Source organism: Sorangium sp. So ce1504 (assembly GCF_051521635.1).
GTDB classification, from domain to species: domain Bacteria; phylum Myxococcota_A; class Polyangia; order Polyangiales; family Polyangiaceae; genus Sorangium; species Sorangium cellulosum_B.
Genome location: NZ_CP150365.1, coordinates 6,654,902 through 6,712,572, shown reverse-complemented (window position 1 = coordinate 6,712,572; position 57,671 = coordinate 6,654,902). Strand labels below are relative to the sequence as shown.

The window sequence follows — 57,671 nt, the reverse complement described above, 5'->3', positions numbered from 1 at the left end:
CAGGAGAACTCGTCATGCGCATCGTTCGCTCTGCGTTCCCTCTCGTCGCCCTGTTCGCCGCCGGCTGCGCCGTCGAGGCGGCCGACCCTGAGCTCATGGAGGACGCCCCGTCCCTCTCGGAGACCTGGACCGTCAGCAACGCCGCGGTCAGCGAGCGCTGGGACTCGGGCCTGAACGCCAACCTCTCGGCCTGGCAGTACATTCACTGCCACATCGATGATGGCGCTGGGTTCATGTTGACCGACCTCAGCGCGTTCCAGGAGCCCCTCGTCGAGCCTGACGAGTTCATCGCCAGGATGTCCGGCGTGTGCCGGGAGTTCGACCTCCTGCTGCCCAATCTCCCGCGGACCGGCGCGATCGACGCGGAGACCATCTTCTCGTGGCCGGGCGGCTTCCGCGCCGGCGCGCTCGGCACCGCCATCCCGGTCGCCAACTACCCCACGGGTCTGCAGCTCAAGGTGGACCTCGCCAACACCTATGTGAAGGACGTGCGCATCAACTACGCTCCCAGGAACGCGGCCAATACGGCCCTCGACCTCGCCTCGTCTTCCCGCACGAGCTATGCGATCGGGTACTCCGGGAACAACGTGACCCTGAGCTGCCCGGCCCAGCAGGTGCTGACGGGGCTGGATCTCCGCTACGACACGGTCGAGGGGAAGATCCGGGTCCTGGAGATCCACTGCAGAGCGCTGCAGCCCTGAGGGGGCCAGCGCTGCCGCGGCGAGCCGCCCCGGCGCCAAAGCTTGCCGAGCGGACGGGCAGCGCGCCTTCGTTCTGAAAAAGGGAAAAGAGAGCTTGCTGCACATGGCAGCTGCGCGCCTTTCCGCCCGCGGCGCTCCACGAGACGGAGGGAGCACACGCTGACGACGGCGTGGGGCGACCATCGCAGCCTTCATCATCAAGGTACTCCACGAGGGCCCCGGGGTTCCGTCGAAGGCGGCGCAGCCGGCGACATTCACGATCGACACCTTGATCGACGTGTCAGAGTAATCCACGATACCGCGCTTGCGGTCGACCGTATTCACGAGGATTGCCGAGCCGCGCGCCATCGAGGTGCTCGATGGTGCGTCTGGGTCTTGACCAGAGCGGGTAACTACGCGCGCGCCGATGGCCGGCGGGCCGCGAGGGCTTCAAGCCCGAAGATGTGGAGCTCGCCCGCGACGAACAGGTCGATCCGCAGGCGGAGCCAGACGCCCTTGACGTAGACCGTCCTGTTGCCGGTCTCGAGATGTCGAAGGGCGTTGGGATCACGCGGTCGATGCCCAGCTTGTACAGCTGTCCCCTCTCGAAATCGCGTTCTTTTGCGCTGGTCATCTCTGTGTCGCTGGGAGGCGACCGACGGCGCTCTGGCTTGACGCGCTCGACGTCGGGCACAAGAGCGGATGCATGTTGGGTATTCGAACGCGACAATGGCTGGGTCGAACGCGACAATGGCTGGGTCGAACGTGGCAATGGGTGGGCGTCGGCCTCCTCGCCGTGCTCATCGTCCTCGGCACACATCTCCTCAAGCGGCGCGCAGGAGCTGGAGCCCGCTCCGTCGCCACGGTGACGTATGCCTGGATGCAGCGGAAGGGGCCTGATGGGCTGAACGTCAGCGTCGATCTCTACGCGCCGCCGCGCGCGAGCAAGCGCGGCCCGCTGGTCGTCCTCTTGCAGGGGAACGAGCCCTCGCAGCCCGACGAGCGACTCGCCTTCGCTGCGAATGTCGGCGACTCCCTGCAGCGAAACGGGGTCGCCGCCGCCGCCGTCTCGTTCAACATCCACACCGGCTACACGCTGCGCGCGTGCGCGGCGGACGTCGCCCGGGTCTTGCAAGAGGTCACCAGCGCGCGCAACCCGACGCGCGTGGTCCTCGTCGGTCGCGGCGTCGGCGCGTGGATGGCGTCCCTCCTTGCGCTCGATCGGCGGCTCCTCGAGGGGGCCGGCATGGATCCCAAGCGCGTCGATGGCGTCATCCTGTTGCGCGGCACCTACGACCTGGGCGAGGCGGCGCTCGAGGGGCACCCCGACGCGGCGTTCTTCGCGGACTCGGTCGAAGATCGCAGGGAGTCGTCGCCCATCACGTACGCGCGGTCCGATGCGCCACCGTTCTTGATGCTGTTCGGCGCGGAGGACGACATTGGCTGGGCGCGTCTCGCTCGCCCCTTCGCGCGCGCGCTCCAGAATGCGGGCGCGCGCGACATCGACTACTTCGTCGTCCCCAGGCGCGACGCGCACAGCATCCTGCACTGGGGCGGAAGGGGAGACATGGTCGGCGATCTGGTGTTCCCCTTCGTCGCCTCGGGCCCGAAGGACCTCCCCATCGACAACCCCTTCGGCGTGCTCCGCCGCTGGGGTGCACAGCCGCCGCTCGACCTGTCGGAGCTCCGCAAGGATCCCCGGGCCATCACCACCTACCCGGTTGACGTCGCGCTGCAGGAGACGATAAGCGCCCTTTTCGGCAAGGGGGGGCTCGAGCGCTACCCCTTGCCCGGCAAGACCTATCAGGCCATCGATCTGCTCGCCTACCTGGCCGAGCGGCCGAAGTCCGAGGTGGGCGAGGGGGACTGGCTGGTGGTCTCGAACCTTCGGGGCGAGCAACAGTACTTCCCGCGCGAGGTGCTGAAGAAGGCGCAGGCGGTCATCGTGGTCGGACTCGACGACGATGACAATCTCTACCGCTTCGTCGATTTCTACCGGCTGAAGCGCGCCTACTCGTGGATCGAGGGCGAGGAGCCAATGCCAATGATGATCCGGCCGCTCGGCGCGTTCCTGCACTTCCGGACGCCGCTGCCCGCGGACCTGGGGAACAAGACCTACGCCGCATTTGGGCTCGGTGCGGCGAGCTTTCACTGGGTAGAGAGCGATCCGCTCGCGCCGCTCCGCTCGCTCTCCGGCGGGCTGCGCGAGGCGCTGATCGGCGAACAAGGGTGCGTCAAGTGCCACAGCTTCCGTGGCGTCAACGCACGGGCGCACCACGCGCTGGCGCTCGACGGCACGCCGTACGGGGCGTACGCGCTGCCGCTCGAGGAGTATTCGAGCGAGGTGCTGCGGCGCTTCTTGTTCGAGCAGGACGCGGTGGCAGCGAGCTTCGGGGTCATGCCGCTCCGGGTGGACGAGACCGTCGCGGGGCAGCTCCTCGACATGGTGAACCACGAGAAGAACGAGGAGAAGTAGCGGCCCGAAACCTCAGGGATCTACTTGTTCGTGGAGCGCCGCCGCCCACTCGGCGTGCGCGCGCGCCGAGGGGTGCAGGCCGTCGCTGGCGAGCATCTTCGCCTCCGCCTGCTTGTGCATGAGCGGGTACAGGTCCACGTAGCGCGCGCCGGCGGCTCCTGCCTCGTCGCGCAGAATGGTGTTGAAGGCGACGATGTCCGCGCCGATCTGCCGCGGATCTCCGAACGAAGCGGCGGCCGGAGAGAGCGACCAATCGGGCTGCGGGAGCGCCACGATCCGATCCGGCGCGACGCCGGCGTCGATGATCGCTCGGAGGAGCACCCGCACGCGCGAACGGTAGACGTCCGCGCTCCAGCGACGCACGTAGTCGTTGGCGCCCACCGCGAGCGTCACCAACGTGGGGCGGAATGGCGCCACCTCCGGGATCTCCCGCTCTTGCACGTCCTCGGTGGTGTAGCCGTTGACCGCCACGTTCTTGAGGGTCACCTGGCGGCCCTGCGCGCGCCAGAGGTCAGCGAGTCGCGAGGGGAACGCGTCGGACGGCGGGTTCCCGGTCCCTGCCGTGAAGGAGTCGCCGAGCGCCAGATAGCGGATCTCGTCGAGCCCGCGCGTGGGCGCGACATCCTCGCTGGCACCGGTGGTCGCGCTCCGTGGATAGCCGCCGAGCAGAAGCAAGGCGAGGAGAATCCCGCCGAGCAGGAGCAAAACGCGCAGGAGAAGCGGGCGGATCGAGCGCATCAAGAAGGATAGCATCACCTCATCACCGAGCTAGATATCCATTGAATCGCTCCTCGCGGGCTGACCACGGGCCCAGCCAAGGGGCATGATGACGTGGACGATTCGTCGATTCACGGCGCGCCCTCCGTCCGAACCTGGCTGCGGCGCCACCTGCGAGCTTCGAGATCGCCCATTTGTCGAGGACATCGATAGCCTTCGATAGGTTCGGGACATCAGTCCAGCAAGGGTCGCCGGACGCCTGAAGGACAGCCACCTCTACAGAACAAAAAGGCCAGGTTCGACTTGCCCTTGAGCGGGTCCTCGAGGCATCGATTCACAGAAGAACCTGGGGCGGCGAAGTGGACGATCGATGCACTCAGCCTCAGACCGTTCGGCTGGACGCCGGCGCCGTTCGCCGAGCTTCAGGCGCTCCCGAGGGACGCCTCCTGGAGATCCACCGGAGAGCGCTGCAGCCCTGAGCGGACCCGGGCCGGCGCGGGAGTATCTTTCCATGGCGGGATCGTGCATCATCCAACGAGGGTGCCTCGGAGATGCGCCGCGATCCCGCGGCGGCATTGGACGGAGGACATGGCTGGATGACATGAGCACATGACGACCCCCCTCCGCCCCGAGGAAGCGCTCGAGAGCCTGCGCCGCGCGGGCCTCGCGTCCCAGATCGACGCCGCGGCCTTCGCGGCGGCGTGCGACCAGGAGCGAGGCGGCGCGCCGCTCGACGCCGAGATCGCGCTCTCGGCGCTGGCCTCGCTCTACGGCGTGCGCGGTCCCTCGGAGGCGAGCGCCGTGGACCGCGCGTTCGTGGTAGACGAGCACGCCGCGGCCGACCCGGCGGTCCTCGGGGCCGTGTGGCTCGCGCTCGAGCGATGGATCGAGCACCCGATCCCCGTCTCGGTGGCGACGGACCTCGACGAGCTCGTCTCGTATGCGGGCGACGTGTGCTTTCTTCGCCGGCACGCCGACGCCGCGGGCGAGGCGCCGTATCTCTTCTCCATCGATCGGTGGCGCACGGGCGATGACACGCCCTACTCTCTTTACGTGCTGCGGAGCGACGGCTCGCCCCTGTATGCGCTCGGCGTGCCGGTCCAATTCCACGTGCACCCGGACACGGAAGCCGCGGCTGCCGGCATCTTCCGCACGGACGGCCTCACGCCGAGCTACCGCGAGCACGCGCCGGCGTGCGCCGCGTGCCGCGACGCGCTCCGGCGCGCCGCGGATCGAGGTGTCCTGCCCGACGTGTTCCGGCCGCTCCTTGGGTAGGGTACGGACCGGTGGCCTGGTAACGGTTCAGATCGGCAGCCTGGGTAGCACCTGGATTGACCGGGAGCTTGGGTGACACATGTCGGAAGCCGTTGGCTCGTCCGTCAGGGCGCCTTCACCTCGACGGGGATCGCGGAGCTCGCCCCGGCGCCGTCGCCGAGCTGACCCAGGGTGCCTCTGCCCCAGCACAGGACCTGGCCAGGGCCCGTGGGGCCGCACGCCCCCTCGACGATCGCGCACGTGTGGAAGAAGCCGGCGCTCACCGCGACGACCTTGGCGAGCGCGGTGCCGTCGCCGAGCACGACGGGTTCCATTCGCGTGTTATCGGCCCTCGTCGGCGTGCTGCGACCGAGCTGCCCTTGCTCGTTGCTGCCACGGCAGCGGAGCTGCCTCTGGTCGTCGATCGCGCAGACGAAGACGTAGCCGGTGGACATCGGACCCCAGACACCCGGGATCGCGGCCGCCGTTCCGGCCGGGGGAGCCTCGGCGCCGTGCTGACCTGAGCTGTTGTTCGTCCCCCAGCAGAAGAGGCCTCCCACGTCGTCGCGCGCACAGCCGAAGTTCGTGCCGTAGGAGATCTCGGAGAAGGGCAGCGTCGCTCCCGCCGCGATGAGCGGCGTGTGCGCGCTGTAGTTCGCGCCGCCCTCGGAGCCGGCGGGCGTGTTCGTGAGGATATACCCGCCGCCCATCGCGCCCCAGCAACGCAGCCCGTCTTCCGCCGCCCCGGTCGAGAAGCAGCTGCCTATCGAGCCGATGCCCCGCGCGAGGATGGCCCTCGGACCGGCCGTCGCGGTGAAGTTGAACGCTTTCACCGGGACGAGGCTCTCCTCGCCGGTCGCCTCCGGCCCGAGGCTCGAGAACAGGTTGGACCCCCAGCAGTAGATGCTGCTGGTCGAGGTGAGCGCGCACGCCGAGTACCACTCCGGCGCGATCTTGCGCACGAGCAACGGGGCCGTACCGTCATTGACGATCGCCGGGGCGTCGTGGGCCATCGAGTCCTTGGAGCCGTTCGCGAGGATGCCGGTCTCGTTGTTTCCCCAGGCCCAGAGTCGGAGCTGGCTGTCGATCGCGAAGGTCGCCTGCTCGGTCAGCGCGACTTGCGTGATCGTCGCCGCGCCGAGCGACGCGGGAAAATGCACTCTCACCGGCGTGCTCGAGGAGACCGCCATCGCCTGCGGAACACCCAGCTGGCCGAACGAGTTGTCCCCCCAGCAGGTGAGAGAGCCGTCATGCCGGATCGCGCACGTATGGCTGCCGCCCGCAGCCACCATGATGGCGTCGGCGAGCGTGGGGCTGTCTGGCGGGATCTGGCATCCAGGATCACCCCCGCCGCCACCGCCCCCACCGCCGGACGCGCCCCCACCGCCGGACGCGCCCCCGCGGCCCTCGCCCCCGCCGCCGGACGCGCCGGCACCCCCGCCGCCCTGCGCATCGATCGGACCGCCGCCCGTTCCGCCACCCGCGCCGCTGTTTGAGAAACGCCGCTCGGGAGCGGTGCATCCCGCCCCCGCAGCGAGGGTGGCGGCGACGACGAGAAAGCAGCAGAAGTTCGGTCGCGTGTGGGGGTTCCTCTTCATCTCAAGCATCGGGCCACACTCCCAGCGTCCTTTACACAGCCTTACCCCACGCAGGACAAGAAGTCCAGTTGGGGCCCGATCACCGATGTTTCCGCTTTCCCGGAGGCCTCAGGGGCGCTTCGGCGCGAGGACCTGTCCGATCTCGCCGAGGTGCTTCGGGGAGGGAGCCATGTCGAGGCGGACGCCGTGGCGTCGGCGCTGCGCACGCTCGAGGCGTCCCTGCGGGATGCGCTCGAGGCCCTCGCGTGTCGATGCTCCGCCTGCTTCGCCGAGTCGATCCACGGCGAGCACTCGTTCGTCTGCGGCGCGATCCCGGCCGCGCAGGACGAGACCTTCGCGAGGAAGCGCGCGCTCTCCACCGTGGAGCTCGTGAAGATACCGCTCGAATTCCTGAGCAGCGCCAGCCCCATCGAGCGCCTGGAGGCGCTCTACTGGCTGCGCGAGGCCCTGCGCGAGAACCCGACGAAGGTGCTGGGCATTCATCGCCTGCTCGTGCAGCACGTGCTGCCCGTGTGTCGCCAGGGCGTGGGGCTCTGGCGCGAGGGCGCCATGGGCGTGATCGAGCGCTGGGTCACGCGCCTGGTCTCGCGCGCTGCCTACCCGGAGGCGCTGCCGATGCTCGACATCCTGCTGGCGTACGGCGTGGCGATCCCAGGCCTCTTGCCGCTGCGCTACGAGGCCCTGCGCGCCTCGAACGAGCCGGCCGAGGCCGAGCGCACGCTGCTGCGCCTGCGCGCCATCGCCGACGCCTCGGGGCACCTGCGCTCGCCCTGGGTGCGGGCGGACAGCCACGTGGACGATCTCTGCGCCATCGCCTCGTGGAAGGTCGCCAAGGTGTTCCGCCAGGTCGCCGACGGCGCGCACCCCTTCGCGGAGCGGCGCCTGAAGAACAAGCCCGGTCCGCCGGCCGTCACCGCGTCGGAGGCGGCGGAGATCAGCCGTGGCCTCGCGGCACACGCCCTGGAGCTCTTCCAGCGCCGCGCCGCCCAGCCGCTCACGGTCGACCGGGCGCCGCCTACCACGCGCCTACCACGCGCCTACCACGCGCCTACCACGCGATGGGGTGGGGCACGACGCGTCGATCTTGTCGGACGAGCACGCGGTGCCCCGTGGATTCATAGGCAATTTCGTCGGGATGGTGTGCCAAGACCTGGCCGGCACGCGCCTGCACGCAGACGTCGATTGGTTCGAATATCGCGAGATCAGGTAACCTCCGAGCAGGGAGGCAGAGCCAGCATCGCGCTGCGCCAGGGCCGCTACCCGGCTACTCCCGAACCGCTGCGTGCGCCTCGTCGGTGAGCTGGAATGTCTGCCTGATCAAATTACGATGATTGTCCAGGGCACGCTTCTTCAAACTCGAGCAGGCCCTCTCGCTCACCCTGCTCCAACTTCGCTCTCACCAGCGATAGGGACGCTCGTGGACTGTTGGCACTGGCGGTCGCCGTCGTGCCCCCGCGTCGATGAGCGCCCCGGCCGGCGCGCCGCCGGACCCCTGCTCCTCGCCGCCTTGCCGCGCCGCGCATCCCCGGGCAGGCTTCCGCCATGGGCCAGCCCGCCGCCAAGCAGCGCCGCGCGACATACGCCGACCTCGAAGCCGTCCCGCCGACCAAGGTGGCGGAGCTCATCGCGGGCACCTTGCACGTGTTCCCGAGGCCGGCGCCGCCTCATGCACGCGCATCGTCTCGCCTCGGCATCGAGCTCGGCGGTCCGTTCGATGCAGGGAAGGGGGGGCCTGGCGGCTGGTGGATCCTGGACGAGCCCGAACTGCACTTCCCGGACCCAGCGCTGCCGGGCGAGGTGGACGCGGTCGTACCGGACATCGCTGGCTGGCGTCGAGAACGCATGCCCGAGCTGCCCACGACGGATTTCTTCCCGCTCGCCCCGGATTGGGTCTGCGAGGTGCTGAGCCCTTCGACCGAGGACGTGGATCGCGACGAGAAGATGCCGATCTACGCGCGCGAGGGCGTGCAGCACGCGTGGCTGGTCGACCCAATCGCGCGGACGTTGGAGGTCTTCTCGCTCGCCTCGGGTCGGGGTTGGGGGCCCGCCGTCGTCCACCGCGACGCAGCTCGCGTCCGCGTCGAGCCCTTCGAGGCGATCGAGCTCGATCTCTCGGTCCTCTGGGCGAAGTAGCCGGCGACCGTCGTCCGCGCTGGCGAGGGTGCTGTGACCGCTGCACCGGTGACGTCGGCGCTTAGCGAGATCCGCGCGGGTGCTGCGATGCCTTCGCGGATCGCGACGTGGAGCTGGCCGTTCACCAGAGTTCCTGGACGGCGCGCCAGAGTTCCTGGACGGCCCCGCCCGGTTCCTGGATGGCGCGTCAGAGTTCCTGGACGGCGTGCCAGAGTTCCTGGACGGCCCCGCCCGCGTCCTGACGAGGCGGAAGCGGCGCAAAATCGGGAACCGTTCCGATGGGCGGATGGCGAAGGCGCGCGCGAACCATGGCTCCAGGGCGGGCGGCGCTCCCGGGCACAACGTGGCCAGCGGGGGGCGCCCGCTGACCAGGATGGCCACGAGCACCGCGGCCAGGTTACGGCCCGGGAACGGCTGCCGCCCGGTCAACGCTCTGCGTGCCGGTCCAGCTCCACGTCCACCCGGACACCGAAGCCGCGGCTGCCGGCATCTTCCGCACGGACTGCCTCACGCCGAGCTACCGCTCCGCGGCGCGCCGGCGTGCGCCGCGTGCTGCGACGCGCTCCGGCGCGCCGCGGAGCGGGGCGTGTTGCCCGACGTGTTCCGGCCGCTCCTTAAGTAGGTCAGGCGCCGCTGCGTCCGCTGGCAGCGGAGTGCCGCGCCGCCGCGCTCATGGGCGCCCCGCGACCGTGGCGCATACAGACCCGCAGTTGCCCATCTCGTGGCCGGCCTTGGGAGAGGGATGGCGCCCACCTTTTGCAGGAGGCGCGTCCACCCCGGAGATGGGTGCGACCCGTCTTTTTTGGGGGCCCCGTCCATAGGGAGACTGGTCGCCACCATCTTCCGCAGGAGGCGAGTCCGCCCCGGAGATAGGTGCGACCCGTCGTTTATTGGAGGCGTGTCCACCGAGAGACGAGTGCCAGCCATCTATTGCTGGAGGCGTGTCCACCCCGCAGATGAGGGCGACCCGACTTTTGTTGGAGGCGTGTCCACCAGGAGACGGGTGCCATTCATCTCCCGCGTGGACGAGCCAGCTCACCCGTATGGGTTCACGGCGTACCGCCCGCCTCGAACGGGGGCGCCGAGACGGCTTCGGGCTTCTTGGCTAGGGCTTTCCGGCGGGATCTCGCGAGGTCGTCGACCATCTCGACGTAGGGCGCCAGCAGGAACGCGGCGAGCGCCTCGCTCCCCGGGATCTCCGGGTCGGCGTGGCTCTCGATCTTCTGGATCAGGCTCCGCAGCGCATCCCGGGCGGCGCTCCACTGCGGCCGGCCATCGGTCGGCCCGCCCTCCTTGGCGGTGGCCACGGCCGTGAACCCGTACGCGTCGCCGAAGCGCGCGTGGGCGGCGACGAGCTGCCGGTGGTGCCGGGTCCCGCCGAACCCCTCGATCACCGCCTGCGCGCGCTCCTCCTCGAGCGTCTTCATCCGCTGCACCATGGCGGTCCACTGGAGCCGCGGCCGGCGCGTGATGAAGCGAAGCCCATCGGGCGCCGGGAAGAGCTGCGCATAGAGCCAGCGCGCCTCGGACGGCGCCGGCGCCTCCCCGTCGTCGGAGAGCCCGGCGGCTCCCGCGTTCCACTGCTCGAACGCGCGCCACCGGTCGTCGCTGTCGCTGTTCGCCGCGCTCCGCTCGGCCTCGCTCGCCGCCGAGTGGCGCTGGTCGGCCTGCGCGCTCGCCCGCATGCTGCGGAAACCCTGAAGCTCTGTCGTGGCTGCGTCGAAGCGCTTCCACGGCCTGTCGATGTGCGGCGGCAGCGCCGCGAGGAGCTCGACCCCCCTGGGCAGCGGCGTGTCGCCCTCCTTGCGCTTGCCGCTCTTGGGCCGGAGCACCGCCGCGATCCGCGCGCTCACCTGATCTCGGACAGCGATGACGTCGTCGGCGACGAGATCCGGGGGGAGAACGATGGTCGAAAACATCGGTGATTCACTCACGGGGAAAACCTCCTGTGATGTCTTATTGGATCCGGCCTGCCGCTGCGGCGGCACGCCGTGGTTTCGTTGCGGCGTGGCGGCATGGCAACACGTGTGCCGGCGCGAGGTGAGCCCGTGGCTCGGCGCTGCCGCGCAGGACGGAGAGGAAGAGGAAGGGAGGGGCGCAACGCCCTGCCGTGAACCGCAACGGATTGCACCGTTGCGCAAGGGTTCGCTGCTTGAGAAGGCGAAGACTTCTCGAGGATCGATCGCCCCCGTCGAGGAGCGGACTACCGAGGTAAGCGAGAGGAGCGCGGTGGATGCTTGTGTCGACGCAGCGATGCGTGGAGGGCGATTCGTGCGGCTCGGGTGCTCGCCGCGGCGAATGAGGGGAAGCTGTGGCCGTCGCGCCGGCCCGGCGGGGGGACGCGGGCGGTGGTGACGCTGCCGCGCGGCCAGGCTTGTGGTAGCGTCCGCCCCGCAGCTCCTCCGCCCATGAGCGACGCCCCGATCGCCACCCTCCGCGGCCACGCGGTCTCCAGCCGCGTGCTGACCCCGCCGCCCGCGCAGAACCTGGACGATGCCGTCCGCCTCTGCGACCCCTACTCGCCGCTGGACCCCCGGGAAGACTCCAGCCTGTTCGCCAACCTGACGGCCATCCGCGGCAGCGATCGCCTCGGCCGGATCGTCCGCAACATCCGTCGATCCGGTGGGATCCCCACCCTCCACTTCGTCAGCGGTCACCTCGGGAGCGGGAAGACCACCGAGCTCGTTCGGATGAAGGTCCAGCTGGAGACGGCCGCTCACGGCGCGCCGCTCGCGACGGTCCTGTTCCTCGACGCTGACGTGATGCTGAACCGGACCGACATCGACCTCGAGGACATCCTCCTCGCGCTGTGGAAGCTCGTTTATGAGCAGCGGAAGGCGGCGGCCGCGAAGGTGCTCATGCCGCTGTGGAAGGACCAGATCAAGGACGCGCTGAGCAAGACGAACACCAACCTTCCTGGCGACATCTCGGAGGCGCTCACCCGGATCCTCGGCGAGGTCCGCCTGCCCAGCGCGGAGCGTCGGAAGGACATCCGCACGGCCCTGCGGCCCACGACGGCCGTGCTGATCGAGGGGCTGAACAAGGCCTTCGCCGCGACCAGGGAGGCGCCGGACGACGGCGCGGGTCCGCTGGTGGTGCTCATCGACAACATGGAGAAGCTGAGCCAGGCAGACCATGAGGGGGTGGAGCGGCTCTACCGGGAGCGGATGGGCGCCCTGAAGAGCCTCGACGCGCACCTCGTCATCACGGTTCCGCTGTATCTCTGCTACGCGCCGGCCGGCGCGGGGCTGAGCGGGCTCTACGGCGGCGAGATCGTCGTCGTGCCGGTGATCGAGGTCCGCCGGCGCGCCGCGGAGGGCGGTGGGGACAACCAGGGCGGCGTGACCGCGCTGGCAGACCTGCTCAAGAAGCGAGTGCGGTTCGATCGTCTGTTCGAGGAAGGCGACAGGGCGGCGGAGCGAATCGCGCGCCTCAGCGGCGGCTGCATCCGGCACGCGCTCCACATGGTGCGGGCGGCTAGCAATGAGCACGATGACCCCCCGGTGACCGCGGCCTCGGTCGAGCGGGCCGCCGCCATCTTGCAGGCCGATTTCGAGCGGGCGCTGCCTGAAGGGTATGTGCCGATCCTGCGCCAGATCGCAGAGACGAATCGATTCCCGGACCAGTGCGAGGTAGGGGTGAAGCGCGACCTGCTGCTCAACCTGTTCGTCCTCGAATATCAGAACGGCGGTCCGGACCCGTGGCACGCGGTTCACCCGCTCGTGGAGCGGTGCCGGAAGTACCGTGAGCACGGGTGAACCTGCGGGCGGGGGTTCGTACCTACCGGGGTCGGTTGCCGAGCCCATCGCCAACCTGATCGACGAGTCGGAGGAGCGGCTCAGGGCGCTCCGCCGGGGACTGTGGCGCGCGGACGGGTTCGCGTTGTTCGTGGTGCTGGCGTCTGGCGCGGCGCGGACCCTCGCCGTAGTCAGATCGATGTTCGTGTCCTGCCGATTTGCGCAGACGTCGCGCTTCACCGAACGCCACGGGTGGTCCATCGGGTTCAGCTCGGGACAGCGCTTGGGGAGCTAGAGCAGCTGGATGCTCAGGTCAGCGGCGACCTTCTGCGAGGCGTGTGCGGTGTGACTGGAGTCCTCGTCGAGGAGCAGGACGATGGGCCGGGCGGGGGTAATTGTCGCGGCGCTGGCGACAGGGGCCGTTCGGGGCGCGGGCCATCCCGTGCCGCTTTCGTGCTGGCGAGGCCCGTGCTGGGAGGGGTGATGTATACGCGAACGAGGCGCCGCGGCGAACGCTCCCTGAAGGCGCGGGACTCGCGGCCTTCTGCCGGAGGTGAAGCATGTCGATGCGCGCAAATGGAATGGTGCTTTTCATCATCGGCCTCGGTTGCGCGAGCTGTGCCAGGAGCGACGAGGAGATCCAGGAGGAGTTCGAGGTGATCGTCGCCGAGTCGAACGCGTGCAATGATCCCTCGGAGTGCGTCTATGCGTCGCCCGGCTGCCCGCTCGGGTGTTTCGTGCCCGTGAACAGCGCCAAGAAAGCGTATGTGGAAGAGGAGGCGCGCGCGCTCATCGAGGACAAAGAACGCTGGGGGACGTACTGCCAGTACGAGTGCGCCGTGCCGGGCCCGCTCGAGTGTGCCGAGGGCCGCTGTCAGGAGGGCGCCTCGCCCTGACGCGCGGGTCGCTCGCCGCAGCTTCGAGCGACACGATGGAGCGACAACGCAGCGCTGTGGCACGACGAGCGCAGATGGCGCCTTGAAGACGTGCCCGCTGGCCGGATGCAGCAGACCGCGCGCCTGGGTTCCTGGACGGTCCCGCCCGGTTCCTGGACGGGGCGCCAGAGTTCCTGGACGGCCCCGCCCGCGTCCTGACGAGGCGAACGTGGCGCGAAATCCGCGCTCAGGGCGTTGTGCCCTGGCGTTCCAGCAGGCGCGCCGTCATCGCCTGCGCGGCGTCGGCGACGCGGGCGGCAGCGCGCGCCGCGTCGCTGACCACCTCGTCCACGCGGCGCGCGCCGTCGCTCCCGGCCCGCCCCCAGAGCAGCGCCGCGGGCAGCGCGATCCCGAGCGCCAGCGCCGCCCCGGCCGCCGCGACGCGCCAGCGCCGCCTCCGCGGCGCTGCCGGCGGCGCCACCGGCACCCCCACCGGCACCCCCGCCGCGGCCTCGAAGGCAGAGATCATCGCCTGGACGCTGGGGAACCGCTCCGACGGGCTGATGGCGAACGCGCGCGCGAACCACGCCTCCAGGGCGGGCGGCGCTCCCGGGGACAACGTGGCCAGCGGGGGGCGCCCGCTGACCAGGATGGCCGCGAGCACCGCGGCCAGGTTGCGGCCCGGGAACGGCTGCCGCCCGGTCAGCGCCTCGTGCGCGACGACCGCGAGCGACCACATGTCGAGCTGCGGGCCGCCCAGGCCATCACACGTGTGCTCCGGGCTCAGGTAGGCCGGCGTGCCCAGCACCACGCCGTCCGCGGTGCGGCGGCGGAAATCGGCCGGCCGATCCTGGCCGACCCACTTGGCGATCCCGAAGTCGGTGATCTTGGCGCATAGATGGCCGTCGCTCCCCTCGACAAGAAGGATGTTCGAGGGCTTGATGTCCCGGTGCACGACGCCGAGGCCGTGCGCCGCCGACAGCGCCTCTCCCAACTGGCGGAGCAGCGACGCCAGCTCGACGGCAGGGATCGTCCCTCGCTCCTCCAGCAGCTGACGCAGCGACCTGCCGCGCACGTGCTCCATCACGATGTACGGGCCCGCCGCCAGGTCCTCGCCGGCGTCGAGCACGGCGACGACGCCGCGGGTCTTCTGTCCGAGCTGCGCGGCGACCCGCGCCTCCAGGCGGAACCGCTCGATCGCGTCGACGTTCCGCCCGCCCCGCGCCACCGTGAGGAACTTCAGCGCGACATCGGCGCGCCGGACGCCGTCGTGCGCGCGCCAGACCTCGCCCATCGCGCCGCGCCCGAGCAGCTGATCGACCTGGTAACGCCCGTCGATGAGGCGGCCTCGCAGCCGTACGGAGCGCCGCGAAGAGGCTGGGCGGGAGTCCGCCGGTCGATCAGCGAGCGCTACTACGCCGCGCGCGCTGTCTCTCCTCTGGGAGTCAGGTTGTGAATCGAACGAGGAAGGATGGAACACGATCGAGCACCTCCGTGCCGCCTCTGTGTCCCAGCCACGTCGGTGTCCCTTTCGGGCGACGCGCTGGGGTCAGGGACCGGGGCATGCCCAGAGCGTATCGCGAACATGCGATCCTGGGAATCCCGGACAGCGCACTTCCGGCAGATCGCTAATCGCGGATACGCGCTTACAAGGTCGTACGGCCGCGCTGGATGTCGGGCCGGGCGCGCAGCGCGGCGCAGAGCCGGCGTGTCGCCTCGCGCAGCTCGCCTTCGTCGAGCGACGCGAACCCGAGCCGCGCGGCGCGCGCTTCGCCCCCGCGGAAGCTGAAGCGCGCGCCGGGGTAGAACCCCACGCCGTGCCGGGGGGCGGCGCGCGCCGCGACCTCGGTGTCCGCGCCCTCGGGGAATGAGACCCAGAGGCTCATCCCGCCGGCCGGGACGGTGAGCTGCGCGGCGCCGCCCAGCTCGGCCCGGAGCGCCTCGGCGAGCGCATTCCGCCGCGCCTCGTACACGCGCCGCATCTTGCGCGCGTGGCGCGAGAGGAGCCCGTCCTCGATCAGCGCGGCCACGGCCCGCTCGAGCGCCAGGCTGCCGTGTCGGTCGGCGCGCATGCGCTGCGCCGCGAGCGCCTCGACGAGGGGCCGCGGCCCGGCCACCCACCCGAGGCGCAGCCCGGGCGCGAGGATCTTCGACAGCGTGCCGACGTAGATCACCGCGCCCATATCCGTGGCCGCGAGCGGCAGGATCGGGCGGCCGTCGTAATGGAACTCGAAGTCGTAATCGTCCTCGAGGACGGCGATCCGCCGCGCGCGCGCGACGTCGAGCAGCTGGAGCCGCCGCGCCGTGGACAGCGTGACCGTGGTCGGGAACTGGTGGTGCGGCGTCAGGTACAGGAGCCGCACCGCCCGCCGCGCGGCGAGCGCTTCCAGCGCGTCGACGCGCAATCCATCGCCGTCGACGCCGATGGGCAGGAGCTCGGCGCCGGTCGACGCCAGCGCGTCCCAGGCCGGCGGGTAGCCGGGGTCCTCGACCGCGACCGCGTCGCCTGGCCCGAGGAGCCGGCGCGCGACCAGATCGATCGCGCCCTGGCTGCCCGCCGTGACGAGGAGGTGGTCCTCGTCGCACGCGAGCCCGCGCGTCTCCCGCAGCAGCGCCGCGAGCGCGCGCCGGAGGTGCACGTCGCCCCGCGGATCGCTGTACCCGAGCGCGGCGCGGCCGCCCGCGCGCGCCGCCGCCCGGTAGGCCCGGGCCAGCTCGTCGGCGGGCGCCAGGCGAAGGTCGGGCAGCCCCGCCCCGAAGTGGAGCACGCCCCGGCGCGCCGGATCCGGCGCGAAGGTGCGCCACGCCGGGCGGGCGGGGATGTCGTAGCCGAGCTCGCCACGAGGCGCTGTCACGCCGCGCGGGCGCGGCGGCAGCGCCGCGGAGACGCGCGTGCTGCGCTCGGCGGAGCTGAGCCAGCCCTCGGCCTCGAGCTCGTCGTACGCGGCCAGCACGGTGTTGCGGTGCACCCCGAGCGTCTGCGCCAGCGTGCGCGATCCGGGCAGCACCGCGCCGGGCCGGAGCCTCCCGCGGCCGATGTCCGCGGCGATCCCCCGGGCGATCTGCCGGAACAGCGGCTCCGCCGAGCCCGGGTCGAGCGAGACGGGGAAGGTCCACGGGCGCATGGTCCAGCCATCATGCCAGAAATGGACCTCCTCGCTGGACCACCCCGGATCCAGCTTCCGGGGCGAAAGAGGAGCCATGACCATCTCGCATTCCGCGCCGCGCCCCGCTGATCCAGCCGCCGCTTTCGCCGCCCGCCGGCTGCCCCTCGCCCCGCCGTGGGCCTCGCCCCGCTTCGCGTGGGCGAGCGCGCTGCTGCTCCGGCTGGGCCTCGCCGCCGCGTTCCTGTCGGCGGTCGCCGACCGCTTCGGCCTGTGGGGCCCACCCGGCACCGGCAACGTGGCCTGGGGCGAGTGGGGCCGCTTCGTGGCGTACACCGGCGCGATCAACCCGTGGGCGCCGGCCTGGATGGTCCCCGCGCTGGCCTGGTCGGCGACCGCGCTGGAGACGGCGCTCGGCGTCGGCCTGCTCGCGGGCGTGCGCACGCGGGCGCTCGCGTTCGCGAGCGGGGTGCTGCTGCTCGCGTTCGCGCTGGCGATGACCTTCTCCGGACGCGGCGTCGAGGCGGTGCTCTCGTACTCGGTCTACACGGCCGCGGGCGGGGCGCTGCTGCTCGCGGCCGCGCCCGCCGTGCCCTACAGCGCGCTCGCTCCCGGGGGCCAGCGCGCCGGAACCCCTTGAACCGGGCCCTCGCACCGACGACGTTACGCCGCCCGTCATGCCCGGCGACACCCAGGCCGTTCCCCCCGTAGCCCCTGCGGCGCCCTTCGAGACCCGCGCGGCCCTCCTCGCCTGGCTCGCGCAGCACGGCGTCGCGCACCTGGCCCGGCTGAGCCTCGAGGCGGTGGCGCCGCGCGTCGATCCCACGCTCTGGCCCGAGCTCCAGCTCCTCGGCGCGCGGCGGCGCCTCATCGACCTCGCGAGCGTCGAGTCGCTCGCGGGCGCGCTCGCGTGGCTCGCGCCCTCGCGCCTCCGCGACGTCCTGCCGCCCCTCGTGGCCCGCTTCCTGGAGGACGAGCGCGACGACGCCGCGCTCGCGCGCGCCGCGGCGCCGTCGCTGCTGCGGGCGCCCGAGGAGCCGCGGGCCCTGTCGGCGCACGAGCGGCTCTGCGAGCTGCGCGCGCGCGTGCCGGAGGCGGCGGCCCCGCGCCCCGAGCGAGCGCTCCGGGCCGCCGCGCTGCGGTTCGACGCCGCGCTCCCCGGCTTTCGCCTCGACGACCCGCGGCCCTTCGAGGCGCACCGCGCGGGCGCCGGCTTCGTCAGGCCGGAGGCGCGGCTGACCCTCGCGCCCGGGGCCCTCCGCGCCGAGTGCGACTGCGGCGCGGCCGGCTGCGTGCACGTGCTCGCGGCCATCGACGCCGCGCTGCTCTGGCTCCGCCAGCCCCCGAGCGAGGCCTTCTTCCAGGCGCTCGACGAGCTCGGCCGCCCCGCCTGGGAGCGCGCCTTGCTGGCGCTCGACAGGGCCCTCGACGAGGGCCCGGGGGCGCGCGGCGGCGTCGAGCTCTCCTTCCGGCTGGACGTCGTCGAGGCGGCCGGCGTCGTGGTCGCGCCCTGGATCCACCGGCTGGGCAAGAAGGCGCAGCGCGGCGCCGGGGCGCGGCTCGGCAAGAAGCGCCTCCTGCTGGAGCACGGCGGAAAGCTCTCCCCCGAGGACGCCCGCGTCGCGTCCCTCCTGCCCGAAGGCAACGCCTTCGCCTCGCGGGCGCTGCTCGACGCGCTCATCGGCCACCCGCGCCTCTTCCTCGACGAGGCGCCCGACGTCGCCGTGCGCATCGAGCGCGCGCCGGTGGGCGTCGTGGCCGAGGAGCGCCACGGCGCAGTGCGGGTGAGCGCCGGCGTCGAGGGTACGGCGCTGCCCCCTGCGCTGCTCGATCGCGCGCGCCGGGCCCGGCCCGAGGAGGTGCTGTTCCTCTGGGACTGGGACAAGGGCGCGCGGCGGCTCACGCTGCTCGACGTCAAGGCCGAGATCCGGGCGCTTCTCGACGTGCTCGCGCGCGAGGGCGACGTCTTCCCGCCCGAGAGCCACGGCGCGCTGCTCGCCGCGCTCTCGCGGTGGGCGCTGCGCGTGCCCGTGGCCATGCCGCGCAGCGTGATGGGCGAGTCGGTCCCGCCGGAGCTGCGCCCGGTGCTGCGGCTCACGGCCCAGCCCCGCGGCGCCGTGGAGGTCGAGCTGCGCGTGCGGCCGCTCGCGGACGCCCCGCCGCTCGTGCCGGGCGCGGGCGCGCGCGACGTCCACGTGCGGCGCGGCGACCGGGCCCTGCACGCGGTGCGCGACCTGCGCCGGGAACAGGACTTCGCCGCCGCGCTCGCCGCCGAGCTCCCGCTCGCCGGGGCCGAGCCGTTCGAGGATCGCCCGTTCCACTACCGCTTCGCCAGCGCGCAGGGCGCGCTCGATCTGCTCGCGGCCTGCGCGCGGCGCGAGCCGCCCCCGGAGCTCGAGTGGGTCAGCGAGCCCCTGCGCGTCGTGGGCGACGGGGGCCCCCGCGCGCTCAAGGTCGTCCTCGAGAAGCGGCGCGAGTGGTTCGGCGCCCTCGGCGGCCTGAGCGTCGCGGGAGAGCGCGTGGAGCTGGCCCGGCTGCTCGATTCGGCGCGCCGCCACGAGCGCTACGTGCAGGTCGAGGCCACCACCTACGTGGAGCTGGGCGAGGCCCTGCGCGCCCACCTCGAGCGCCTGGCCGATCACATCCACGACTCCCCGCACGGCCTCTCGGTGGGCCCCTCGGCCGCCGCGGTGCTGTGGGAGCTCGAGCGGGCCGGCGCCGCGATCGAGGCGGACGGCGCGTTCCGGGGGCTCGTCGAGCGGGTCGTGGCCGCCGGCGAGCTCTGCCCCGCCGCGCCCGCGGCGCTCGCGGGTGAGCTCCGCCCTTACCAGCTCGACGGGTACCGCTGGCTCGTGCGGCTCGCGGCCTGGGGCGCGGGGGGCGTGCTCGCCGACGACATGGGCCTCGGCAAGACGGTGCAGGCGCTCGCCGTCCTGATCGAGCGCGGCGAGCGCGGGCCGGCGCTCGTCGTCGCGCCCACCTCGGTGGCCTTCAACTGGCAGGACGAGGCGCGGCGCTTCGCGCCCTCCCTCCGCCTCACGCTCTACGCGGACGAGGCCGATCGCGACGGCGCGCTCGCGCGGCTCGGCCCGGGCGACGTGCTGGTGCTCAGCTACGGCCTGCTCGTGCGCGACGCCGCGCGCCTCGCGGCGCGGCGCTTCGCCACCGTCGTCTTCGACGAGGCGCAGAGCCTGAAGAACGCGACCACCCAGCGCTTCCGCGCCGCGAGGGCGCTCCAGGCGGATTTCACGTTCGCGCTCTCGGGCACGCCGATCGAGAACCACCTCGGCGAGCTCTGGAGCCTCTTCGCGCTCGTCTTCCCCGGCCTCCTGGGCGGCTGGGACGCGTTCCGCGACCGCTACGCCATGCCGATCGAGCGCCAGATCGACCCTGCCGCGGGGCCCGCGCTCGCGCGCGTGCTCGCCCCGTTCCTCCTCCGGCGGACCAAGGCGCAGGTGGAGGCCGAGCTGCCGGCGCGCACCGAGGTGCGCGTGCCGGTCGTGCTCTCGGGCGCCGAGTGGCAGCTGTACGAGGACGCGCGCCTCGCGGCGCTGTCCGACCTCGAGACGCCCCGGGCGGTCCGGCGCGAGCAGGAGCGGCGCGTCGAGGTGCTGGCGGCGCTCACGCGCCTCAGGCTGCTCGCGTCGCACCCGCGCCTCTACGACGCGCGCTCGACGCTCGACTCGTCCAAGCTCGCGCGCTTCCTCGGGCTCGTCGAGGAGCTGTGCGCGGAGGGGCAGCGCGCGCTCGTGTTCAGCCAGTTCACGTCGCACCTCGCGCTGGTGCGCGAGGCGCTCGAGGCGCGCGGCGTCGCGTACGTCTACCTCGACGGCGAGACGCCCCGGAAGGCCCGGGCCGAGCGGGTGCGCGAGTTCCAGGAGGGGTCGGCGCCGCTCTTTCTGATCTCGCTGAAGGCGGGGGGGTTCGGCATCAACCTCACGGCGGCCACCAACGTGATCCACCTCGACCCCTGGTGGAACCCCGCGGTCGAGGATCAGGCCTCGGACCGGGCGCACCGCCTGGGCCAGCGGCGGCCGGTCACCATCTATCGCCTGGTGGCGCTCGGGACGATCGAGGAGAAGATGCTGTCGCTGCACGCGGAGAAGCGCTCGCTCGTGGCGCAGGTGCTCGGCGGCAAGGACACCGCCGGCAAGCTCTCGACGCAGGAGCTCGTCGGCCTGCTCTCGGCGCGGCTCCGGGGGCCGGACGGCGGCGAGGGCGGGGACGGCGAGCTCTCGGACTCAAGCCCTCCGAGTCGCGCTCTTTGACTCGGGATCTCTGACTCGGGATCTCTGTCTCGTGCCGTCCGACTTCCGCTCTCCGTGGACCGAAGGTGGGCGCTACGTCGCCCAGAGAACGGCGAGATCGAGCTCGATGGCCTGGAAGGGCGTGGCGCGGACGCTCGCGGTGTCGCGGTGGGTGGCGATCGGCGCCCAGCTGCGATCCGCGGCGAGCGTGAAGACCTCCAGGGTCCGCTGGAGGGGCGCGATCAGCCAGACGTGCCGCACGCCCTCGCGCGCGTAGACGGGCATCTTCTCCTTGCGATCGTGCTGCTCGGTCGAGGGGCTCAGGACCTCGCAGATCCAGTCCGGAGCGAGCGAGAAGTAGGGCGTGTCGGGGAGCTCGGGCATGCGCTCCCGGCGCCACCCGGCGAGATCCGGCACGACGACATCCACGTCGCCTGGCGAGGCCGGATCGGGGAAGTGGATCTCGGGCTCGTCCAGGATCCACCAGCCGCCCGGGCCGTTCTTGCCGTGATCGAAGGGACCGCCGAGCTCGATGCCCAGGCTCGACGCGGCGCGCGCGTGCCGCGGCGCTGGCCGGGGGAAGAGGTGAAGCTCGCCGCCGAGGAGCTCTGCCACCTTGTTCGGCGGCGCCGCCTCGATGTCGGCGTACGTCGCGCGTCGGCGCTTCTCGGCGGGATGGCCCATGGGTCCAGCGTGCCCTGGGGGGGGCGGCGAAGCAAGTTGCGAGCCCCAGGCCTCCGCGCAGGGCGGCCGGTCCGCGCACGCGCTTCGCCGCCCTCACGCCTCTCCGACCTCGCTCGCAAACGCCTGCGCGGGGTCGGCCTGCCTCGCCGCGTCGCCCGGAGGCGCCTTCTGGACGAGGGCCCGCTTCCATCGCCCCGAGGCGTAGTAGGCCGTGCCGGCGATCATCGACACGACGAAGCTCGCCGCGATGGCGTACCAGACGCCCTTCACGTTGCGCAGCTCGCGCGAGAGCCAGTACGCGAGCGGGGCGCGGACGACCCAGAGGCTGAGCAGCGTCGTCGCGGTCGTGATCATGGTCGCGCCGGCGCCGGTGATGATGCCGTTGCTGACGAAGGTGAGGCCGAAGAACACGTAGCACGCGCCGACCGTGTGCAGGTACGACACGCCGAGCTCGATGACGGCCGGATCGGTGATGAACACCCTGAGGAGCGCCTCGGGGAACGCGACCGCCACCGCCGAGATGAGGAGCGTCATGCCGCCGCTGAACACGCACCCCCACGCGAAGATCTCGCGCACGCGGCCGTGGTGCCCCGCCCCCAGGTTCTGCCCGGCGAGCGTCGATATCGCCATCCCCATGTTGATCGCCGGCAGGAAGGCGATCTGGTCGATGCGCGAGGCCGCGCCGAACGCGGCGGTCGCGACCTCCCCGAACCCGTTCACGATCCCCGTCACGACGACCATGCCCAGCGCCACCACCGACTGCTGGACGGCCGCCGGCACGAGACGAGGATGTTCGTTGCCAGGGTCATCCCCATCCCGACGCCGAAGATGGTGAAGATGATCGGGAAGCTCACGGTGACGGCCGCCAGGGCCGCCGTGCCCAGGTACTGACCGACCCAGATGGCGTTGATGAAGCTGTAGGTCGTCTGAAGGAAGCCCCCGATCAGCATCGGAAGCGAGAACGTCACGATATGCCTCGGGATGCTGCCCGTCGTCAGATCGGTTCCAAACTTCGATTGCATCAGGTTCCTCGCCTGGGAGCGGGTGGAGAGCGGCCTCGTGGTGGGCTGTTCGAGCGGGGCGTAACCTAGTGAACGCGCGGCGACAGTCCACCACGAGGCCGCTGGCGCGCAGCTTGCAATCGGCCGACGCCGCTGAGCGCTCCAGCCCTGTCCACGAGCGCCAGCGAGGAGAAACGACATGCCGAAAGCGAAGTTCGCGAGCGCTTCCCGGAATCCGGGAGCGCGGCCCGCGCCGTCCGGGCCCTCCGAGGCGTCCCTGCCGCTGGCGCTCACCGCGGCCGAGCAGGATCTCCTGGGTCGCGCTCTCCGGTTCCTCGTCAACGTCCAGGCCGCGCCCTTCATCGCGCGGGCGCGTCGCGAGGGCTACGCGGCGAACGAGCACCGCGAGGGGTGGCGGCTATTCAAGCTCGCCTCGGGCGAGCAGCGCCCGCTCGAGCACCTCTTCGCGGACGCCGCGGTGGAGGCCGCGAGCGGCGGAGGCGTCGAGGGCGCCGAGCGGATGCAGCTGCTCCGGGAGGTCGACGTCTTCGAGAACACGTGGTTCCCGCGCACGCGCGCGATCATCCGCCGCGTGGTGGCGCGCGAGCGGCGCGACGGCTTCGAGGCCGCGTTCTTCAAGCACCTGGAGCCGCAGCCGCTCGGGTCGACGGTGACCATGTCGGTCGGGACGTACCTCCGCCGCCTGGAGGGGCTCGCCAGGAACAGCGATGGCGACGCGAAGAAGGTCCACAGGATGCTCGCGGCGCGCGGGCTGACCGAGGCGAAGGTGCAGCAGGTGCGCGATCTGCTGGCGAAGCTCGAGGCCGGCGCCGGGGCGCAGGCGCAGCCGCCCCGGGTGCCGGCGGCCGAGCTGGCGAGGGCCTGGCGGGAGCAACGGGAGGGGCTCGAGGGCCTGCGGGGCTGGTTCAACGACTGGGCGACGACGCTGCGGCAGGTCTTCCCGGTGAAGGCGCAGATCCAGCTCGGCCTCACGGCCGTGAGGCGCACGGCGGCCGCCGGAGAGGTGATCGAGGAGGACGTGTCACTCGACGAGGACGAGGGCGCCGAGGGCGAAGTCACCGGCGCGGAGCCGCCGCTCGGCTGACGCTCCTCGGCCGCCGTGGTGCCGGACGGGCGCCCTCGGCGCTCACGCTGCCAGCGCAGATCCCGCGCGCAGGCGCACAGGCCACACCGGTGGCGGGTGACGGGAGCCCGCGCGGCGCCAGGCCGCGGACGCGGCTACGCAACCGCTTGCTCTCTTCCGCAATGGTTTGCGGCATCCAGCAAAAGGTCGCGCTCGGAGGTCCCCGGCGGAACGTCCCGCACGGCACGAGCACGGCTGCGTGCAGGCGGCCGCGCTGCGAGCAGGCGGCCGCGCTGCGAGGGAGACTCGCCCCGTCCACTGGGCTCGTCGCCCGCGCCACGACTCGGTTCTTCGCCTGAACCACGATTCGGGCTCGTCGCCTGAGCCCTCCCTGGGCCCGTCGCCTGAGCCACAGCCCGTCTCCTCGCCTGAGCCACAGCCCGTCTCCTCGCCTGAGCCACAGCCCGTCTCCTCGCCTCAGTCTGAGCGATGACTGGGCTCGTCACCCGAGCGCTGACTGGGCTCGTCGCCTGAGCCACCGCCCGGCTCCTCGCGTGTGCCACGGCTCGGTGCCTGGGAATTGCCGCAATGCCGAGCGGCCTGAAATGGCGGAAGAAAAGGAGGAGAACGACGGGAGCCCTTGTGTGAAGGAGAGGGGCTGACGCATCCGAGGCGCCGACACCGGACGATGTGGGGGGGTATGCTATAGAACCTTCCAACAGGCAGCGACGGTTGGCTGCTTGAGCATCGGTCCGGGTACGCCATCGGGTTCTCTCGCCAGAGCGGCGCGACGAGCTCGACATTCGGGAGCGTTGCGTGTCGACAGGGGGTGGGGACGTTTCACCCGGAGCCGCCGCGCGGGCGTGGCAGCGATCGGAGGGGCCAGGATGAGCCGCGAGACCCTCGCGCCAGGGACGGTGTTCCAGGGTCGCTATGAGATCCTGTCCTGCTGCCGAGCGAGCGGCCGAACCGTCGTTTACAGGGGCCGGCGCATCGGGGGCGGTCGGCCGATCGTCCTCCAGATCCTCCATCTGCCTCGCGATGGAGACGGCGGGCACCATGCGCGGCGCTCCATCTCGCGGTTCCTGCGGGAGATGCGCTCTGGCACGCGGCTCCACCACGCTCCGATCGTCCGGCCCGTCGACTGGGGGCATGCCGGCGAGGGGCGGCTCTATACCGTCTTCGAGCTCATGCCGGGACACACCCTGCGGGAGGTGATGCCCTCGCAGGACGACCTGCAGCAGCATGCGCTCGGCGCGACCCTGCCGCAGGCGACGCTCGAGGAGACCCCGCGCCGCGACGCCGAGGCCCGGGAGCAGAGACAGCCGGGCCGGCCGGGATCGAGCGGAATGCGCGGCGAGCGTGGCGAACCGGCCGAGACCACGCTCGCGCTCGCCGGCCTGGCACCCACGGAGGCGTCGGCCGGCGCGACGCCCGAGGAGCGAGCGCGCGAGGCCGCAGCGCCGTCGGTACGCGACGCGCACGACGCGCACGGCTCAACCACGGTGGGGGGAGCGGCGCCGACGGGGCGCGGTCCGGGCTCCGCGCTGCCGGACGTCGGCGGCACGATCAAGCATTACGAGATCATCCGCAAGCTGGGCCGGGGCGGCATGGGGATCGTGTACCTGGCCCGCGACACGAAGCTCGGGCGCCTCGTCGCGATCAAGCTGCTGCTCGAGTTCAGCGGACAAGGAAACGAGCGCTTCCTGGACGAGGCGCGGGCCACGGCGCGCTGCCGTCACGAGAACATCGTGGTGATCCACGAGGTGGACGAGATCCGCGGACACCCGTACCTGGTGCTCGAGTACATCAAGGGCCGCACGCTGAGCGAATGGCTGACCCAGCGCGAGCACCCGAGCGCGCCAGGGCCGCTCGCCGCGATAGGGCCGTCCGGCCCGATGTCGCCCGGCCAGGTGGTGGAGCTGATGATCCCTGTGGTTCGCGCGCTGGTCTGCGCGCACGAGCTCGGGATCGTGCACCGCGATCTGAAGCCGGAGAACATCCTCATCGACGACGCAGGGAGCATCAAGGTGCTCGACTTCGGGATCGCGAAGCAGCTCGACGCCAGGGTGATGTCGACGCTCACGGGCACGCAGGCGACGCTCGCGCGAGGCAACGGCGATGGCCACCGGAGCGGGCTCATCGGTACGCCGGCGTACATGTCGCCCGAGCAATTGCTGGGCGGGGACGTGGATCCTCGCAGCGACCTCTGGGCCGTGGGCATCCTGCTGTACACGCTGCTCGTGGGGACGCACCCGCTCGACCCGTTCTCGGTCGCGCGGCTCGCGGACATCGTGAAGCTCGATCTCCCCATGCCGCGCGTGAGCGCGCGGCGCCCGGACGTGGGCGCGCTCGGCGACCTTGTCGATCGGTGCTTGAAGAAGCGCAAGCACGAGCGCATCGGCTCGGCCAAGGAGCTGCTCGCGGAGCTGGAGGCGCTGCTGCCCGGTCGAAAGGCGCTCGAGCTGGGCGACGACGAGAGCCCGTTCGCCGGGCTGTCCGCGTTCCAGGAGTCGGACGCGCCGCGCTTCTTCGGCCGCGATCGCCAGATCGCCGCCACGACGACGCGGCTGCGCTACCAGCCGCTCCTCACGGTCGTCGGGCCGTCGGGGGCGGGCAAGTCGTCGTTCGTGCGCGCGGGGGTGATCCCTGCGTTGAAGCGCTCCAGTGAGCGGTGGGAGACGTTCATCGTGCGGCCGGGGCGCCGGCCGCTGTCGGCGCTCGTCGATGTGCTCGTGCAGGTGGCCGAGTCCGAGGTGGCCAGCACGGGGGCCGGGCCGCCCGAGCTCGCGGACCACGATGGGATCGTCGCCACGCTGCGCGCGCAGCCGGGGCACCTGGGCGCTCGGCTGCGCGCGCGCTGTCGCCGCGAGGGGACGAGGCACCATGTCCTGCTCTTCGTCGATCAGTTCGAGGAGCTGTACACGCTTGGCGCCAGCCGCGAGGAGCGGGCCGCGTTCGTGGCCTGCCTGGAAGGCGTGGCCGACGACGCGTCATCACCCCTGCGTGTGCTGCTCGCCGTCCGCTCGGATTTCCTCGATCACATGGCCGATGATCACGATTTCGTGATCGACGTGACGCGCGGCCTGTCGCTGCTGCCGCCGATGGGGCGCGACGGCCTGCGCGACGCGCTGACGAGGCCGCTGGAGGCGGCCGGTCATCGCTTCGAGACGCCCGAGATGATCGAGGACATGCTGGGCACGCTGGAGAGCACGCGGAGCCCGCTGCCGCTCTTGCAGTTCACGGCCGCGAAGCTGTGGGAGGCGCGGGATCGCGAGCACCGGCTGCTGACGAGAGACAGCTACGAGCGGCTGGGCGGCGTGGCCGGCGCCCTGTCCGGGCACGCGGACGCGGTGCTCTCGGCGCTGCCGGCGCGCGAGCAGCGGCTGGCCCGCGCGGTGCTCGTGCGCCTGGTCACGCCCGAGCGCACGCGCGCGGTGGTCAGCCTGGAGGAGCTCCATGGGGTGGCGCAGAACGGCAGGGGTCCTGCGGGCGAGGCGATCGTGCAGGTGGTCCAGCACCTGGCCGGTGCGCGGCTGCTGCTGATCGAGACCGGGGGCGAGCGCGAGGGCACGACGGTGGAGCTGGTGCACGAGTCGCTGATCGAGCGGTGGCCCAAGCTCCGGCAGTGGCTCGCCGAGGGCGAGCAAGACGCGCAGTTCCTGGCCCGGCTGCGCGCCTCGGCGCAGCAGTGGGAGGCGAGCGGCTGGGCCGAGGGGCTGCTCTGGCGCGACCGCGCGGCCCAGGACGCGAGGGCGTGGTACGAGCGCCGGCGCGCCGCGCAGGGCGCCGACGGGCGAGCGGGGCTGAGCAAGCGCGAGGAGCGCTATCTCCTGGCCGTCGTGGAGCTCGCCGAGCGCGCGCGGCGCTTGCGACGGCAGCTTGCCGTGGGCGTGATCGCGACGCTCAGCGCGTTCGCGGTCATGGTGTCGTACCTGGCGATCCGCGCGCAGGCGGACGCGCTCCTGGCGCGCAATGCCACCCGCATGGCCGCGGCGCGCGAGCTGCAATCCGATCCCACGACGGTGCTGGCGCTCTTGCGGGAGGTCGAGCCGCCCGAGGTGCCGCGCGGGTGGGCCACCCTCGCGCGCTGGGCGCTGCACAGCTGGGTCGCGCGCGTGGTGCTCACCCATCCGGATTTCGTCATCCGCGCGGCGTTCAGCCCCGACGGCAAGCACATCGCGACGATCTGCGCGGACAGGGCCGTGCGCGTGTGGAACGCGGATGGCACGGGCGAGCCGCTGGTCCTTCATGGCCATGACGCGCCGATCAACTCGGTGGCGTTCAGCCCCGACGGCAAGCGCATCGTGACGGCGTCGGACGACAGGACCGCGCGGGTGTGGAGCACGGCGGGTGCGGGCGAGCCGCTCGTCCTCCGCGGTCACGAGGAGGGGGTCTATTCGGCGGCGTTCAGCCCCGATGGCGGGCGCATCGTGACGGCGTCGTTCGACCGGACCGCGCGGGTGTGGAAGGCGGACGGCACGGGCGCGCTCGTCGTCCTTCGGGGTCATGCGGAGCCGGTCTATTTCGCGGCGTTCAGCCTCGACGGCGGGCGCATCGTGACATCGTCGTTCGACCGGACCGCGCGGGTGTGGAAGGCGGACGGCACGGGCGAGCCGGTGGTCCTGCCCGGTCACGAGGATGCCGTCTACTCGGCGGCGTTCAGCCCGGATGGCAAGCGCGTCGTCACGGCGTCGTGGGACAAGACGGCGCGGGTGTGGAACGCCGATGGGTCGGGCGAGCCCCGGATCCTGCGCGGCCACGAGGACGTCGTCTACTCGGCGGCGTTCAGCCCGGATGGCGAGCGGATCGTCACGGCGTCGTGGGACAAGACGGCGCGGGTGTGGAACGCCGATGGGTCGGGGGAGTCTCGGATCCTGCGCGGCCACCAGGATCGGGTCTACTCTGCGGTGTTCAGCGCCGACGGCAGGCGCATCGTCACGGCGTCTTATGACAAGACGGCGCGGGTGTGGAACGCCGAGAGCACGGGTGAGCCCCTCAGCCTCCGTGGTCACGAGGATTCCGTCTCCTCGGCTGCGTTCAGCCCGGATGGCAAGCGCATCGTCACGGCGTCGTGGGACAGGACGGCGCGGGTGTGGAACGCCGAGATCGCGGGAGCGCCCGTGATCCTCCGTGGCCACGAGGGAGAGGTGTTCTCGGCGGCGTTCAGCCCTGACGGCAAGCGCGTCGTCACCGCGTCCGACGACAAGACGGCGCGTGTGTGGAACGCCGACGGCTCGGGGGAACCGCTGGTGATCCGTGGCCACGCGGACAGGGTGCGTTCGGCGGCGTTCAGCCCTGACGGCAAGCGCATCGTCACGGCGTCCTTCGACAAGACGGCGCGTGTGTGGAACGCCGACGGGTCTGGAGAGCCCGTGAAGCTCCGTGGTCACGCGGACAGGGTGCGTTCGGCGGCGTTCAGCCCTGACGGCGAGCGCATCGTCACCGCCTCGTATGACAACACGGCGCGTGTGTGGAGCGCCGATGGCACGGGCGAGCCCGTGGTCCTGCGAGGGCACGATCGTTGGGTCGTATCGGCGGCGTTCAGCCCTGACGGCAAGCGCATCGTCACGGCGTCGTGGGACAAGACGGCGCGGGTGTGGAACGCCGACGGCACAGGCAAGCCCGTGGTCCTGCGTGGTCATGAGCACCTGGTCAATGCTGCGGTGTTCAGCCCTGATGGCAAGTATGTCGTGACCGCGTCCGACGACAAGACGACGCGGATATGGAATGCCGACGGCACGGGCGAGCCCCTGGTGCTGCGCGGGTCCGATGCGTCCGTCAACGCGGTGGCGTACAGCCCCGATGGCAAGCGCATCGTCACCGGATCCGACGACAAGGTCGCGCGGGTGTGGACCGACCTCGAGCCGCTGCGCGGCGTCGATGACCCGAAGCTGTGGACGGCGACGACCTACTGCATGCCCGTCGAGCGGAGGATCGAGCTCCTTCGTGTGCCCGAGTCGGCCGCCCGGGCGAGCCAGGAGGCCTGTCTGCGGCAGGTCGCCGCGGTCCGCGCGGCCGCGCCGGGGGGGCAGGCGGATTCGGGGGGCCGGCTGCGCGGCACGGCCGGCCGATGACGAGCGTCGCTGCGTCGAGCGCGTGAGCGCGGCCATGAAGCAGCGGGCTCTGGCGCTGCTCGCAGGTCCATGCTGCGTCTGGCGAGGAAAGCGCGAGAGCGTCGGGGGGTCGGAGATTGTCGGAAAGAGACCCGTCGAGACGTCGGGAGCGTCGATGTCGGGCGATGCGTGGGGGCGATGCTATAGATCATTGAGGACAGGCAGCGAGGCTGCCTGAGCATGGGATCGGGTATGGCGTCGAGCTCTCTCGTCAGGGAGGGGCGACAAGCTCGACCGTTGGGATCGCTGCTTGTCGATGCGGGGTGAGGATGTTTCGCCTGAAGCTGGCGAGCGAGGTGGCGGCGAGCGGAGGGGCCAGGATGAGCCGGCGGATCCTCGCGCCAGGGATGGTGTTCCAGGGCCGCTACGAGATCTTGTCATGCTTCCGGGCGAGCCGCCGAGCGGCCGTCTACAAGGGGCGGCTGATCGAGAGCGGTCAGCCGATCGTCGTTCAGATCCTGCGCATGGCGCGGGACGGCGCTGGCGCGCATCTGGTGCGGCGTGGCCTGGCGCGATTCCTGCGGGAGATGCGCTGTTGCACGCGGCTCCACCACCCCCGCATCGGCTGGCCCATCGACTGGGGGCACGCTGGCGAGGGGCGGCTCTATGCCGTCTTCGAGCTCGTGCCCGGACGTGCGGCCAGCGTGGAGGGCAACGGGCGGGAGGAGCTGGAGCCGAGAGGAGAAGGGGCGAGCGGAGATTCCGAGATTCTGGTGCGGCGACGGCCGGACCACACGATCGCGAGCGGAGCTCCTGGTGAAGCGGCCGTGCGTACGCTCGCGCTCGCCGGGATGGCGCCCACGGAGGACGCGGCCGACCTGGTGCCCGAGGAGCGAGCGCAGGAGGCCGCGCTGCTGCCGGCGCAAGATGGGAAGATGCTGGCGGGAGCGACGCTAGCGGAGTGTGCTCTGGACTCCGTGCTACCGGACGCAGGCGGCACGATCAAGCATTACGAGATCATCCGCAAGCTGGGCCGGGGCGGCATGGGGAGCGTGTACCTGGCGCGAGACACCAAGCTCGGGCGCCTTGTCGCGATCAAGCTCCTGAGCGAGCACAGCGGGCAAGGGAGCGAGCGCCTTCTGGCCGAGGCGCGGGCCACGGCGCGCTGCCGTCACGAGAACATCGTGGTGATCCACGAGGTGGACGAGATCCGCGGACACCCGTACCTGGTGCTCGAGTACATCAAGGGCCGCACGCTGAGCGAATGGCTGACCCAGCGCGAGCACCCGAGCGCGCCAGGGCCGCTCGCCGCGATAGGGCCGTCCGGCCCGATGTCGCCCGGCCAGGTGGTGGAGCTGATGATCCCGGTGGTCCGCGCGCTGGTCTGCGCGCACGAGCTCGGGATCGTGCATCGCGATCTGAAGCCGGAGAACATCCTCATCGACGACGCAGGGAGCATCAAGGTGCTCGACTTCGGCATTGCCAAGCAGCTCGATGTTCAGATGATGTCGACGATCACGGGGGCGCGGGCGGCGCTCGCGGGAGGCGGTGATCTGGGCCATCGGAGCGGGCTCATCGGTACGCCGGCCTACATGTCGCCCGAGCAACTGCTGGGCGGGGACGTGGATCCTCGCAGCGACCTCTGGGCCGTGGGCATCCTGCTGTACACGCTGCTCGTGGGGGCGCACCCGCTCGACCCGTTCTCGGTCGCGCGGCTCACGGACATCGTGAACTTGGATGTCCCAATGCCTCCCGTCAGCGCTCGGCGCCCGGACGTGGGCGCGCTCAGCGATCTGGTCGTCCGGTGCCTCGAGAAGCGGAAGCAAGAGCGGATCGGCTCTGCCAAGGAGCTGCTCGCCGAGCTGGAGGCGCTGCTGCCCGGCCGAAAAGGGCCCGAGCTCGGCGAGGGAGAGAGCCCGTTCGCAGGGCTATCGGCGTTCCAGGAGTCGGATACCGCGCGGTTCTTCGGTCGCGATCGCGATGTCGCCGCCATGACAGCGCGGCTGCGCTACCAGCCGCTGGTCACGGTCGCCGGTCCCTCCGGGGCGGGCAAATCGTCGCTCGTGCGCGCGGGGGTGATCCCTGCGTTGAAGCGCGGCAGCGAGCGGTGGGAGACGTTCATCGTGCGACCAGGGCGCCGGCCGCTGTCGGCGCTCGTCGATGTGCTCGTGCAGGTGGCCGAGCTCGAGGTCGCCGAGCACGACGGGATCGTCGCCACCTTGCGCGCGCAGCCGGGCCACCTGGGTGTTCGGTTGCGAGCGCGCTGTCGCCGTGAGGGGACGAGGCATCATGTCCTGCTCTTCGTCGATCAATTCGAAGAGCTCTATACTCTCGGCGTAGCGCCCGAGGAGAGAGCTGCGTTCGTCGCCTGTCTGGAAGGCGTGGCCGACGACGCGTCGTCGCCCCTGCGCGTCCTGCTCGCCATTCGCTCAGATTTTCTTGATCGAATCGCCGATGAACACGATTTCATGGGCGATGTGACACGCGGCCTCAGCCTGTTGCCGCCGATGGGGCGCGACGGCCTGCGAAACGCGTTGACGAGGCCGCTGGAGGCGGCTGGTCATCGCTTCGAGACCGCGGAGATGGTCGAGGACATGCTGGGCACGCTCGAGAGCACGCACAGCCCGTTGCCACTCCTTCAGTTCACGGCCGCGAAGCTGTGGGAGGCGCGGGATCGCGAGCGCCGGCTCTTGACGCGAGACAGCTACGAGAGGCTGGGCGGCGTGGCTGGCGCCCTGTCCGGGCACGCGGACGCGGTGCTCTCGGCGCTGCCGGCACGCGAGCAGCGGCTGGCCCGTGCGGTGCTCGTGCGCCTGGTCACCCCCGAGCGCACGCGCGCGGTGGTCAGCCTGGACGAGCTTTACGGTGGCGCTGCGGGCAGTGAGGAGGGGGCGCTTCTGGCGATCCCGCAGGTGGTCCAGCACCTGGCCGGTGCGCGGCTGCTGCTGATCGAGACCAGCGGCGAGCGCGAGGGCACGACCGTGGAGCTGGTCCATGAGTCCTTGATCGAAACGTGGGCGCGGCTCAGGCAGTGGCTTGCGGAGAGCGAGCAAGACGCGCAGCTCTTGGCCCGGCTCCGAGCCGCGGCCCAGCAGTGGGAGGCGGGCGGGCGCGCCGAGGGGCTGCTCTGGCGCGACCGCGCGGCCCAGGAGGCCCGAGCATGGTACGAGCGCCGCAGCGCTGCGCAGGGCGCCGAGTGGCGCGTCGGGCTCGGCAAGAGGGAGGAGCGCTATCTGCTGGCCGTCGTGACCCTCGCCGAGCGCGCGCAGCGCTTGCGGCGGCGGCTTGCGATGGGCGTGATCGCCGCGCTCGTTGTGATCGCGCTCATCGTGTCTTACCTGGCGCTCCGCGCCGAAAAGGAAGCGGAGCATGCGCAGACCGAAGCCCTTCAGGCGCGCAATGCCACCCGCATGGCTGCAGCGCGCGAGCTGCAAGCCGATCCTACGACCGTGCTCGCGATCTTGCGCGAGGTCGAGGCGCCCGATGTGCCACGAGGATGGGCCGCTCTTGCGGGTTGGGCGCTGCACAGCTGGGTCGCTCGCGTGATGCTCACCCATCCGGACGGCGTCGTATGTGCGAGCTACAGTCCTGACGGCGAGCGCATCGTGACCGCATCCTGGGATAAGACCGTGCGTGTGTGGAACGCGGATGGTGCGGGCGAGCCCCTGGTCTTCCGAGGTCACGAGAGCGTCGTTCGTTCAGCGGTGTTCAGCCCTGACGGACAGCGCATCGCGACGGCGTCGCATGACAAGACGGCGCGTGTGTGGAACGCGGATGGTACGGGCGAACCCCAGGTCTTCCGGGGTCATGAAGCCCCTGTCCATTCGGTGGCGTTCAGCCCCGACGGCAAGCGCATCGTCACCGCCTCCTGGGATAAAACCGTGCGGGTATGGAACGCGGATGGTACGGGCGAACCCCAGGTCTTCCGGGGTCATGAAGCCCCTGTCCATTCGGCGGCGTTCAGCCCCGACGGCAAGCGCATCGTCACCGCGTCCTTGGACAGGACCGCTCGCGTGTGGAATGCGGATGGCACGGGCGAGCCATTGGTCCTCCGTGGTCACGAGGAGGGGCTCTATTCGGCGGCGTTCAGCCCCGACGGCAAGCGCATCGTCACCGCGTCCTTGGACAGGACCGCGCGTGTGTGGAACGCGGATGGAATCGGCGCGCCCCTTGTCCTCCGCGGTAATGAGGAGCAGGTCTCTTGGGCGGCGTTCAGCCCCGACGGCAAGCGCATCGTCACCGCGTCGTTGGACAGGACCGCGCGCGTGTGGAACGCGGATGGAATCGGCGAGCCGTTGATCCTTCGTGGCCACGACGATGTCGTCTACTCGGCGGTGTTTAGCCCCGACGGCAAGCGCATCGTCACCGCGTCGTTGGACAGGACCGCGCGCGTGTGGAGCGCGGATGGGGTGGGCGATCCCGTCGTGCTTCGCGGTCACAAGGATCCGGTCGTTTCGGCGGAATTCAGCCCCGACGGCGAGCGCATCGTCACAGCGTCGTTGGACAGGACTGTACGCGTGTGGAGCGCGGATGGCGTGGGCGATCCCTTGGCGCTGCGCGGTCACAAGGCCCCCGTCTTTTCGACGGCGTTCAGCCCCGACGGCAAGCGCATCGTCACGGCGTCAGGGGACAAGACCGTACGTGTGTGGAGCGCGGATGGCGTGGGTGATCCCTTGGTGCTTCGCGGTCACGGGGATCCGGTCTTTTCGGCGGCGTTCAGCCCCGACGGCAAGCGCATCGTCACGGCGTCATGGGACAAGACCGTACGTGTGTGGAGCGCGGATGGCGTGGGCGATCCCTTGGTGCTTCGCGGTCACGAGGATCCGGTCGTTTCGGCGGTATTCAGCCCCGACGGCAAGCGCATCGTCACGGGGTCATGGGACAAGACCGTACGTGTGTGGAGCGCGGATGGCACAGGCGAGCTCCTGGTCCTGCGTGGTCACGAGGGTCCGGTCTTTTCGGCGACGTTCAGCCCCGACGGCAAGCGCATCGTCACGGGGTCATGGGACAAGACCGCTCGCGTGTGGAACGCCGACGGTACGGGCGAGCCCCTGGTCCTGCGTGGTCACGAGCACTGGGTCAGTTCGGCGGCGTTCAGCCCCGACGGCAAGCGCATCGTCACCGCGTCCCGGGACCACACGGTGCGGATATGGAATGCGGATGGCAGGGGCGAGGCCTTGGTCCTTCGCAGCTCCGATTCCCCGGTCAACAGCGTGGCGTTTAGCCCCGATGGCAAGCGCATCGTCACTGGGTCCGATGACAAGGTCGCGCGGGTGTGGACCGACCTCGTGCCGCTTCACGGCGTCGATGATCCGAAGCTGTGGACTGCGACGACCTACTGCATGCCCGTCGAGCGGAGGATTGAGCTCTTCCGCGTGCCCGATGCCACCGCTCGAGCCCACCAGCGGGCCTGTCTGCGCCGCGTCGACGCAGCCCGCGCGGCTGCTCCTTGAACTCGGCCGGACTCGGCTGTCGAACCACGCGACACGGCCGACCGATGAGGAGCGTCGCTGCCCCGCGTTGTACATGCTGCCACGGCGGGTCGGCGCGCCGCCCGGGGTCGCGGTCTGCCCGTCGGCCAGGTTGCTCACCCGAGGCGCGACTGCAATAACAGGGTGCCACGACCAACAAGACCATTGCGCGGAAATCGCTGGAACGTCGAGTGAACTGAGATTGTGGGGAAGGGAGCCGTCCGGGCCTCCAGAGCGGCGATGCCGGACGGGGCGCGGGGGACGATGCCATCGAGCAAGGATAGGCAGCAAGGCTGCCTGAGCGTCGAGCCGGATACGCCGTTGAGCTCTCTCGTCTCGAGCAGCGCTCCTGGTGAAGAGGCGGTGCGCACGCTCGCGCTCCCCGAGCTCGCGCGCGCGGGGGCCGCGGCTGGCTCGATGCTTGAGGAGCGAGCGCAAGAGACCGCGGTCCGGTCGTCACCGGCGTCGAAGACGCTGGCGGGCGCGACGATGGCGTACCGCGCTCAGGGCTCGACGCTCGTGGATGCCGGCGGGACGATCAAGCACTACGAGATCATCCGCGAGCTGGGGCGGGGGGGCATGAGCATCGTGTACCTGGCCCGGGACACGAAGCTCGGGCGCCTGGTCGCGATCAAGCTGCTGCTCGAGTACAGCGGGCAGGGGATCGAGCGCTTCCTGGCCGAGGCCCGCGCGACGGCGAGCTGCCGGCACGAGCACATCGTGGTGATCCACGAGGTGGACGAGCTCCGTGGACACCCGTACCTCGTGCTCGAGTACATCAAGGGTCGGACGCTGAGCCAGTGGCGAGCCGAGCGCGAGCGCTCCGGCGCGCCGGGCCCGATGGCGGTCGAGCTGGTGGTCGAGCTGATGATCCCGGTGGTCCGCGCGCTGGTCTGCGCGCATGAGCTCGGGATCGTGCACCGCGATCTCAAGCCGGAGAACATCCTCATCGACGACGCAGGGTGCATCAAGGTGGTCGACTTCGGGATCGCCAAGCAACTCGATGCCAAGCTGCTATCGACGCTCACGGAGGCGCGGAGGGAGCTCCCGGGAGATGATGAACAGAGCTTTCGGAGCGCGCTCGTGGGCACGCCGTCCTACATGTCGCCCGAGCAATTGCTGGGTGAGGACGTGGACGCGCGCAGCGACCTCTGGGCCGTGGGCATCCTCCTGCACACGCTGCTCACGGGGGCGCACCCGCTTGACCCATCGCCGATCGAGCGGCTCGCGGACATCGTGAACTTCGATGTTCCCATGCCGCGCGTCAGCGCGCGGCGCCCTGATGCGGGCGCGCTGGGCGCCCTCGTCGACCGGTGCCTGAAGAAGCGGAAGGACGAGCGCATCGGCTCGGCCAGGGAGCTGCTCGCCGAGCTCGAGGCGCTGCTGCCCGGTCGCAAGGCGCCCGGGCTCGGCGAGGACGACTGCCCGTTCGCGGGGCTTTCCGCGTTCCAGGAATCGGACGCAGCGCGCTTCTTCGGCCGCGATCGGGACGTGACCGCCATGACGGCGCGGCTGCGCTACCAGCCGCTCGTCACGGTCGCCGGGCCCTCCGGGGCGGGCAAGTCGTCGTTCGTGCGCGCGGGGGTGATCCCGGCGTTGAAGCGCTCCAGCGACCGCTGGGAGACGTTCACCCTGCGCCCGGGGCGCCACCCGATGGCGGCGCTCGTCGACGTGCTCGCGCAGGTGGCCGAGTCCGAGCGCGCGGGCGCGCAGGCGGGCCCGGTCGAGCTCACCGGGCACGGTGGGATCGTCGCCACCTTGAGCGCGCAGCCGGGCTACCTGGGCGCCCGGCTGCGAGCGCGCTGCCGCCGTCAGGGGACGAGGCACCACGTCCTGCTCTTCGTAGATCAGTTCGAGGAGCTGTACACGCTCGGCGCGAGCCGCGAGGAACGGGCGGCGTTCGTCGCCTGTCTGGAGGGCGCGGCCGACGACGCCTCGTCGCCCCTGCGGGTCCTGCTCGCCATCCGCTCGGACTTCCTCGATCGCGTCGCCGATGACTACGAGTTCATGACCCACGTGACTCGTGGTCTCTCGTTGCTGCCGCCCATGGGGCGCGAAGGCTTGCGTGAAGCTTTGATGAGGCCGCTGGAGACGGCCGGTCTTCGCTTCGAGACCGCCGAGATGGTCGAGCACATGCTGGACACGCTGGAGAGCACGCGCAGCCCCTTGCCGCTGCTGCAATTCACGGCCGCGAAGCTGTGGGAGGCGCGGGACCGCGCGCGCCGGCTGCTGACGCGGGACAGCTATGAGCAGCTCGGCGGCGTGGCCGGGGCGCTGTCCGCGCATGCGGACGCGGTGCTCTCGGCGCTGCCGGTGCGCGAGCAGCGGCTGGCTCGGGCGGTGCTGGTGCGCCTTGTCACGCCCGAGCGCACGCGCGCGGTGGTCAGCCTGGACGAGCTGTGTGAGCTCGCACAGGACAGCGAAGACCACGCCGGTGAGGCGATCGCGCAGGTGGTCCAGCGCCTGGCCGGGGCGCGGCTGCTGCTCACCGAGGCCGGCGGCGAACGCGAGGGCACGACGGTGGAGCTGGTTCACGAGTCGTTGATCGAGAGGTGGGCAAAGCTCCGGCAGTGGCTCGCCGAGAGCGAGCAAGACGCGCAGTTCCTCGCCCGGCTGCGCGCTGCGGCCCAGCAGTGGGAGGCGAGCGGTCACGCCGAGGGGCTGCTCTGGCGCGATCGTGCGGCGCACGAGGCTCGAGCGTGGCGTGAGCGCCGCCGGGCCGAGCAGGGCGCCGAGTGGCGCTCCGGGCTCGGCCAGCGCGAGGAGCGCTATCTCCTTGCCGTCGTGGCCCTGTCCGAGCGCGCGCGGCGACTGCGGCGGCAGATCGCCATGGGCGTGATCGCGATGCTCACCGCGATCGCGCTCATGGTATCGACCCTCGCGATCAGCGCCGACCGGCAAGCCAGGCGCGCCGAGCAGCAAGCCGCGCGCGCCGACCAGGAAACGGCCCGTGCACAGGCCGAAGCCCTGCAAGCGCGCAACGCCACCCGCATGGCCGCGGCGCGCGAGCTGCAGGCCGACCCCACGACCGCGCTCTCGATATTGCGCGAGGTCGAGCCGCCCGATGTGCCGCGAGGGTGGGCCGTCCTGGCGCGCGGGGCGCTGCACAGCTGGGTCGCTCGGGCGGTGCTCACCCATCCAGGCGGCGTCATGGGGGCGAGCTACAGCCCCGACGGCAGATACATCGTCACCGCGTCGTTGGACAAGAACGCGCGCGTGTGGAAGTCCGACAGGACGGGTGAGCCGCTGGTCCTCCGAGGTCATGAGAACGGGGTCAGTTCCGCGGCGTTCAGCCCTGATGGAAGGTGGATTGTCACGGCGTCATGGGACGGGACCGTACGTGTGTGGAAGGCCGATGGGACGGGCGAGCCGCTGGTCCTCCGGGACCATGAGGGGCGGGTCAATTCGGCGGCGTTCAGCCCCGATGGCCAGCGCATCGCCAGCGCGTCCCACGACAGGACCGTACGTGTGTGGAAGGCCGATGGGACGGGCGAGCCGCTGGTCCTTCGGGGGCATGAAGCTCCGGTCTATGCGGTGGCATTCAGCCCTGACGGCAAGCGCATCGCGACCGGATCGTACGACCACACCGCGCGCGTGTGGAGCGCGGATGGCACCGGCGAGCCAGTCGTCCTTCGCGGCCACGAGCACGAGGTTCAGGGGGTGGCGTTCAGTCCCAATGGCCAGCAACTCGTCACGGCGTCGTCGGACAAAACCGCACGTGTGTGGAAGGCCGATGGGACGGGCGAGCCGCTGGTCCTCCGGGGTCACGAGGCTCCGGTCTATTCGGCGGCGTTCAGCCCCGATGGCCGGCGCATCGTCACTGGGTCCCGGGACAAGACGGCGCGGGTGTGGAAGGCCGACGGGACGGGCGAGCCCCTGGTCATTCGTGGTCACCAGGATGCCGTCTGGGCGACGTTCAGCCCCGACGGCAAGCGCATCGCGACCGCATCGTACGACAACACCGTGCGCGTGTGGAGCGCGGATGGCACGGGCGAGCCGCTGGTCCTTCTCCGTGACCAGGAGCCGATCGCATCGGTGGCGTTCAGCCACGACGGCGGGCGCATCGTGACGGCGCCCGAGGACAGGACGGCACGTGTGTGGAACGCGGATGGCACCGGCGCGCCCGTGGTCCTTCGCGGTCACAGGGACGTGGTCCATTCGGTGGCGTTCAGCCCTGATGACAAGCGCATCGTCACGGCGTCGTGGGACAGGACGGCGCGTGTGTGGAACGCGGATAACACCGGCAATCCAGTGGTCCTTCGCGGTCACGAGGCTCAGGTCTGTTCCGCAGCGTTCAGCCCCGATGGCGAGCGCATCGTCACGGCGTCGTGGGACAGGACGGCACGTGTGTGGAACGCGGATGGCACCGGCGATCCAGTGGTCCTTCGCGGTCACGAGGCTCAGCTCTATTCAGCGGCGTTCAGCCCCGATGGCAAGCGCATCGTCACCGTGTCCTTCGACAAGACGGTACGGGTGTGGAACGCGGGCGGCGAAGGTGAGCCGCTGATCCTTCGCGGTCACGAGGATGTCGTCTACTGGGTGGCGTTCAGCCCCGATGGCGAGCGCATCGCTACGGCCTCCTGGGACAAGACGGCGCGCCTATGGAAAGCGGATGGCGCCGGCGACCCGGTGGTTCTTCGCGGTCACGAGCACTGGGTTCTGGGGGTGGCGTTCAGCCCTGATGGCAAGCGCGTCGTCACCGGGTCTCAGGACGGAACGGTACGGGTATGGAATTCCGATGGTACTGGCGAGCCGTTGGTTCTTCGCGGCTCCGAGTCTCCGGTCAACAGCGTAGCGTTCAGCCCCGACGGCAAGCGCATCATCAGCGCGTCGGATGACAGGGCCGTCCGGGTGTGGACCGATCTGGAGCCGCTCCACGGCGTCGATGACCCGAAGCTGTGGGCTGCGACGACCTACTGCATGCCGATCGAGCGGCGGATAGAGCTTCTCCGTCTGCCAGAAGCCCTGGCCCGGACCCATCAGGAAGACTGCCTGCGCCGCGTCGCGGCGGCCCGCGTGGCCGCCCCCGGGTCCCAGCCAGGCTCGGCTGCCCGACCGAGCGACACCGCCGGTCGATGACAAGCACCCTCCATCGAGCGCGCCCTCACCCCGCCCGCAGCCTCCACACCGCGGGCCGCAGCAGCAGGATCGGCGCGGCAAAACCCGCGATGACGAACGCCCAGACGGTCGCCTCCACGCCGAGCCGCCCCGCCAGCCAGCCGGCCGCCAGGGTGCCCGCCGGCAGGAGCGCCCCGGTGAGCACATGGAGCGTTGCATCGACCCGGCCGAGCACGTGCAATGGCAACATGGATTGCCGCGTGCTCACCGCGTGGATCATGAACGCCATGAGGAACGCGTCCCCCACGAGCTGGTGCACCACGAGGGCAGGTACCGCGAGCCGCCCGAGCTGCGCCGCCAGCGGGATGAGCGCGCAGCTGGCCTGACTCATGAACAGGCTGAGGATCATCGCCGGCCCGGCGCCCAGGCGGCGGCCCAGCCAGCCCGCGAGGAAACTGCCGCCCAGCGCGCCGATGCCGCCCACGCTGATGATCAGCCCGACCGTGGTCGTGTCCAGCCGCAGATGCTCCAGGAGATAGAGCATGTACAGCGCGGAAAAGACCCCGCCGAGCAGGAGGGCATGGGCGCCCATCGCCAGGAACGTCGCCCCGACCACGGGGTGGCCCAGGCCGTGGCGCAGCCCGACCCGGAGATCCTCGACCAGCGAGGCGCCCCCATCGCCTCCGCCGCCCGCGGGGACGGCCGGCGCCTCCGCCGCCCGGATGCGCCCGAGGAGCGCCGCCGACACGAGGTACGACAGCGCGTCCACCACCATCGTCACCGGCGCCGTCAGCACCTGGATCAGGATGCCCGCGGCGCCGGGGCCGGCGATCTCCGCGGCGGCCTCGGTCCCCTCCAGCCTGGCGTTTGCCTTGACCAGGTGGTCCTGCCCCACCAGCGCCGGCAAGTAGGCGTTGTCGGCGATCTGGAACAGCGACGTGGCCATGCCCACCAGCGCGGCCACCACGGAGAGCTGGAGCAGGGTGAGCGTGCCGGTCCAGGCCGCGATCGGGACCGAGAGGATCAGCGCCGCGCGCACGAGATCCGCGCCGACGAGGAGCGGCCGCTTGCGCGAGCGATCGACGACCCCGCCCGCGAAGAGCCCCACGAGGACGCCCGGCGCGGTGGACACGGCGGAGAGGACCGCCACGCCCGACGCGTCGGCCCCGAGGCTCACGATGGCGATCACGGGCAGCGCCGTGCGGCTGATGCGGCTGCCTACCGCGCTCACCGCCTGCGCCGCCCAGAGGCGCAGGAAATCGGGATGGTGTGAGAGGCCGGCGGGGGGAGGGGACATCGTCTGGGGCGTGAGCAGAGCAGAAAAGAGGAGGGAAGGAGAAGCGCGCACTATCGAACGCGGCTGATCGGCGGCGATGCGATCACCGCTCACGGTCTCGTCGGGTCCTCGGAAGACACCGCCCTCCTCCCTGAACCGTCCATCGAGAACGCAACTCGCTCGATTGCGCCGGGGCGCCCGCATCCCGCTCGCCTCTCCGGGCAGGCGCGGCTACGAAGGCAGGCCTGGAGTCCCACGCGACCATGCCCACGCTGCTGCGTTCACCGGCCACGAGGCTCGGCGCCGCGCTCGTCGCGATCGCGATGGCGCTCGTCGGCTTCCTGCCCCTCTTCGACGGCCCCGGCTACGAGAGCGCGCTCGCCGCCGGCCTGATCGTCCCGGGCGCCGCGGCGATCGTGACCGCCCTCGACGTCGCCGCGCATCGGCCGCCGCCTGTCGAGGCGTTCCGCCGCGGCGTCGCGTGCGGCGCCCTGTTCGCGGTCGTCGCGTACGCCACCACGCTGGCGCACGGCCTGCGCGCCGGCTTCTGCGATGTGCTCGGCGGCTCGGCGCACTTCGCCCTCGGGCCCGGGCTCGGCGCGGCGCTCGGCGGCGCCTGGGGCGCCGTCGCGGGCGAACTCGCCGCCGGCATCCGGCGCGACGACGCCGCGCCTCCCCGCCCGGCGTGGCGGCGCCGGCTCATCGCCGTCCTCGCGGCGCTCGCCGCCCCCCTCGGCGCGATCGGCGTGAGCGCCGTCCGCTTCTACACGAGCCCGATCGTCTTCGCCTACGACCCCTTCGCCGGCTTCTTCAGCGGCACGCTCTACGACACGGTCGTCGACGCGTCCGGGCTGCTGACGTACCGCGCGGGGACGCTGGCCACCCTGTTCGCCGCGTCGGCGCTCGCGCAGCACCTCGTGCACGACGCGGGCGGGCGGGTGTCGTTCCAGCCGCAGGGCCGGCCCGGGCTGCTCCTGCTCGGCGGCGTGAGTGCCGCGCTGAGCGCCGCGACCGTCCTGGAGGGCGCGCGCCTCGGCCACTTCCAGACCTCCGAGAGCATCGCGGCCGAGCTCGGCGCGCTCTCGAAGGGCCAGCGCTGCGAGGTCGTCCACCCGCGCGGCGTGCGCGAGGCCGACGTCCAGCGCTTCGTGCGCGAGTGCGACGCCCACATCGAGGCCGGCGAGCGCTGGCTCGGGGCGCCCGCGGTGGTCGACGGCCAGCCGCTCCGGGTCCGCGCCTACCTGTTCGAGAGCGCGGCGCAGAAGGGCGCGCTCATGGGCGCGTCGCGCACGTACGTCGCGAAGCCGTGGCGCCGCGAGGTGTACCTGCAGGCCGCCGGCTACCCGCACCCGACGCTCGGGCACGAGATCATGCACGTGCTCGCCGGCGCCTTCGCCCGCGGCCCGTTCAAGGTCGCCGGGCGGCTCGGCGGGTGGCTCCCCGACCCGGGGCTCATCGAGGGGATCGCCGTCGCCGGCTCGCCCAGGGAGGGCGAGGACCTGAGCCCGCGCGCGTGGGCCAAGGCGATGAAAGATCTCGGGATCCTGCCGTCGCTCGCGCGCCTGTTCGCGCTCGGCTTCCTCGCCGAGAACTCGTCGACCGCCTACACCGTGAGCGGCGCGTTCGTCGGCCACGTGCGCGCGACGTACGGCGCGGACGCGGTGCGCGCCTGGTACGGCGGCAAGGCGCTGCCGGAGATCACCGGCGCCTCGTGGGAGGTGATGGAGCGCGCGTGGCACGCCGATCTCGACGCGCTCACGCTCCCCGACGCGGCGAAGGCGCAGGCGAAGGCCCGCTTCGATCGGCCGGCGCTCTTCGAGCGGCGCTGCCCGCACGTGGTCGACGCGTGCACCCACGAGGCGGAGGAGCTGCGCGCGCGCGGCGACCACGAGGGCGCGATCGCCGCGTACCGGCGCGTGCTGTCGCTCGACCGGAGCCCCGCGCCGCGCATCGCCATCGCCGAGACGCGGCTCGCCAGCGACGCGCCCGGCGAGCGCAGCGAGGGGATCCGCGAGCTCGAGGGCATCGCCGGGGACGGGTCGATCCCGCGCCACCTGCGCGATCGCGCGGCCGAGCGCCTCGGCGACGTCGCGCTCGCCGCGGGCGACCGGGAGCGCGCGGCGGCGCGGTACAGCGAGGTCGCCGGCCGGCTCGTCGACGAGGATCGGCTCCGGACGCTCGACGTGAAGATCGCCGCCGCGAACGACGAGCGCGCCCGCGCGGCCATCGTCGAGCTGCTGATCGGCACGCGCGGCGGCGCGCCCGACAGGCTCCGGGCGGCGGAGCTCCTCGGCGCGTGGGCCGCGCAGTCCCCCGGCGACGGCCTGCCGAACTACCTGCTCGGCCGCCATTACCTGAGCGACGGCCGCTTCGATGAGGCCGCCGATCGCCTGGATCGGGCGCTCGCGGCCCACCTGCCCGTCCAGCGGGTCTGGATCGAGGCCGAGCGGCTGCGGCTCGTGGTCGCGTGCGGCGTCGAGGACGTCGAGACCGCCCGCAGGATGTTCGCCCAGTACGCAGCGCACGACGGGGCCGCCGGCACGGGGCCCGCCGTGAGCGAGGAGCGCCGGGACGCCGCCCTCCGCCTGCTCGAGCGCTGCGCCGGCGCGGCGGCCCGGCCTACGTCCCCGGCGACCGCGGGCGACCCGCCGGCCGGACAAAAGTGAAGAATGCCTCTCGTCCCTGCGCGCTGACGTGGTGAGATGTCGTGGAAATGCACGCTGAGCCTGCGAGCGAGAGGGTTGGCCGCCTCGTCGCGCTGAACGCCGTCCTCACCGTCGTGGCCCGCCACTCGAACCTGCTCCTGCCGAGGCCGTTCGAGGAGCTCGCCGGGGCCGTCGGCCGGTTCGCCGCGTTCCAGCTCCTCGCGGTGGTGTTCCCGGAGCCGGAGGGCGGGCTCCGCGCGTACGCGGTCTTCCGCGGCGACGCGCTCGCCGCCGCGCCGTTCGGCGCGCGCCAGCCGGCGCCCGCGGCGCTCTTCCGGCGGGTGTTCGCCGAGGGCGAGCCGTTCTCCTGCGACGACACCCGCGCGGGGGACGCGCTCGCCGAGATGGGGGCCAGTGCGGGGTGCCTCTCGTACGTCGCGCTCCCGGTGCGGGCCGCGCCTCCGGGCGCCCAGCCCGGCCACCCCGCCGCGCGCTCCGGGCCGGCCGGGGCCGGCGGCTTCGGCTGCCCGATCATCGCGGCGCTCGTCGTCGGCTACGGAGACGCCGGCGCGGCGGCCTCGGCGCCGATCCCGCTCCTCGAGGAGATCGCCGACGCGCTCGGCGCAGGCCTGGATCGCTCGCTGCGCGTCGTCGCCGGGGAGCGCGAGGCCGCCGAGCGGCTGCTCAGGATCCGCGAGCTCGAGGAGCAGCACCGGAACCTCCTCGACAACGCGCCGCTCATCATCTTCCGGCTCGATCCCGAGTCCGGCGAGCTCTCGTTCCTGAACCGGCACGCCGAGCGGCTCCTGGGCGTGCCGGTGGCCGAGGCGCTCAGGACGCCGGGCTTCCTCGGGGAGGCGCACGCCGACCCGGAGGGCGTGATGTGCTTCGAGGACGCGGTCGCGCGGGCCAAGCTCGGGGCCCCGTCGGCCTCCTACGAGGCGCGCCTGCGGCGGCGGGGCGGCGACGCGATCACCGCGCGCGGCACGGTGTACCCGCTCGTCTCGGATCGCGGCCGCGTCGTGGCGATCGAGGGCGTCCTCGCGGACGTGAGCACCGAGCACGCGGCGCGCACGCGGCTCATCCAGGTCGATCGCCTCTCGACGCTCGGCACGCTCGCGGCCGGCGTGGCGCACGAGATCAACAACCCCGCGGCGTTCATCCTGCTCGGCCTGGACATGCTCGACCGCCTCCTGCGCGGCCCGAACGTGCGCATGGAAGGCAGCGCCGCCTCCAGCGCGTCGGAGCTCGTGAAGGAGCTGCGCGACTCGATCAAGCGCATCGTCGACATCGTCCGCGATCTCAAGCTGTTCGCGAGCCCGCCGCAGCCCGAGGGCTCGCGGCGCACGCTGACGGACGCGAACCGCACGGTCGATTCCGCGCTGAGCCTCACGCGCGGCCAGATCATCGAGCGGGCGCAGATCGTGAAGAACCTCTCCGAAGTGCCGCCGATCCTCATGGATGACGGCCGGCTCGGCCAGGTCATCGTGAACCTCCTCGTCAACGCGGCCCAGGCGATCCCGAAGCCGAGCTCGAAGCACGAGGCCCGCGACCAGACGGTGACGGTCGAGACGCGGAGCGACGGGGAGACGGTCGAGATCGTGGTGAGCGACACCGGCGCCGGCATCGCGGAGGAGAACCTGCCGCGCATCTGGGCGCCCTTCTTCACGACGAAAGGTCCGGAGGTCGGCACGGGGCTCGGGCTGTCGATCAGCCGCGAGATCATCGAGCGCGCGGGCGGGCAGATCACGGCGGAGAGCCCGGTCCCTGGGCGCGTCCCGCCCGGCGGCGCGCGCTTCATCATCTCCCTGCCCGCGGCGGGGCGGACGGACGAGGCGACGCCGAGCGTCTCGCCTGTGCCGCGGCTCGTCTCGAAGCGGGTGCGGGTGCTCGTGGTGGAGGACGAGGCGTCGCTCGCCCGCGCGCTGTCCGATCAGCTGGGCCGCGTGCACGAGGTGGCGCTCGCGCCGAGCGCCGACGCCGCGATGGGGATGCTCGCGGGCGGGCAGCGCTTCGACGTGGTGCTCTGCGATCTGCGCATGCCCGGCATGTCGGGCGACGTCTTCTACACGCGGATCCACGAGAGCGATCCTGTGCTGGCCCAGGGGTTCATCTTCATGACCGGCGTGGGCTTCGGCGCGGACGTCGAGCGGTTCCTCGCGTCGTCGGGCCGCCCGCTCCTGGAGAAGCCGTTCTCCGCCGAGGACGCGCTCTCCGCGATCGCCGAGGTCGTCTCCGCGAACTCCGCGCCCCGCGCGGAGGCGCGCGACAGCAGCAGGTAGAGGCGCGCGCTGTCGCCCGCGGGACGCCGTCGTCCATCTGAGCGGCGCGCGCGATCAGCCGAGGATCTGCGCGCAGAGCCGCTGGAGCTCGCTCAGCGTCTCTGGGGTCGCCTGGAGCGTGATGCGGGAGCGGAGGTCGCCCTCCTGGTAGCTCAGCGTGAGCACGACGACGGGGGCGGCGATCTTCGCGCCGCGGTTCGCGGTCGCGATCGTGTCGATGCGCCAGTCGATGCCGGTGAGCAGCTTGCCGTGATCGAGCAGCGCGCCGCGGACGATCTCCCGCCGCACGAGCGCCCTGGCCTGGTCGTAGCCGGCGAGCAGGACGGCCTGGATCTCCTCGGCGTCCTGGCCGGGCGCGAGCGCGGCGATGTCGGCCGCGAGCGCGGCGCGATCGAGGTCGAGCTTGCTCGCCTCGCGGATCAGGAAGCGGCACGCCTTGAGCACCCGCGCGAGCGCGTCGGACGCGACCTCGTGCCGGCGGCAGAACGCGTCGAGGAGCCGCTCCACGGCGGCGGGCACCGGCTCGGCAAGGCTGGGCCCGAGCGCCTCCCAGAGGCGCTGCCGCGCGCCCTCGGGCAGCTCGAGGAGCCGGCGCAGGTCGACGGCGAGCTCCGGGGGCGGCGGCGCTCCGCCGAGGCAGCGGAGCTCGGCACCGCGCGGGCTCATTGGCTCAGCTGGATCGGGACGTAGAGCGCCCGCATCGTCGCCGCCGTGCCCGCGCGCGTGTACCCGGCGAGGCCGAACAGGACGTTCCACCAGTGACCTTCCGGGGTCTCGCCGTACGAGAACAGGGGGACGAGGTGGAACTCCCACTCCTTGCCGTTCCGCACCCGGTGCTCCCGGTACACGGTGTTGAGCGCGACCTGCGTCACCGACGTCGGGTCCGCGAACCGGAAGAAGAACGGCAGGGCCACCGTGGTGCGCGACGTCGGCGACGCGAAGTCCCAGAGGAACGGCGCGACGACGAGGTGCGTCGAGTCGCGGTTCCTCCCCGAGTAGAAGAACGGATAGATGTCCGTCTCCCAGCCGGTGAGATCCCGCGTGTGCCGCACGAGCGGCGTGAGCCACGTGGTGTCGCTCAACCCGTGGCGCTTGAAGCGGCCGTAGAACGGGAAGAGGACGAGATCATCGCTGCGCGGCGAGGTGTTCCGGTAATAGAACGGGAGCAGGAACGTCCGCTCGAGATCGATGGACGGATCCCGGTACTGCCAGAAGAGCGGCGTGATCATGTCGAGCTCCGTCCGCCCTCGGTAGCGAGCGTAGCCCCAGGTCGCGAAGGTGCTCTCCCCCTCCTCCCCGCGCGCCGTCAGGAAGAGCGGCGTGACGAGCAGGCTCTTGTTGCCCTCGTACCCGTAGTGGAAGAACGGGAACAGCGTCGTGCGATCGTGGTTCTTGCCCCAGCTGTGCCAGTAGAAGGGCATGATGTTGAACACGTCGCCCTTGCGGGAGTGCTGCCACATCAGCGGGCCCCACACGTTCGTGGAGCGGTCTCCGACGTCGCTGTAGTGGTAGTAGTGCAGGAGCGGCGGGATGACCTCGTACTCGCTGCTCTCGTCGTGGCCGTAGAAGTAGAGGGGGGCCAGGCCGAGATCGATCTTGTCGGCGGAGCGCGTGTCGCACGCGGGGCCGCCCTTCCAGCTGCAGTAGAGCGGGCCGATCAGGTTGAAGCCGCTCCGCGCCGTGTGGTGCGTGAAGGTCAGCAGGGGAGGGATGTGGAAGTAGCCGCTCCCGTCGTCGCGCTTGCCCTCGAAGAAGAGCGGCGCGAGCCAGTTGTCGTGCCGGCCCGGCTCTGCCTTCCGCCCCGGGCTCGCGGGGCGACCCTCGGACTCGCGGTGCATGAACGGGCCGACGATCGTCGTGTACGTGTTCTCGTCGCGGAGCTTCCAGAAGAAGGGGAAGAGCACGTCGGCGTCGACGTCCTTGCTCCGGCGGTTGTAGTAGAGCGGCGTCACCATCGTGGCGCGGTCGCCGGGCATCCGGCGCTCCGCCCACAGGGGGAAGACCGTCCTGAACTGGTAGCTGCCGCTCCGCTCGCTGTAGTAGGGGCCGTACCAGTCGCGCTGGATCTCCGCGGCGCGCCCGACCTCCCACTCGCCGACGTCGTTCGTGCCGATCTGCTTCTTGACCGCGGGCGGCACCGCCAGCGGGTCCTCCGGCAGGGTCGGCTCCTGGGTCTGGATCGGGCTCTCCTCGGACGTCGGCGCCGCGTGCGTCTCCGGCGTGCCAGGCGGCGGCTTCGGCGGCGCGCTCGCGGGCGGCGGCTGCGTCATGCCGGGCTGGCCGAAGCCGAGCTGCGCCGCCGCGACGGACGGCGCGGCGAGCGCGGCCAGCGCCGCGGCGAGCGACAGCGCCGATCGCGCGCGCCGAGCGCGGCCCCGCCCCTCGCCCGCCGGCGCGCCGCGCGCCCCTCGCGAGCAGCCCTGCGCTCCCATCGCCTCGGAGGTCAACGCGCTCCCCGCTGGCCGCCGGGCGACGCCTCGAGGGCCCGATCCGCGAGCACGCGCGCCGCACCCTCCAGCGGGATCTCCTCCTGCACGTGCGCCACCAGATCCTTGATCTGGAGCACGCCGCGCTCGATCTCCGCGTCGCCCAGGATCACGCAGAGCCGCGCGCCGAGGGAGTCCGCGCGCCGGAGCATCGCCTTGAGCCGCCCGCCGCGCCCGTCGAGCTCGACCGGGACGCCGAGCGCGCGCAGCTGCTTCGCCAGCACGAGCGCCTGATCCGCGCCGCTCTGGCCGAGCGGGGCGAGGAAGCAGCCAGGCCTCCGGCGGGGCGAGGCGCCGGGCATCATCGTGAGCAGCCGCTCCATCCCCATCGCGAAGCCGATCGCGGGCACGCTCGGCCCGCCGAGCCCCGCGACCATGGCGTCGTAGCGGCCGCCGCCCGCGAGCGTGCTCTGGGCGCCGAGATCGCCCGCGGTCGCCTTCACCTCGAAGAGCGTGCGCGTGTAGTAGTCGAGCCCCCGCACGAGCGACCGATCGACGACGTAGTTCACGCCGAGCACGTCGAGGCAGCGGCGCACGCCCTCCCAGTGCGCCCGGTCCGCGTCGTCGAGCAGATCGAGGATCGACGGCGCGTCGCGCGACACCTCGTGATCGCGCTGGTCCTTCGAGTCGAGGATGCGCAGGGGGTTCTTCTCGAGGCGGCGCTGCGAGTCCTCGCTGAGCTCGGCCTTGCGCGGCGTGTAGTGGGCGAGCAGCGCCTCGCGGTAGCGCTCGCGCGTGCCCGCGCTGCCGAGCGAGTTCACGTGAACCACGAACTCGCCGACCCCGATGTGCTGCAGGAAGCCGGCGACGAGGTCGATCGTCTCGGCGTCGCATAGCGGCCCGGGATCGCCGAAGAGCTCGCAGCCGGCCTGGTAGAACTGGCGGTAGCGCCCCTTCGCCGGCCGCTCGCCGCGGAACATCGGGCCGAGGTAGTACCAGCGGGTGACCGGCTCCTTCGCGTGGACCGCGTGCTCGACGTAGGCGCGCGCGGCGCCCGCGGTGCCCTCGGGGCGGACGGTGAGCTGATCGCCGTGGCGTTCGAAGGAGTACATCTCCTTCTCGACCACGTCCGTCGTCTCCCCCATCTGGTGCCGGAAGAGCTCCGTTGGCTCGAGCAGCGGCGTGCGCACCTCGGCATAGCCGTGGAGCTCCGCGTGGAGGCGGAAGGCCCCCTCGAGCTTGTGCCAGCGCTCCACCTCTTCGGGGAGGATGTCGTTCATCCCCCGTACCGCGCGCAGTTCCATCGCGCGGCGCTTATGGTCGGTGCTGGCGAGCGGGTCAAGCCGGTCGGATGCTTCCGGGTTACGCTCGGGTCTCGCCGGCGCGTCGCCCGAGGGCTATGGGGTCTTTCCAGAGGCATGGCGAAGGCGAAGGCACGCGCTGCGGCGATCGATCTTGGGAAGGCCCGCGTGGGCGTGGCGGTGACCGACGAGCTCGGGCTCTACGCGCACCCGCGGCCGCTGCTCGACGGGCGAAACCGGAAGGCGCTCCTGGAAGCTCTTGCGGCGCTCGTTCGGGACGAAGGCATCACCCGGTTCCTGGTGGGGCTGCCGCTCGAGATGAACGGGGACGAGGGGCCCGCCGCGCGGCGGGCGGTGGCCTTCGCGCAGGCGCTGGCGGACGCGGCCGGCGTCGAGGTGGAGCTCATCGACGAGCGGCTGACGACGGTCGAGGCGGCACGGCGGCTGCGCGACGGGGGCGTCTCGGGGCGGAAGAGCAAGGAGCGCGTCGACGGGGCGGCGGCGGCGCTGCTGCTCCAGGCGTGGCTGGACCGGCGCTAGGGGCGGGGCTACCGGTTCTCGCTGCGGAGCAAGAGGTACGCGCCGGCGGCGCCGACCGCGCCGACCGCGAACAGCACGACGTCCCACATGGGCCACGCGACGCCGGCCGCGCGCCGGAGGACGACGGCCTCCACCACCCGCACGAGCAGCGACGCGAAGCCGTACGCGCACAGGCCGACCACGATCGGCCGGCGCAGGTTGTCGGCCAGATCGACCGCCTTCATGCTGTTGTTCCAGACGGTCTTGCGCACGTGGCTCGCGCTGATCAGCGCGGGGGTGATCAGCGCGAAGCCGATCCCGGACGCGAGCAGGACGGCCTCGAGGCCCGTCAGGTTGTCGGTCACCTGGCCGCCGCGCGACAGGCGGATGATCGCGGTGACGAGCGTGATCAAGCTGCCGGCGACCCAGAAGAGGCCGAGCGCGAAGAGCAGCAGGATGAGCGGCCTCGCCATGCTCACCTGCTGCGCCTGGCGGAGCTGCATCGTCGGCGCCACGCGCGGCGCCGAAGGCATCGACACCCGCGGCCCGGGCGACCCGGGGGCGTCGAGCTCCTTCGGCTCGGACTCGCTGGTGTCGTAGAGCGCGAGCTCCGCGTCGAGCTCCTCCATCGTCTGGTACCGATGGCCGGGCTCCTTCGCCATGGCCCGCTGGATGATCATCTCGAGCGGCTCGGGGATGCTCGGCTCGAGCGAGCGCGGGCGGGGCGGGTCCTCGGTGAGGACCGCGGTGAGCGTCGCGGTCGGATCGTTGCGGTCGAACGGGCGGCTGCCGGTGAGGGCGCAGTAGAGGATCGCGCCGACGGCGTAGATGTCCGCCCGGTGATCGACGCGCTCGCCGCGGGCCTGCTCCGGCGCCATGTACGAGGGCGTGCCCATGATCATGCCGGTCTGCGTGAGCGCGGCGCCCGGCGCGTCGTCGACCTTGGAGATGCCGAAGTCGATCACCTTGGCCGTCGGCATCGCGAGGTCGCCGGTGAGGAACACGTTCTCCGGCTTCATGTCGCGGTGCACCACGCCCTTCGCGTGGGCCGCGGCGAGCGCCTTGCAGATCTGCCGGACGATGCGCACGGCGGGGCCGGTCTTCATCTTGCCGGCCTCGTTGAGGTAGTCGGCGAGCTCCTTGCCTTCGAGGAACTCGTTCACGAGGAACGGACGGCCCTCCGCGGTGCGGTGGACGTCGAAGACGGTGACGACGTACGGGCTCTGCACCGCGGCCGCGGCCTCGGCCTCGCGCTGGAAGCGCGAGATCACCTGGGGCTGCCGCGCGAACTCCGGGTGCAGCATCTTGATGGCGAACCGCTTGCTGGAGATCCGCGTGTGGCGCGCCTCGTAGACGCGCCCCATGCCGCCCTCGCCGACGACGCGCACGACCGTGTACGTCTCGTTGAGCGTCTTGCCGACGAGATCGTCGCGGAGCGCGTCGTCCTCCGACTCATCGAGCGTCGCGGCGTCGCGCGGGCAAACCCTGAACTCGGCCGGGTATCGGACCCCGCAGGTGGGGCAGACCTTGGGGGTCGAGTTGTCGCTCCCGGGGGTCGGGAGCGCCGTGGCGGAAGCGGAAGAGGAGAGGCTCGTCATCGCGTTCGCGATATGAAGGTCCGACTGCGAGCCGCGCGCGTCCGACTGCGGTCGGGAGGCTTCGTCGGGGGGCCGGATGGTGCCGGGCATCGCCGACCGAGGGTAACCAATCGGCCGTTCTGGGGGTGACAAATCGCGCGGCCGTGTCGACCGCGTTGACGGACCGAGGCACCTGCGTATACTCGCGCGCTCCTCAGCTCACTGGCCTGAACTTCGCGGGCTCCCGCCACTACGGGCGTGGGGCTCACATTCAGGCGTCACTTGGCCAGCCGCCGGTCCCGTTCTTCGGTTTTCGGAGAGGACGAGCCGGCCCGGACGCTCGGTAGCGCACCGGCAGGGCCATGGAGAGCCAGCCATGCTGCACTCGGTTCAGAAGACGGACATCATCCAGAAGTACGCGATCCACGACGGCGACACCGGGTCGCCGGAGGTCCAGATCGCCCTCCTCAGCGAGCGGATCAACCAGCTGCAGGAGCACTTCCGCACGCACCAGAAGGACCACCACTCCCGCCGCGGCCTGCTGAAGCTGGTGAGCCAGCGCCGTCGGCAGCTCGACTACCTGAAGCGCGTCGACATCGAGCGCTACCGCGGCCTCATCAGCCGCCTCAACCTCCGCAAGTAGCGCGATCCTCGGGCCGATCAGGCCTGAGGTCCCGGCGCGAGGCGTGTGCCGCACGCCCGCGCTGCGCGAAAGCAGGCGACCTCGCCTGCCGTCGGCCTGCCGGGCCTGTCTGTCCCACCTGCTGCTTCACCCCACCGCCGGCGGTTTGCCCCAGGGGCCCGTCCACGTGTGATCGGTGCTGCTCGCGGCCCGCACGCGTGCGGGCCGCCTCATCCGCGGCTCCGCGCCCGCCTTTCTGCACAAGCACCCCTGCGCGCGCGGTCGTTCCGGTCCCTTCCGTTCGGGAGGTTTTGCGGGACGCACCCCTGAACGCCTGCGTTTTGCGCTGGCGAGAGTGGAGCGGACGCTCTAAGGAGGTCACTCATTGACCACGGACCGGCGGGGCGATCGGGCCTCGCCGTTCCCGAGCGCGGGCTCCGCGCGTCTTCGTCTTCGCTTCGTGCGCAGCAGGTCGGCTCCTGCGCAGGAACCGAGGAAGAAGAGCAGCCCCTCGCGCTCGGCGTAGCGCCGCACGCAGCGGCCCTCGCGATCGTGCGAGAGAGAGCTGAAATCCCAATGTTCGTTCGTGAATCCGTCATGGTGGGTGGCCGTGCCCTCACCCTCGAGACCGGCCGCCTGGCCAAGCAGGCCCACGGGGCCGTGCTCGTCACCTACGGCGATACGATGGTGCTCGTGACCGCCGTCTCGCAGGACGAGCGGCCGGGCCTCGACTTCTTCCCCCTCACCTGCGAGTTCGTCGAGAAGACGTACGCCGCCGGCAAGATCCCCGGCGGCTTCTTCAAACGCGAGGCGCGCCAGCGCGAGGAGGAGATCCTCTCGAGCCGCCTCATGGATCGCCCGCTCCGCCCCCTCTTCCCGGAGGGCTTCAAGCGGGACACGCAGATCATCGCGACCGTCCTCTCCAGCGACAAGCAGAACAAGGCGGACGTCCTCGCGCTGACGGGGGCGAGTGCCGCGCTGCACATCTCGGACATCCCCTGGCACGGGCCGGTCGTGGGCGTGCGCGTGGGCCGGCTCGACGGCGAGTTCGTGGCGTACCCCACCGTCGCCGACATCGAGCGCTGCGACATCGACCTCGTCGTCGCCTGCTCGCGCGACGCGATCGTGATGGTCGAGGGCGGCGCCGCGGAGGCGACCGAGGCGGAGATCATCGACGCGCTGATGTTCGCGCACGAGACCGCGCAGCCGGTGATCGATCTGATCGAGAAGATGCGCGCCGCGGTGGGCAAGCCGAAGCGCGAGTTCGTCGCGCCGGCGCTGCCGGACGAGATCAAGCGGCGCGTCGCGCAGATCGTCGACGAGGACCTGAAGGCCGCGACGAAGGTGACCGACAAGAAGGCGCGCTACGACGGCTACAGCTCGCTCAAGAAGAAGCTGACCGAGACGCTGAGCGCCGAGCTCGGCGCCGAGAAGCTCCTGCCCGTCCAGGGGCTCGTGAAGGCGGAGTTCGAGGAGCGCAAGGCGCACGTCGTCCGCACGTACGTGATCGAGGAGGGCAAGCGCATCGACGGCCGCGACGGCAAGAGCATCCGGCCGATCATGTGCGAGGTCGGCCTTCTGCCGCGCGTGCACGGCAGCGCCCTGTTCCAACGCGGCGAGACGCAGGCGATCGTCACGACGACGCTCGGCACCTCGACCGATGAGCAGAAGATCGACGGGCTCATGGGGGAGACGTGGAAGCGCTTCTACCTCCACTACAACTTCCCCCCCTTCTCGACCGGCGAGACGAAGCCGCTCCGCGGCCCCGGCAGGCGCGAGATCGGCCACGGCGCGCTCGCCGAGCGCGCGCTCTCCCGGATGATCCCGGCGCCGGATCAGTTCCCGTACACGATCCGCATCGTGTCGGAGACGCTCGAGTCGAACGGCTCGTCGTCGATGGCGGCCGTCTGCGGCGGGTGCCTCTCGCTCATGGACGCGGGCGTGCCGATCAAGTCGCCCGTCGCGGGCATCGCGATGGGGCTCATCATGGAGGGCCAGCGCTACGCGGTGCTCTCGGACATCCTCGGCGACGAGGATCACCTCGGCGACATGGACTTCAAGGTCTGCGGCACGGCGCGCGGCGTGACCGCGATCCAGATGGACATCAAGATCGCGGGCCTGAGCCGGCAGATCCTGGCGCAGGCGCTGGATCAGGCGCGCGAGGGGCGGCTCCACATCCTGGGCAAGATGCTCGAGACGCTGCCGACCACGCGGCCCGAGCTCAGCCAGTACGCGCCGCGGATCACCACGGTGCGCGTGAAGCCCGACCAGATCCGGCTGATCATCGGCCCCGGCGGCAAGACCATCAAGGGCATCGTCGACCAGACCGGGGTCGCGATCGACGTCGAGGACGACGGCACGGTGAACGTCGCGTCGGCCGACTCCGACGCCGTGAAGAGGGCGCTTGACATCATCAAGGGCCTGACGGCCGAGCCCGAGGTCGGCGCGACCTACAAGGGGACGGTCAAGCGCATCACCGACTTCGGCGCCTTCGTCGAGATCCTCCCGAACACCGACGGCCTGCTGCACATCTCGGAGATGGCCCACACGCGCGTCGAGCGCGTCGAGGACGTCCTCAAGGAGGGAGATTCGCTCGACGTGAAGGTGCTGAGCGTCGATCGCGAGGGGAAGATCCGGCTGAGCCGGCGCGAGCTGCTCCCGCTCCCGGAAGGCGAGGAGGGCGATCGGGCGCGCGAGCGCATGGCGCAGGCGCGCGACGCCGGCCCGCCGCCGCGGCGCGATGGGCCGGGCGGGCGAGGCGGCGATCGCGGCGGCGATCGCGGATCGCGGCCCGGTATGGAGCGCGACCGAGGCGGACCGCCGCGCGAGCGCCGAGAGCGCCGCTCCTAGTCACAAGGCTCCAGGCGGGATCTCATGCCGCGCTGCGGCGCGCGCCCGAGCCGTCCCGCCGCTCACTCGCCCTCAGAAAGATCTCCGATTCGCAGCGATCCGCGGCCGTGCGCGCGGATCGCTGCTGCGCACGGCCGGACGCCGCGCTCCGCTGCTGCGTTGACGCGCGCGTGCGCCGCGCCGCGCAGCGGCTCATCCCCCAGCTGCTTTGTTGGAATCCGGTGAAGTCCGCATGGCCCGTTCACAATCAGGGTAGTGTCGCGACCCCTGCTCGTGGCATGCTCCGCCCGTGCTCGTACGCAGAGCGAAAATCGTCTGTACCATTGGCCCTTCGTGTGACTCTCAAACGACGCTGGAGCAGCTTATCCGCGCCGGTATGGATGTCGCTCGACTCAACTTCTCTCACGGCTCGCATGAGGATCATGGCAAAGCAATCGCCACGGTCCGTGCGGCTGCGGAGGCATGCGGGAAGCCTGTGGCGATCCTGCAGGACCTCTGCGGCCCGAAGATCCGAGCCGGTCGCTTCCCCGGCAACACCTTCGAGGTGGCTGACGGGGCTACCGTTTGGCTGACCGAGGCGAACAGGGACAGCCCTGTCGCGACGCCCGGCGAGATCCCGATCCTCTACGAGGGGCTCGCGTCCGATCTGCAGGCCGGCGACGTCATCCTGCTCGACGACGGCCGCGTCGTCGTCACCGTGACCAAGGTCGAAGGGGACCGCGTCCAGGCCGGCGTGACGCAGGGCGGACGCCTGCGCGATCGCGTCGGCGTCCACCTGCCCGCCAGGCGTGTGCGCATCTCCGCGCTCACCGAGAAGGACAAGGCCGACCTCAGCTTTGGCCTTGCGCAGGGGGTCGACTACGTCGCCCTCTCGTTCGTCCGCAACGCGGACGAGGTCCGGCACGTCCGCGACATCTGCGAGGCCTGGGGTCGCCCGACGCCGATCGTCTCCAAGATCGAGACGCCAGGCGCCATCGACAACCTCGAGGCGATCATCCTCGCCTCGGACGGGGTGATGGTCGCGCGCGGCGATCTCGGCGTGGAGTTCAACCCGGAGCGGGTGCCGATCATCCAGCGCGAGATCCTCGGCCTCGCCCGCGTGCACCAGAAGCCGGTCATCGTCGCGACCGAGATGCTCCAGTCGATGGTGACCGCGACGCGCCCGACGCGCGCCGAGGCGAGCGACGTGGCGACGGCTGTCTTCGACGGCACCGACGCGGTCATGCTCTCGCAGGAGACCGCGACCGGGGCGCACCCCCCGCTCGTCGTGCGGATGATGGCCCGCATCGTGACGGAGGCCGAGCAGAGCTCGTTCTACCGTTATCTCTCGAGCGAGCAGCCTGGCCAGCGCGCCAACGTCCCCGAGGCGACCGCGCGCAACGCGTGCGACATCGCGCGGGACATCGGCGCGAAGCTGATCGTCGCGTTCACCGAGAGCGGCCTCACCGCGCGGTACGCGTCGAAGGCGCGCCCCGTCGTGCCGATCGTCGCCTTCTCGCCGAACGAGACGACGCGCCGGCGCCTCGCGCTGCTCTGGGGCGTCGTGCCGCTCCCGATCGACGCGCTCCGGAACTCGGACGAGATGATCGAGCGCGCCACCGGGTACCTGCTTGCGAACGGCCTCGTCTCGCCGGGCGACAAGCTCGTCACCATCTTCGGCGCTCCTGTCGGCGTCTCGGGGTCGACCAACACGATTCGGGTGAAGGTCGTTGAATGAGCCTGCCCGCCCGCGATAGGGGCTCGTCGGGCGAGCAGGATTCCCTCTCCAGAAACGCGGGCGCAGACGTCCTCCCGAAGCTCGAGAAATACGAGCTGATCGAGGAGCTAGGCCACGGCGGAATGGCCACGGTCTACCGCGCCCGCGACCCGCGGCTCCGCCGCGAGGTCGCCGTCAAGATCATCCACAAGCACCTCCGGGAGAACGCGGAGGTCGGCACCCGCTTCGTCGCCGAGGCGCGCGCGGCGGCGAAGCTGCGCCACCCCGGCATCGTCGAGGTG

General features: G+C 71.5%; 33 protein-coding genes (1 of these 33 cut by a window edge). 20 read left to right on the top strand and 13 right to left on the bottom strand.

The window, feature by feature from the left end; genetic code table 11:
- The first annotated feature begins 14 nt into the window (after positions 1-14).
- Complete coding sequence (locus WMF39_RS25090; protein ID WP_437739005.1) at positions 15-701, top strand: hypothetical protein; 687 nt, start codon at positions 15-17, stop codon at positions 699-701.
- A gap of 754 nt (positions 702-1,455) precedes the next feature.
- On the top strand, positions 1,456-3,156 hold the full coding sequence (locus WMF39_RS25085) for an alpha/beta hydrolase family protein (protein ID WP_437739004.1): 1,701 nt from the start codon (positions 1,456-1,458) through the stop codon (positions 3,154-3,156).
- 12 nt (positions 3,157-3,168) lie between these two features.
- Here WMF39_RS25085 and WMF39_RS25080 read toward each other — a convergent pair whose 3' ends face one another.
- Positions 3,169-3,909 carry an SGNH/GDSL hydrolase family protein gene (locus WMF39_RS25080; protein ID WP_437748027.1) on the bottom strand — a complete coding sequence of 247 codons (741 nt, stop codon included), beginning with the start codon at positions 3,907-3,909 and terminating at the stop codon, positions 3,169-3,171.
- 573 nt (positions 3,910-4,482) lie between these two features.
- Between WMF39_RS25080 and WMF39_RS25075 the strand changes: the two genes are divergently transcribed.
- Positions 4,483-5,148: a hypothetical protein gene (locus tag WMF39_RS25075; RefSeq protein WP_437739003.1), complete on the top strand. Its 666-nt coding sequence runs from the start codon at positions 4,483-4,485 to the stop codon at positions 5,146-5,148.
- 104 nt (positions 5,149-5,252) lie between these two features.
- Here the strand turns inward: WMF39_RS25075 and WMF39_RS25070 are convergent, their stop codons facing one another.
- Entirely contained in the window at positions 5,253-6,734 is a 1,482-nt protein-coding gene (locus tag WMF39_RS25070) for an RCC1 domain-containing protein (RefSeq protein WP_437739002.1), read from the bottom strand.
- Positions 6,735-7,085: 351 nt separating this feature from the next.
- On the opposite strand from WMF39_RS25070, the gene WMF39_RS25065 reads away from it, so the two are divergent.
- Both WMF39_RS25065 and WMF39_RS25060 read left to right on the top strand, forming a co-directional pair.
- The gene (locus WMF39_RS25065) at positions 7,086-8,024 is read left to right on the top strand and encodes a hypothetical protein (RefSeq protein ID WP_437739001.1); all 939 of its coding nucleotides are present in this window, start codon (positions 7,086-7,088) and stop codon (positions 8,022-8,024) included.
- A 243-nt stretch (positions 8,025-8,267) separates the two neighbouring features.
- Positions 8,268-8,858: a Uma2 family endonuclease gene (locus WMF39_RS25060; RefSeq protein WP_437739000.1), complete on the top strand. Its 591-nt coding sequence runs from the start codon at positions 8,268-8,270 to the stop codon at positions 8,856-8,858.
- Positions 8,859-9,907: 1,049 nt separating this feature from the next.
- On the opposite strand, the gene WMF39_RS25055 is transcribed toward WMF39_RS25060, so the two are convergent.
- Positions 9,908-10,777, bottom strand: a complete 870-nt coding sequence (locus WMF39_RS25055) for a hypothetical protein (protein WP_437738999.1) — start codon at positions 10,775-10,777, stop codon at positions 9,908-9,910.
- Between the two features lie 489 nt (positions 10,778-11,266).
- Between WMF39_RS25055 and WMF39_RS25050 the strand changes: the two genes are divergently transcribed.
- Positions 11,267-12,616 (top strand): hypothetical protein, encoded by a 1,350-nt coding sequence (locus tag WMF39_RS25050; RefSeq protein WP_437738998.1) that lies wholly within the window; start codon positions 11,267-11,269, stop codon positions 12,614-12,616.
- Between the two features lie 539 nt (positions 12,617-13,155).
- Positions 13,156-13,491, top strand: a complete 336-nt coding sequence (locus tag WMF39_RS25045; protein ID WP_437738997.1) for a hypothetical protein — start codon at positions 13,156-13,158, stop codon at positions 13,489-13,491.
- Positions 13,492-13,717: 226 nt separating this feature from the next.
- On the opposite strand, the gene WMF39_RS25040 is transcribed toward WMF39_RS25045, so the two are convergent.
- Both WMF39_RS25040 and WMF39_RS25035 read right to left on the bottom strand, forming a co-directional pair.
- Positions 13,718-14,764 carry a serine/threonine-protein kinase gene (locus WMF39_RS25040; protein ID WP_437738996.1) on the bottom strand — a complete coding sequence of 349 codons (1,047 nt, stop codon included), beginning with the start codon at positions 14,762-14,764 and terminating at the stop codon, positions 13,718-13,720.
- Between the two features lie 352 nt (positions 14,765-15,116).
- Positions 15,117-16,673 (bottom strand): PLP-dependent aminotransferase family protein, encoded by a 1,557-nt coding sequence (locus WMF39_RS25035; protein ID WP_437738995.1) that lies wholly within the window; start codon positions 16,671-16,673, stop codon positions 15,117-15,119.
- Between WMF39_RS25035 and WMF39_RS25030 the strand changes: the two genes are divergently transcribed.
- Together WMF39_RS25030 and WMF39_RS25025 are read left to right on the top strand one after the other, a co-directional pair.
- On the top strand, positions 16,672-17,214 hold the full coding sequence (locus tag WMF39_RS25030) for a DoxX family protein (RefSeq protein WP_437738994.1): 543 nt from the start codon (positions 16,672-16,674) through the stop codon (positions 17,212-17,214). The genes WMF39_RS25035 and WMF39_RS25030 overlap by 2 nt on opposite strands.
- A gap of 37 nt (positions 17,215-17,251) precedes the next feature.
- Complete coding sequence (locus tag WMF39_RS25025; RefSeq protein WP_437738993.1) at positions 17,252-20,842, top strand: SNF2-related protein; 3,591 nt, start codon at positions 17,252-17,254, stop codon at positions 20,840-20,842.
- A 72-nt stretch (positions 20,843-20,914) separates the two neighbouring features.
- Here WMF39_RS25025 and WMF39_RS25020 read toward each other — a convergent pair whose 3' ends face one another.
- The 3 genes from WMF39_RS25020 to WMF39_RS25010 form a co-directional block, all read right to left on the bottom strand.
- The gene (locus tag WMF39_RS25020) at positions 20,915-21,505 is read right to left on the bottom strand and encodes a Uma2 family endonuclease (protein ID WP_437738992.1); all 591 of its coding nucleotides are present in this window, start codon (positions 21,503-21,505) and stop codon (positions 20,915-20,917) included.
- Positions 21,506-21,598: 93 nt separating this feature from the next.
- Positions 21,599-22,285, bottom strand: coding sequence for an MATE family efflux transporter (locus WMF39_RS25015; protein WP_437738991.1), 687 nt, complete (start codon positions 22,283-22,285; stop codon positions 21,599-21,601).
- A complete protein-coding gene (locus WMF39_RS25010) occupies positions 22,234-22,527 on the bottom strand; it encodes an MATE family efflux transporter (RefSeq protein ID WP_437738990.1) in 294 nt (97 codons plus the stop codon). Before WMF39_RS25010 ends, WMF39_RS25015 begins: the two co-directional genes overlap by 52 nt.
- Positions 22,528-22,705: 178 nt before the next feature.
- Here WMF39_RS25010 and WMF39_RS25005 point away from each other — a divergent pair, with 178 nt between their 5' ends.
- The 4 genes from WMF39_RS25005 to WMF39_RS24990 all read left to right on the top strand — a co-directional run bounded on the left by WMF39_RS25005 (position 22,706) and on the right by WMF39_RS24990 (position 40,196).
- Entirely contained in the window at positions 22,706-23,611 is a 906-nt protein-coding gene (locus WMF39_RS25005) for a hypothetical protein (protein WP_437738989.1), read from the top strand.
- Positions 23,612-24,477: 866 nt separating this feature from the next.
- The gene (locus tag WMF39_RS25000; protein ID WP_437738988.1) at positions 24,478-29,667 is read left to right on the top strand and encodes an nSTAND1 domain-containing NTPase; all 5,190 of its coding nucleotides are present in this window, start codon (positions 24,478-24,480) and stop codon (positions 29,665-29,667) included.
- 914 nt (positions 29,668-30,581) lie between these two features.
- Positions 30,582-35,099, top strand: coding sequence for an nSTAND1 domain-containing NTPase (locus WMF39_RS24995; RefSeq protein ID WP_437748026.1), 4,518 nt, complete (start codon positions 30,582-30,584; stop codon positions 35,097-35,099).
- Between the two features lie 507 nt (positions 35,100-35,606).
- Complete coding sequence (locus WMF39_RS24990; protein ID WP_437748025.1) at positions 35,607-40,196, top strand: nSTAND1 domain-containing NTPase; 4,590 nt, start codon at positions 35,607-35,609, stop codon at positions 40,194-40,196.
- A gap of 25 nt (positions 40,197-40,221) precedes the next feature.
- Here WMF39_RS24990 and WMF39_RS24985 read toward each other — a convergent pair whose 3' ends face one another.
- On the bottom strand, positions 40,222-41,472 hold the full coding sequence (locus WMF39_RS24985; protein WP_437738987.1) for an MFS transporter: 1,251 nt from the start codon (positions 41,470-41,472) through the stop codon (positions 40,222-40,224).
- A gap of 242 nt (positions 41,473-41,714) precedes the next feature.
- Between WMF39_RS24985 and WMF39_RS24980 the strand changes: the two genes are divergently transcribed.
- Together WMF39_RS24980 and WMF39_RS24975 are read left to right on the top strand one after the other, a co-directional pair.
- Positions 41,715-44,117, top strand: coding sequence for a hypothetical protein (locus WMF39_RS24980; RefSeq protein ID WP_437738986.1), 2,403 nt, complete (start codon positions 41,715-41,717; stop codon positions 44,115-44,117).
- Between the two features lie 47 nt (positions 44,118-44,164).
- On the top strand, positions 44,165-46,378 hold the full coding sequence (locus WMF39_RS24975) for a hybrid sensor histidine kinase/response regulator (RefSeq protein ID WP_437738985.1): 2,214 nt from the start codon (positions 44,165-44,167) through the stop codon (positions 46,376-46,378).
- Positions 46,379-46,432: 54 nt separating this feature from the next.
- Here the strand turns inward: WMF39_RS24975 and WMF39_RS24970 are convergent, their stop codons facing one another.
- Genes WMF39_RS24970 through hisS form a run of 3 tightly spaced genes read right to left on the bottom strand, consistent with a single transcriptional unit; the run spans position 46,433 to position 50,084 of the window.
- Positions 46,433-47,044, bottom strand: a complete 612-nt coding sequence (locus WMF39_RS24970) for a COMM domain-containing protein (protein ID WP_437738984.1) — start codon at positions 47,042-47,044, stop codon at positions 46,433-46,435.
- Positions 47,041-48,825, bottom strand: a complete 1,785-nt coding sequence (locus WMF39_RS24965) for a hypothetical protein (RefSeq protein ID WP_437738983.1) — start codon at positions 48,823-48,825, stop codon at positions 47,041-47,043. Before WMF39_RS24965 ends, WMF39_RS24970 begins: the two co-directional genes overlap by 4 nt.
- Positions 48,822-50,084: a histidine--tRNA ligase gene (hisS, locus tag WMF39_RS24960; protein WP_437738982.1), complete on the bottom strand. Its 1,263-nt coding sequence runs from the start codon at positions 50,082-50,084 to the stop codon at positions 48,822-48,824. Before hisS ends, WMF39_RS24965 begins: the two co-directional genes overlap by 4 nt.
- A gap of 138 nt (positions 50,085-50,222) precedes the next feature.
- On the opposite strand from hisS, the gene ruvX reads away from it, so the two are divergent.
- Positions 50,223-50,645 (top strand): Holliday junction resolvase RuvX, encoded by a 423-nt coding sequence (gene ruvX, locus WMF39_RS24955; protein ID WP_437738981.1) that lies wholly within the window; start codon positions 50,223-50,225, stop codon positions 50,643-50,645.
- A gap of 8 nt (positions 50,646-50,653) precedes the next feature.
- On the opposite strand, the gene WMF39_RS24950 is transcribed toward ruvX, so the two are convergent.
- The gene (locus WMF39_RS24950; protein WP_437738980.1) at positions 50,654-52,222 is read right to left on the bottom strand and encodes a serine/threonine-protein kinase; all 1,569 of its coding nucleotides are present in this window, start codon (positions 52,220-52,222) and stop codon (positions 50,654-50,656) included.
- Between the two features lie 355 nt (positions 52,223-52,577).
- On the opposite strand from WMF39_RS24950, the gene rpsO reads away from it, so the two are divergent.
- The 4 genes from rpsO to WMF39_RS24930 form a co-directional block, all read left to right on the top strand.
- On the top strand, positions 52,578-52,844 hold the full coding sequence (rpsO, locus tag WMF39_RS24945) for a 30S ribosomal protein S15 (protein WP_272093461.1): 267 nt from the start codon (positions 52,578-52,580) through the stop codon (positions 52,842-52,844).
- Between the two features lie 555 nt (positions 52,845-53,399).
- A complete protein-coding gene (gene pnp / locus WMF39_RS24940; protein ID WP_437738979.1) occupies positions 53,400-55,673 on the top strand; it encodes a polyribonucleotide nucleotidyltransferase in 2,274 nt (757 codons plus the stop codon).
- Between the two features lie 289 nt (positions 55,674-55,962).
- A complete protein-coding gene (pyk, locus tag WMF39_RS24935; protein ID WP_437738978.1) occupies positions 55,963-57,390 on the top strand; it encodes a pyruvate kinase in 1,428 nt (475 codons plus the stop codon).
- Positions 57,387-57,671: the beginning of a serine/threonine-protein kinase gene (locus tag WMF39_RS24930; RefSeq protein ID WP_437738977.1), read on the top strand. 1,635 nt of this gene lie beyond the right edge of the window; 285 of the gene's 1,920 nt are visible here — the first part of the coding sequence; its start codon is at positions 57,387-57,389; the stop codon falls past the right edge of the window. The genes pyk and WMF39_RS24930 overlap by 4 nt, the downstream gene beginning before the upstream one ends.

Bases quoted from the DNA above. Each gene is read 5' to 3' on its own strand.
- WMF39_RS25090 (WP_437739005.1), top strand. From the start codon at position 15: ATGCGCATCGTTCGCTCTGCGTTCCCTCTCGTCGCCCTGTTCGCCGCC.
- WMF39_RS25080 (WP_437748027.1), bottom strand. From the start codon at position 3,909: ATGCTATCCTTCTTGATGCGCTCGATCCGCCCGCTTCTCCTGCGCGTT.
- WMF39_RS25075 (WP_437739003.1), top strand. From the start codon at position 4,483: ATGACGACCCCCCTCCGCCCCGAGGAAGCGCTCGAGAGCCTGCGCCGC.
- WMF39_RS25070 (WP_437739002.1), bottom strand. From the start codon at position 6,734: ATGCTTGAGATGAAGAGGAACCCCCACACGCGACCGAACTTCTGCTGC.
- WMF39_RS25060 (WP_437739000.1), top strand. From the start codon at position 8,268: ATGGGCCAGCCCGCCGCCAAGCAGCGCCGCGCGACATACGCCGACCTC.
- WMF39_RS25055 (WP_437738999.1), bottom strand. From the start codon at position 10,777: ATGTTTTCGACCATCGTTCTCCCCCCGGATCTCGTCGCCGACGACGTC.
- WMF39_RS25050 (WP_437738998.1), top strand. From the start codon at position 11,267: ATGAGCGACGCCCCGATCGCCACCCTCCGCGGCCACGCGGTCTCCAGC.
- WMF39_RS25045 (WP_437738997.1), top strand. From the start codon at position 13,156: ATGTCGATGCGCGCAAATGGAATGGTGCTTTTCATCATCGGCCTCGGT.
- WMF39_RS25040 (WP_437738996.1), bottom strand. From the start codon at position 14,764: ATGGGCGAGGTCTGGCGCGCGCACGACGGCGTCCGGCGCGCCGATGTC.
- WMF39_RS25030 (WP_437738994.1), top strand. From the start codon at position 16,672: ATGACCATCTCGCATTCCGCGCCGCGCCCCGCTGATCCAGCCGCCGCT.
- WMF39_RS25035 (WP_437738995.1), bottom strand. From the start codon at position 16,673: ATGGCTCCTCTTTCGCCCCGGAAGCTGGATCCGGGGTGGTCCAGCGAG.
- WMF39_RS25025 (WP_437738993.1), top strand. From the start codon at position 17,252: ATGCCCGGCGACACCCAGGCCGTTCCCCCCGTAGCCCCTGCGGCGCCC.
- WMF39_RS25020 (WP_437738992.1), bottom strand. From the start codon at position 21,505: ATGGGCCATCCCGCCGAGAAGCGCCGACGCGCGACGTACGCCGACATC.
- WMF39_RS25010 (WP_437738990.1), bottom strand. From the start codon at position 22,527: ATGCAATCGAAGTTTGGAACCGATCTGACGACGGGCAGCATCCCGAGG.
- WMF39_RS25005 (WP_437738989.1), top strand. From the start codon at position 22,706: ATGCCGAAAGCGAAGTTCGCGAGCGCTTCCCGGAATCCGGGAGCGCGG.
- WMF39_RS25000 (WP_437738988.1), top strand. From the start codon at position 24,478: ATGAGCCGCGAGACCCTCGCGCCAGGGACGGTGTTCCAGGGTCGCTAT.
- WMF39_RS24995 (WP_437748026.1), top strand. From the start codon at position 30,582: ATGCTGGCGGGAGCGACGCTAGCGGAGTGTGCTCTGGACTCCGTGCTA.
- WMF39_RS24990 (WP_437748025.1), top strand. From the start codon at position 35,607: ATGGCGTACCGCGCTCAGGGCTCGACGCTCGTGGATGCCGGCGGGACG.
- WMF39_RS24985 (WP_437738987.1), bottom strand. From the start codon at position 41,472: ATGTCCCCTCCCCCCGCCGGCCTCTCACACCATCCCGATTTCCTGCGC.
- WMF39_RS24980 (WP_437738986.1), top strand. From the start codon at position 41,715: ATGCCCACGCTGCTGCGTTCACCGGCCACGAGGCTCGGCGCCGCGCTC.
- WMF39_RS24975 (WP_437738985.1), top strand. From the start codon at position 44,165: ATGCACGCTGAGCCTGCGAGCGAGAGGGTTGGCCGCCTCGTCGCGCTG.
- WMF39_RS24970 (WP_437738984.1), bottom strand. From the start codon at position 47,044: ATGAGCCCGCGCGGTGCCGAGCTCCGCTGCCTCGGCGGAGCGCCGCCG.
- hisS (WP_437738982.1), bottom strand. From the start codon at position 50,084: ATGAACGACATCCTCCCCGAAGAGGTGGAGCGCTGGCACAAGCTCGAG.
- ruvX (WP_437738981.1), top strand. From the start codon at position 50,223: ATGGCGAAGGCGAAGGCACGCGCTGCGGCGATCGATCTTGGGAAGGCC.
- WMF39_RS24950 (WP_437738980.1), bottom strand. From the start codon at position 52,222: ATGACGAGCCTCTCCTCTTCCGCTTCCGCCACGGCGCTCCCGACCCCC.
- rpsO (WP_272093461.1), top strand. From the start codon at position 52,578: ATGCTGCACTCGGTTCAGAAGACGGACATCATCCAGAAGTACGCGATC.
- pnp (WP_437738979.1), top strand. From the start codon at position 53,400: ATGTTCGTTCGTGAATCCGTCATGGTGGGTGGCCGTGCCCTCACCCTC.